The sequence below is a fragment of the Pseudidiomarina sp. genome (assembly GCF_048267825.1).
Classification (GTDB): domain Bacteria; phylum Pseudomonadota; class Gammaproteobacteria; order Enterobacterales; family Alteromonadaceae; genus Pseudidiomarina.
In genome coordinates this window covers 1-51,359 of record NZ_JBLWWR010000014.1, presented here as the reverse complement: position 1 = coordinate 51,359, position 51,359 = coordinate 1, and the positions used below count along the sequence as shown (strand labels likewise).

Below are 51,359 nucleotides of genomic sequence, written 5' to 3'. Positions count from 1 at the left end.
GGCTTCCCCATGTGAGAGTAGGACACCGCCAGGCTTTAAATCGAGAACCCCGAGCAAACGCTCGGGGTTTTTTTATGTCTGAAAAACAAACGCGTTACTGGTTAATCGTTATTGGTTATTCGAAAAAAAGAAAAGACCACTTCGAGCAACGATTAACGAATAACGAATAACGATTAACGCCTTCTCACTTTTCTATTGTATAGAAGATATCGCCGCCTTGAGATTGACCACTGGTTGTAGTCTCAATGATCAACTTCTCAGAGAGTAGATAGCGTATTAAGAAGCTATTGGTATTCTCAAATAAGCCCACGCCATACTTCACGTATAATCTTGGTGATAAGTACTTGCCCACGTAAAATGACGTATCGTTCGGGTTCATGGTGGAATCAATACCAAACTCATCAAACCCAAAGGTATCTTGTAAGGACTCTCCGAGTAAATCTGTTCCCTTAGACCCTAACAGTATCAGCGCTTGTAACTGCAAGTTCTCATTGCCAGTAGAACTCACTCCAGAACCTCGACCGAGTATTAAGTACGACAAAACTTCACTGTCAGGCATTGCTGGCGTTGAATACAGCCGGAAGTCTGGCTCTAGGAGTGTTCCGCTAATTTGTGCGCCAACCGAAACCTGCTCTGTCGAGATAATATTTTCCTGTGCTCGAACAACCCGCAAATCCAAACCTGGATTAGCGATTGGCCCACCGCTATAAATTAAAGAACCGCGCTCAATTTCCAAACGTTGGCCATACAACTCATAAAAACCTTTGGTCACCGAAACACCGCCGGTGGCTGTTAAAGCACGCGTTGGCGTTTCTGAAACTCGGAGGCTTCCAGCTAGTTCACCTTCAAAACCAAAACCAGTCACCTGAATTTTATCCCCCAAGGTTACCCTTACGTCGGCATATAAAGGATAAAGAGAATCGCTTTGTTGCGTTACAGGTTCGCCATTTTCAAATACTTTCACATCTGCAGAGGGCGTGGTTGCAATCTCGCTCAGTTCCGGTTGATCAATTACAGCGTACGGAATGAGCACTTCGCCGGTAATGTCGATACGTTGATTCTTTACCCGAATATTGATATTCGGGCTTACATCGATAGTGGCTGTTGGTAACTGAACAGCACGGAAGCTTTCGCCTTCAATTTGTAAATCAAGTTCAGTTGCCAGCGGCTGAACATTACCTTTTATACTTATCCAGCCATCACCTGATTGCGCTTGGCCATCGAGCGTAATTGAAGCATCTACATTTGGCGTGTCAAAAGCCGCGATTCTGACATCGGTAAGCAGCAAACCACTTTGTGTAAAGCCAATCTCTTTTGCTGCAAGCTCAACTGAACCGGTTATTTCAGGTGCTTTGGCGTTGCCGCCAATAGTGATTAGGGCTAATGCTTGGGCCTCTTCATACCGTAAATCCGGCAATACCCACTGCAATACCGTTAGATCATGCAACTCCATGATGATTTCACCTTTCAGCGCAGCAACATCGGTGAGATCACTGATAGTAATGTCGCCAATAACAAGACCACGGTCGTCCTCTAATTCAGCAGTAACTTCTGCTTTGATAGATTCGGTATTTCCGGCCCAGTTAATTCGCCAGTACTCAAATCGCGTGCTCACTTCTTCATCAAGTGCGAATAAAACAGTACGCTCACTACCGACATTACCTTCAGTGTGATCGAGCGTCCAAGTCTCTGTGTCATACACAATAGTGCTATTAAGAGTTGCGAGTCCCCAAATTCTTTCAGCCACCTCAGCAGACCTAAATCTGTTGAGTAATGCTAATGGCAGATTCGCACCATTAATTTGTGTGGTTTGCTTTGTGCCTTTAGATGCACTTGCTAAACACAGTTCAGCTGCTGCGGTTCTCCCATCAGAAATAACGCAAAAATCCGTTACCGAAAAGGCAAGTGGCTGATTGACTGGTAAGTTAATTGTGGCTGGCTTATTGGTTTGCCATTGGCCAAAGTCGGGGTGATCGGCATTAAAATCTTTAACCTCTATTCGTAACGACTTATCAATTTGACCAACGACAGCTAATTCCACGTCAAGCGTTCCCGCCAAATAGTCGTTGTCATAAAGCGCCTCGAGGTTGGGTATCTTAACCAATGCGGATAGTGGTGATTCCTTCGTCATAGCGCCATCAAGCACAACCTCATTATCCATCCAAGAGATATTGAAATTATGGGCGCTCAGGCGATTGCTGAGGAAAGACAATTTACCGTTTGCAGATAGTTCGGGGTCACTGTAGCCAGCTAACTCAGGCGGGAAGGCACTGAGATTTTTTATATCGACCTCTGCGTTGAGTTCGGTTTGCCAGTTGGCCTGTGCAGAAAACTCGGTAGTAATTAATTTGGAAGTAATGGTAGCAACTTCAAAATCAACACTTTCTGCGCTTCCTCGGCCATAAAAATCGATATTAACTGACTTATTATCTGCGTAAGTACCCTGCGCTAAAAGCTTGTGCGTATAGGCTGCTAAGTTGCCGCGCACTTCGCCCACGGCCGATTCAAAATATACAGACTGCGGAACCAGTTCATTCGGAACTGCGAGGCGCTTCGCGGTGAGATTTAAATCGAACTCAACCTGCTCTGGCGCATTGGTAGCTTGCAGATAGTTTGAAACGACACCTTGTAGCTCAACAGCCCCCAGCTCTTCACCAATCTGGTTTAGCTCTAATCGCTCAATCATAATTTGCTGGTTGTCGACTGTTGCAAGGGCACTTGTCGAGCTATTGCTTAACCACTCATATAATGCTGAATCTTGCTCCAGGAACATCGGTAAGAAAGGCGCGACCGCTAGCTCACTGACCTCAACCTTGCCAAGCCAGCTAGGGTTTTCAAACAAATCCTTTATATCTATAGAAGCCGTTTGCTGCCGGGCATTGGCTGAAACGCTAAACGCGTTCTCGACACGTAAGTGTTTAACGTCGCCGACTAGTGTCGATTGACCAGACACCGCAGCGATCTGTGCACCTTTAATAGGGTCAGCCATGGACCACTGAGCGCTAAGCTGCAATGGGTATGTGCCAGATGTTTGAACTCGTCCAGAAACCGTTGCATCGATGGCTTCATAAGTTATTTGTAGGTCGGGTATGGAGAGTTGATCATCTTTCCATGCCAATTGCCCACTCAGGTCGGGGAGTGGAGTTGTCGTTTCTGGTGACGTGTACGCGCTGTTCGTGGCGCTGAACTGGTTAATCACCAGGTGAATTGGCAACTGAATATCTGGCAACGTAATTGGGGTATCAGTTGACTGAGGCGCAGCGGTACCGGTTGTTTTGAACAGCAGCTTCTCAGTGTAAACTTCCTCAAATACCAATCTATTCTCTATGAGCTCGGTCGGTTGCCAGGAAATTCGTAACGTATCAGCAGATAGCTGCCATTGTTCGTTTTCTATCGCTAAACCGGTTAATTCAAGTGAACTCAGTAGGTTCCCTTGTATGGCCGTATAACTGATTTCCAGATGCGTGAAACGCGTAGACTGGTCGATGACAAAGCGCGAGCCATTGGTGGTCATAAGCAAAGCCACTATCGCGCTTGGTATAACCACGAACAGAACCACAATGACCCAGGCGAGATACTTCACAAACTTCATAGGTCAGGCCCCAGCGTCAAGTGTAAGCGCCATGGGTTACTTGGTTCGTCCATGGCCATAGCTAAATCTAACCGCACCGGACCGATGGGGGAGACCCAACGAATACCAAAACCGACCGATTGTTTAAGCCGATCGTTCCAGTCCATCATACTGTTACCGATATCGGTAAAAAGGGCGACCCGCCAGTTTGATTTGAAGGCATAATCGACTTCAATAGAATTTGCTGTCATAAAGCGACCACCAACGACAACACCGTCAGCATTTGTGGGACCAAGCTGTTGGTAGGCGTATCCGCGGACGCTATGATCACCACCGGCAAAAAATCGCAATGTTGAACCCAGCGCATCAAAATCATCTGTCTGTAAAGCACCAACTTCACTTCGCATAAGCACACGCCATTCGTCGCTCAGCCGATGTACCCATTTTGCACTTAACTTGACCGAGGCAAAATTTGTATCCGCCAGAACATTCTCATGGGCGCCCTGTAGCATAATCGAGATACGGTATCCGTCATCAATTATGTTGCGGTTTGCTGGCAGGCTGGAGCTTTCGATAAGACTCCATTCAACCGAGGGAATAAGAAAGTTTGAACTGGAGGTCGGCTCATCACCGAACGAAAAGTCTTCGCGTTGATAAGCTAACTGGTACGTGCGATGCCAACGGTCATAATGTCTTATGTCTTTAAACGAGGCACGGTATAACTTGGAGCGCTGCGCTTCAAAGGAGCGATCGGTTATCTCACCATTAAAACTATAAGAGTCTCGCGCTGGGTCATTCCCCGGAATGATGTAACTTACATAGCCGGTATTTTGTACTTCAGATAAACGAATTACGCTACTCAAACGATGACCACGATCGTTCACCCAGCGTCGATCGAAGCCCATGGTAATACGTGCGCCCGTATCAGTACCATAGCCTAATCCGACTTGATAACGGTCGCGCTTATTTGGCGATAGGGTTACATCAATAGGCACTTGATTGGTTGTTGCTTGATCCCAGCGGGGCGACACCTCAACGGTGCTAAAGTACTCACTTCCCGCCAAATCAACTTGCAAATCAAGCAGTGCGCGCGTGTTAAATGGCTCACCGCGCTGGTGATGGATGAAGCGTTCAAGCAGGCTCTCATTAAGAAACGAACAGCAGAAAGAGGTCTCACCAAATAAATAACGTTCGCCTGACTCAAATACCAGCGTGATATTCGCAATCTGCTTGTCGCGCTCTACTTTAATACTATGTGTCGAAAACTGGGCATCATAATAACCACGTTCAGCCGCCAGATTACGTAATCCGGACTTTAAACGTTCATAGGCTTGGTGGTTAAACGGTTGGCCACGGGAGGGAAGTCTTTCCTCAAGCAATTTCTGAAATGCGGCATCATATTGTGCACTGCCGGTGAGCTCAATATTTACATCACCATAAGTGGTGACGGGGCCAACGTCGACGGTATAGAGCACCGTCCAGGTGTCGTCACCCTCAATAACTTCGCTCTTTACTTGGGCGTTATAGAAACCATAGGGTTCTATGGCTGTTAGGAGTTCTTGCTCGCCTTTTCGCGCGAGATACCGAACTCGGAATATCGATGGGACTGTTTGGCCCTCGAGTGCCTTGATACCAATGTAAGCTCTTGCATTCTGCAGCAGTTGCCCCTCGATTCCTTCAATCCGTACAGCAAGTTTTGCATCACTTTGCTCCCACGACGACTGCGCATAGCTCACTTGTAAAAAGCATAGTGAGACTATCATTAGCATTCCCTGAAAAAAGCGACCGCAAACACCCATGAATTACCTTTCAAATAAGTACGTACAAAAACAGCAGTATAGCACCCAGCTCACGGTGAAGTGGTGAAAAATGCCGCAGTTAGGCGATAGAACATTACAAATAGCTTGCCAGAGAATGTTTGGCCAGTATAATTCAGACCTTGATTGCAGGGGTGTAGTTCCAATTGGTAGAACAGCGGTCTCCAAAACCGACGGTTGGGGGTTCGAATCCCTCCACCCCTGCCAGCTTTTTAATGCTTCCTTATCTTGAGCGTTTGGGCTAGGCTAATCGCATGACAGATCGAACGACTCCTCTTTTTAATAAATCACAACAAAATGCATTAGCAGCAATCGGCCTGCCGCTTTGGCGTGAGCGCACCACAAATGTTGACGTGCCACCAAAGCAGCATGAGCATTGTTATCGCTTAAGCAGTTGGTTAATCGTTACCGATAGCCCACTTCCCGTAAATCGCCCGCAATGGCTGAATGATTTAGTTCGCACGTTAGATCAGGAAAACTCTGGAGCGCTAGCTGAAACGGCGGCAAGTACCATTGAAAACTGGTCGAAAGAACGCATCATTTATTTGTCCTTAGGGCCTGGTAATGTATTCCCGGCTGCAGCTAAACGCGAAACGTGGAACCAGATAGTTAGCCGATCGTTGTGACACCAACACTCCCTATCTCCCTCTTAGACTGGACTCCAGCTGTTGTTGCAGTTGAAGCGTCAGCTGCTGCAGTGCCTTGGTCAGAAATGAATTTAAGATCATGCTTTGCGGCTGAGTATCAAAACTTCGGTATTTGGTCACACGATGCGCGCGAGCTGTACGCTTTTATTCTAGTTCATCAACCCGTTGCTGATGAATGGACCATTATGAACATTGCTGTTGCACCTCAGGCGCAACGGCGAGGCTATGCGGAAGCTTTAGTTCGGTACGTATTGGCGCAGGCCGCTCGACAGTCAGCGAAAGTTTTTTTAGAAGTGCGCTCAAGTAATAATGCAGCGCGTAAGCTTTATCAGAAGGTTGGTTTTCAAGAGGTGGGTTTACGCAAGAATTATTATCCAACCCTGAGTGACACGAAAGAGGATGCGATTGTGATGCTCTGGAACAAACCTACTGAGATTTAATCGGTGTAAGTTGGGCAAAACTTGCTGCGTAAAAGCTGCATAAATCGCATGGTGTCCGGGTCATTAATGGAATAAAAAATAGTTTGAGCTTCTTTCCTGAATTTCACCAACCCTTGTTGACGCAGTACAGCTAAATGCTGTGAGAATGCTGATGGGCTGAGCGGAAAATGCTGGTTTAATTGACCAACACTTTTCTCACCGCCGGCCAAATGACACAAAATTTGCAGGCGGTGTTCGTTAGCAATTGAGCGCAAAAACGCTGCAGCATCTTGTGCTTCACCGGTTTGCATTTCAGCATCCATCAGCATGCTCATAACTCTCTCTCTACTGGTTTGATTGTGCGAGCTCGCGCTCAGTTTTTAATTTAAAAACTTTTCTAAGAAAAATTCTGGCTGGACAAAAGCCAGTGAATGACTGCTGGAATAAATTAGCACCAACAAACACTGTTAACCAGACCCAATTTGGGTGAACCCATACGGTTAAGGCAACAGATAATAGCACCATAAAGCCCGCAAAGGCAGTTAAAGCACGTTCGACACTCATGATATTCTCCGTAATTAAGAAGTTGCTAAATTAGCATAGCTCCAAATTTTGTAATCGCAAAGTGATTTGAATGATTAATTCAGCGATTACTTAAATAACATCCCCCATTTGGCGTACTTTAATTTGAAAGGCTAACGGAGTAAGCTTTACTGCCATACAAAAAGAAGATTCATTATGAGTAACAAAAGCTCACAACAGCACCAGCTGCAGGCCAAAGCAAAAGCGGCAGCAGCGTACGCACACGCGCCCTACAGTCGTTTTAAAGTTGGTGCAGCGTTTGCCTCTGATGCTGGTGAACTCATCACCGGCTGCAATGTAGAAAACGTTTCTTACGGGCTGTCAAACTGTGCAGAACGTACCGCAATTTTTACCGCTGTTGCGCAAGGCGTAGACCTATCTAAAGTTAAACAACTGGTCATCTATACACCAAGTGAGCAAGTCTATTCTCCTTGTGGAGCCTGTCGGCAGGTGATGGCGGAGTTTTTTCAACCGGAAACCGAAGTGATATCTACCTGTGATACGGGCCAAGAAAGTTGGACAGTTGGAACGTTGCTACCGAACGCGTTTTACTTCGATATCGAAAAATACAGAGTTTAATTGCTATGGACATTTCACAGGCAGCGTTAAAAGCGCTTCACTTTACCGATCTTACTTCTTTAAATAACAACGACACGCCTGCAATTATTAGTGCATTGTGCGCCGCTGCTGATACGCCTTTTGGTTCCCCTGCGGCCGTGTGTGTATTTCCAGAAATGGTCGTGTGGGCCAAGCTTGAATTACAGCGGCTAAACTTGCCCCAGGTAAAGGTTGCTACGGTAACTAATTTTCCTTTCGGCAGTGAAGATATCGAGCGAGCAGTTGCTGAAACTGAACGCGCAGTTGCGTGCGGTGCCGATGAGGTGGACGTGGTCTTTCCTTGGCGAGCTTTGCAAGAGGGTAATACCCAGTGTGGTTTTGATTTGGTGTCTGCGTGTAAAACAGCCTGCGGCGATATGGCGCAGCTAAAAGTTATTATCGAAAGTGGTGAACTGCACACCAAAGATCGGATTCGTTCTGCAAGTGAGATAGCGATTGCAGCGGGTGCTGATTTTATTAAGACGTCAACGGGTAAGGTGCCAGTTAATGCAACGCTCGACGCTGCAGAAGTTATGCTAACTGCAATCAAAGCCAGCGGAAAGAACTGCGGGTTTAAAGCTGCAGGTGGCGTACGCACGGCTTCTGAAGCTGCTGAATATCTGGTTTTAGCGGAGTCTATAATGGGGCGTTCATGGCTTACGGCTGATCACTTCCGTTTTGGTGCAAGTAGTTTATTGAAAAATCTGCTAGCGACGCTTGCAGGAAAAAATGTAGCGGCTGGCGAAGGATACTAAATGTTTTTACCCCAAGAAATCATTCGAATTAAACGCGATGGCGGTGTTTTAACGTCCGCCCAAATTAGGTTCTTTGTTGAGGGGCTCACCAAAGGATCCATTTCTGAAAGTCAGATATCAGCGCTCGCGATGGCGATATTTTTTCGTGGAATGACGGCCGATGAAACTGTTGCTTTAACATTAGCCATGCGTGACTCGGGTACGGTGTTGAACTGGCAGGCAATGGAACTTGATGGTCCGGTTCTCGATAAGCATTCAACGGGCGGTGTTGGCGATGTCGTTAGCTTAATGCTGGGGCCAATCATTGCCGCATGCGGCGGTTATGTACCGATGATTTCAGGGCGAGGGTTAGGGCATACAGGCGGTACGCTCGATAAAATGGATTCAATACCCGGCTATCAAACGCTGCCCGATCTTGAAACGTTTCGGAGGGTGGTAAAGCAAACCGGTGTTGCCATTATTGGCCAAACTGGTGATTTAGCGCCCGCTGATAAGCGTTTTTACGCAACGCGAGATATTACCGCGACAGTTGAATCGATTCCGCTGATCACTGCGTCCATCCTGTCGAAGAAGCTTGCAGCAGGTCTCGATGGTTTGGTACTGGATGTAAAAGTTGGTAATGGCGCGGTCATGCAAACCGAGTCCGATGCATCAGAGCTGGCAGAAAGTTTGGTTGCGGTGGCCAATGGTGCCGGTTTAGCGACCAGCGCTATCCTGACGGACATGAATGAAGTGCTGGCTGAGTCTGCTGGTAATGCAATTGAAGTGCGCGAAGCAATTCGGTATTTAACTGGTGAATATAGGGCACCGCGGCTACATGAGGTGACGGTAGCACTTTCTGCTGAAATGCTATTGTTAGGCGGACTGGCCGAAGATTTTAAGCAAGCCCAAAGCAAGGTTGAACATGTTCTATCCAGTGGAGCAGCGGCAGAACGTTTTAGCCAGATGGTAGTGCAGCTAGGGGGGCCGAGTGATTTACTGTCCAACTATCAACATCACTTGCCACTCGCTAAGGTTGCGAAACCTGTATTCGTTAATACCGCTGGATTTGTGACTAAAATTGATACACGAGCCGTAGGAATGGCTGTTGTCGCACTTGGTGGTGGACGCCAGCGTAGCACCGACACCCTGGATTTTGGGGTGGGGCTTGATGCAATTGTGGGCTTGGGAACGTATATAGACAATAAAACACCCGTCGCGATGCTTTATGCTCGCGACGAAGAAAGTTGGGAAGATGCAGCGGAGCGCGTTCGCAACGCTGTAACATTAGCAACTGCACCGGCGGCGGCGAGTAAGGTTATCTACCGCTATATTCGCAATTAGAATTAGCCCCGAACAGGACGGTATATTATGGCGCGTGCAATTATTGTGGTACTTGATTCATTTGGTATTGGTGCGGCGGCTGATGCTGAAAAGTTTGGTGACGTGGGTGCTGATACATTTGGTCATATCGCGCAGGAAGCAGCCGAAGGGCGAGCCGAGGTGGGGCGAACAGGGCCATTGCGCATACCGAACTTAATCCAGTTAGGCTTAGGCGAAGCCTATTACGGTGCAACGAATGAACAACCCAAAGGCATTGAGCCAGCCGCAGAAATAATCGGTCGCTTTGGTTGGGCGCAAGAGTTGTCGTCGGGCAAAGATACCCCGTCGGGACACTGGGAAATGGCTGGCGTACCCGTGCTGTTTGACTGGGGCTACTTTCTTGAGCCAAAGAATTCATTTCCAACTGCGCTACTTGACGCGATTGTTGCGAAAGCGAACCTGCCAGGCTACTTGGGTAATTGTCATGCGTCTGGAACCACCATTATTGCTGAGCTTGGTGAAGAACATATTCGAACCGGTAAGCCCATTTTTTATACATCGGCAGATTCGGTGTTTCAGATAGCATGTCATGAAGAGAGTTTTGGGCTTGAGCGGTTGTACAACCTGTGCGAAATAGCGCGCGAATTACTTGATCCATATAACATTGGGCGCGTTATTGCTCGTCCATTTATCGGTGCGGATGCAGCCACATTTAAACGTACTGGAAACCGCCGCGATTATGCCGTTCCGCCGCCAGCCCCCACGGTTTTGGATAAGCTTGTTCAAGCAGGTGGAGAAGTTATTAGTATTGGTAAAATTTCTGATATTTTTGCGCATCAGGGGGTTACCAAACAGTTAAAAGCAACGGGTATACCGGCTTTGGTTAATACGACTATAGCGCAACTAAAAGAAGCGCCTGACAACAGTATTATATTCACCAATTTAGTCGATTTTGACAGCGACTATGGGCATCGCCGTGATGTCAGTGGTTATGCTGCCGCATTAGAATTATTTGACCAACTGTTGCCACAACTCAAAGCTGCGCTACAACCCGATGATATATTGATACTTACCGCCGACCACGGCTGTGATCCGACGTGGCCGGGTACCGATCACACGCGAGAGTACGTGCCGGTAATTGCTGTTGGCAGCAACATTGAACCTGGTTCCATGGGCCGCAGGGAAACCTTCGCAGATATAGGCCAAACAGTGGCGCAATGGCTAAACCTGGCATCGCTCGATTATGGTAAAAGCTTTTTAACTGAGTAAATATAATCATGACGACACCCCACATTAATGCAGCCAAAGATGCATTTGCGCCAATTTGTTTGCTACCTGGCGACCCCCTTCGAGCTGAATTTATAGCGCGTTCATTTCTAACTGATGCGAAGCAAGTAACCAATGTACGCAATATGTTGGGGTTCACGGGTACCTACAAAGGAGTGCCGGTATCTGTGATGGGGAGCGGTATGGGCATACCATCCTGTTCAATTTACGCGACTGAGCTAGTCCGCTTTTATGGCGTGAAGCAGCTTGTTCGTGTGGGCAGTTGCGGTGCAGTGCAATCGGATATCAATCTTCGCGATATCATTTTAGCGCAGGGCGCCAGTACGGACTCAGGCGTAAATCGCCAGCGCTTTAACGGCTTCGATTTTTCCGCGATTGCTGATTTTGGGCTGCTAAGAAAAGTGGTGGAGCAAGCCGAGAAAACGAACCTCAACGTGCGAGTCGGCAATGTGTTCTCGGCAGATCTTTTTTATCAAGACGATATGTCGCGGCTGGAGTTACTGCGTAAACACGGTATTCTCGCTGTGGAAATGGAAGCTGCCGGATTGTATGGCGTAGCAGCTGAACATGGTGTTGCTGCACTGACCGTATTGACGGTTTCTGATCATATCGCCCGCGATGAAGCAATGAGTTCGAGCGAACGCCAAATAGGTTTTCACGAGATGGTTCAATTGACCCTCGACGCCCTTATTTAAGTGTTAAAAAATACGACCTTCAATAACTTTTTTTAATTCGAAATCGATTCTTATCCCCCAGTAATAGAGGCTATAACCTGAAAGGGGTAGCTTCTACTTACTCCCTCATTTCACTCGTAAACAGGCTGGTTTCAGCTAATCTATGGTCATCAAATAAAGCTTCGAATAGGGGTACTTAAGATGACTAAAGTTAATCAAATTAAATCAGGCATGTTTGTCGGTGCAGCAGCTGCGCTTGCACTTTTTAGCGGTGTCGCTCAAGCCGATGCGGGTGCTGCGGTTTATCAAAAGAATTGCATGGCATGCCATCAAGCAAATGGTCAAGGCATGGCGGCAGTATTCCCACCGCTTGCTGGTAACTCAAACATTACTGATAAGCCTGCGTATGTTGCCGAAACTATCATCAATGGTAAGTCCGGCAAAATCACTGTCAATGGCGCCGATTACAACGGCATGATGCCGCCCATGGGATACATGAGCGATGCAGACATAGCTGCGGTTGTTAATTATGTGAACGAAAAGTTTGCAGGCGGCAGCAAGACTGTCACAGCTGAAGAAATTAAAGCGGTTCGTTAATTAATAATTCGTTATTACTTGGAGAAATCTCATGAAAAACTTTGTTAAAACTGCAGTTGCAAGTGCGCTATTAGTTTCCATTGCTGGTTTACCGGCATTAGCTGATGCGAACGTTCCACTCAAGCATGACAGTGAATACGTAATCGACGGTAAAATTTACGGTATGCCAAAAGCAAAAATCTACCGTGAAGATTACAACGGTCCAGCGGTTGTTGGTGACTATGTAACTATGGTGCCGCACCTTGCTGAGCTTGACTACAAAGGCAATAAAGAACACGAAGTACGCATGGACGTATTTTCGCAAAAAGTCGAAGTAGCGCCAGGTGTTAGCTATAACGCATGGACATTCGGTGGCAGTGTTCCAGGTCCAGTACTCCACGTTCGCGAAGGTGACCGTGTTGTATTCAAAATGAAAAACCGCTCAACAGAAGAAGTGGTAATTACTAAGCCATTTAAAGGTGCAGCGCCATACTACAACCAAGTCGCGCAAAACCAACTGCAAAAACATGAACCTGTTGTAGCGCCAATGCCGCATTCAATGGACTTTCATAGTGGTACCGTAGCAGCCAACGATAAATGGGCAACAATCGCCCCAGGCGAAACAATTGAGTTTGAATGGATTGCAAACTACGCAGGTACTTATATGTACCATTGCGGTACTTCAAGCGTGCTGATGCACACAGCGATGGGTCAATATGGTGCTGTTGTTGTATCACCCAAAGAAGGCTACCCAACTGATAAAGAAGTTGATCAAGAATACGTAATTGTTCAGTCAGAAATGTACCTGTCTGAAATGGGTGATGGCTACATTTACGACCATTCAGCAGCGTTAGCACGTGACCCAAGCCACGTTGTATTTAACGGCCACGTATCAGCCCTAAGCGAGAACCCGCTGAAATCGAATGCCGGTGACCGTGTACGTATTCACTTCTTAAATGCAGGCCCGTCAGGCACTTCAAGCTTCCACGTTATTGGTGCAATTTTTGACCGTGTGTGGGCTGAAGGTGACCCGCGTAATACTTGGTATGGCATGCAAACTGTGCTGCTGGGTGCTAGTAGCAGCGCTACCGTAGAATTTATCGTGCCAGAAGAAGGCGTGTACAAGTTAGTTGACCACGAATTTGCTGATGCTGAACGTGGTGCTGCTGGCGCTTTGTACGCAGGCCCGCGCAAAACTAAGTAATTGAGGTGATGAAATGACTAAGTGGCTGAGTGTTTTGAGTTTATTGGTAGTAGCCAGCGTGAATGCGGACCCGGTAATTATTCCAGCCGGCGAGTATAAGCCTGCCGTATTGTTGGACGAATCCGTTGATACAGTGGTTATGCCAGCTTTCAAGCTCGACGCGATACCAGTCACTTATGCAGATTACTTGGTGTTTACACAAGCCAATAAGAAATGGCGGCGAGATAATATCGCCGCCATCTTCCACGATGGTAACTATTTAAGTGATTGGCCAAATGCAGAAAGCATTCCTGCGAAGCGCGCCGATTCAGCAATTACCCAAGTGTCATGGTTTGCTGCTCGCGCCTATTGTTCGGCCCAAGGTGGACGTTTGCCGACGCTCGATGAGTGGGAATATGCCTCGAATCATCAACTGCAGCAACAAGGGCTAAGCGACAAAGCTTATGCGCAGTTGTTGTTCGGTCGACACAGCAATCCAACTGCCTACGCCCAGCAGTCACTCAACATTGGCTCGGAACAATTGATGCACATGCATGATCGGGTCAACGAGTGGGTGGAAGATTTCCAGTTATTGCTAACTAACGGTGATGACACTGACTTGTTAGCTGGCTCTTGCGGTGATAGTGCGCGGTTTATGGCTGATTTTGGCGATGCCAGCTATGCGACATTTTTCCGCTATCAGTCCCGCAGTAACTATCGCGCACAAAGCACAACGAGCACGCTAGGTTTTCGTTGTGCATATGACATGGAGTAAAGAACGATGAACAAATTAATTTTAGCATTTACAGCTATTTGCTTGGTATCGGGTTCTGCACTTGCGCAAGATCATAGTCAACACAGCCATCATGATCACAAAAACCACACCACGCTTGGTGCTGCCGAAGTAAGTCAGGACGATTCTATTTATCATTTAGATGGTAAGTGGCAGAGTCACACTGGCGAGACCCTAACGTTGGCTGATTTGCAGGGACAGCCTGTTGTGATTTCAATGATCTACGGCAGTTGCACCACCGCGTGCCCTGTATTAGTGAATGATGCGCGTCGCGTTTTCCAAGCATTGCCTGAACAGTATCAGGCCCATGTGAAATTGGTCATGGTAAGCTTCGATGAATACCGAGACACGCCAGCAGCCCTGGCCGAATACGCCGATAAATATGGGCTTGGTGATGATGTTTGGACATTCCTACATGGCGACGATAGCAACATTCGAGCACTGGCGACCTTGCTGGGTGTACGCTATCGCAAACGTTCAGATGGCGACTTTGATCACAGTAATCTCGTAACCGTTCTTGATACTCAAGGGCGTATTGTACAGCGTACTGAAGGCTTAAATCGCCCTATAGAGGACGCTGCAGCAGCATTAATGAAGATAATTGACGACAATCACTTGCTGCATCATTAAGTGACCTAAGCCAGAATTGAGTTAATCGTACAAAAGTGACGCGAATTCGGTTAGAATTCGCGCCACTTTCGTATTCAATTCTGTTCCTTAAGGTAAAAAGAGTCAACGCATGTCAGAACTGGCTAAATCAATTGCAAAAGAAGTAGCAAAACGCCGCACTTTTGCGATCATCTCTCACCCGGATGCGGGTAAAACCACCATTACCGAAAAGGTATTGTTGCATGGGCAAAAGTTACAGAAGGCCGGTACTGTAAAAGGAAAAAAATCAGGTCAGCATGCAAAGTCTGACTGGATGGAAATGGAGAAAGAACGTGGCATCTCGGTCACGACCTCCGTGATGCAATTTCCGTATCGCGGTGCCTTGGTCAATTTACTCGATACGCCGGGACACGAAGATTTTTCTGAAGACACCTATCGAACCCTTACCGCAGTTGACTCGTGTTTAATGGTTATCGACGGCGCAAAAGGCGTTGAGGATAGAACCATTAAATTAATGGAAGTTACGCGTTTGCGTGACACGCCAATTATTACCTTCATGAATAAGCTCGACCGCGATATTCGCGATCCGATTGAGCTGCTCGATGAAGTTGAAAATGTACTCAATATAATGTGTGCCCCAATTACTTGGCCGATTGGCTCGGGTAAGAACTTCAAAGGGGTTTACCACCTTATTAACGATGAAATCATTTTCTACAAGACTGGCCAAGGTCACCGTATCCAAGAGGTTGATGTAATTAAGGGGCTGGATAATCCAGAGCTCGACAAGCGCATTGGTGACTATGCAGACGAGTTGCGGATGCAGATAGAGTTGGTAAAAGGCGCCTCGAACGACTTTGATTTAGAAATGTTTTTAGCCGGTGAATTAACCCCTGTCTATTTTGGTACCGCTTTGGGGAATTTTGGCGTTGACCACATGCTTGATGGGTTAGTTAACTGGGCCCCAACACCACTGTCGCGCGAAACCGACACCGGAGAGGTTATTGAGGCAACACACCCAGCGTTTTCTGGATTTGTGTTCAAAATTCAGGCAAACATGGACCCGAAGCACCGCGACCGTGTGGCGTTTATGCGAATCGTATCTGGTAAGTATGAAAAGGGTATGAAGATGCATCAGGTGCGCATTGGTAAAGATGTTCGTATTGCAGACGCGCTTACCTTTTTAGCCGGCGACCGCGAACACGTGGAAGAAGCTTATCCGGGCGATATCATCGGCTTACACAATCATGGCACCATTCAAATCGGTGACACGTTTACGGGTGGCGAGAAATTCAAGTTTAGCGGTATACCTAATTTTGCACCGGAGCTATTCCGCCGTATTCGCCTGAAAGACCCACTGAAACAGAAGCAGTTGTTAAAAGGCCTCGTCCAGCTGTCTGAAGAAGGCGCTGTGCAAGTGTTTCGCCCATTAAGTAATAATGATTTGATTGTTGGTGCGGTCGGTGTTCTGCAGTTTGACGTGGTTGTGCATCGCTTGAAATCGGAATATAACGTTGATGCTGTTTATGAAAGTATTAACGTAGCTACCGCGCGTTGGGTAAGCTGCTCGGATGCGAAGAAACTTGATGATTTTCGTCGTAAGGCGGAATCAAACTTGGCGCTCGACGGTGGCGACAATCTTACTTACATTGCACCAACAATGGTTAACCTCAGTTTGGCTACCGAACGCTATCCGGAGATTGTGTTTAGTCACACGCGCGAACATTAACCTATTTAAAATGGTCGGAGGGCGTTATGAAATTATTTGATAGTCATTGTCATCTTGATTTCGACGCCTTCGCATCAGACCGCAAAGACGTTGTTGCTCGCGCCTTAAATGTAGGGGTTCGCGCAATCTTTGTACCTGGTGTTTCACGGCGACAAAGCTTAAGCAATTCGAGCAGCGATAACCAATGGCCGGACGATTGCGCTGGTGTCGCGCTGCTGCAAGGCTTTGGGCTGCATCCGTATTTTATTCATCAACATCAAGATGATGATTTACAGTGGCTGGCGCAGCAACTGGAAAGCAACCCCACAGCAGCGGTTGGTGAAATTGGACTGGATGCTTGCTGCGAAGACTACACAACGCAAACCCGATTATTTACCGCACAAGTCGACCTCGCCTGTGAGTTTCAACGTCCAGTTGTAATTCACCACCGTAAAACACAGCCAGAATTATTGCGTGTGCTTAAGCAGGCTCGCAGTAAACTGCCTGAAAACCCAGGTGTAATTCATGCTTTTAGTGGCAGCAAAGAGCAGGCCAATACGTGGATTGAGCTTGGCTTTATGCTCGGTGTTGGCGGTACCATTACTTATGAACGAGCCAACAAAACGCGCACGGCACTGGCGCAAGCACCGCTGTCGAACATTCTGTTAGAAACCGACTCACCTGATATGCCAATTTCGGGGTATCAAGGCCAACGCAATGAACCGGCACACTGTATCGACGTAGTGCGTACGTTGGCGGAATTGCGGGAGGAATCTGTCGAGGAGCTCGCTGCAGCAACCTGGAACAACGCGTGTCGTTTATTTGGTTGGCACGGCTGAGCGTCGGTAACGCCATCGGTTGAATGTGATGGCGATAAACACGCCCGCAATAATTGCAAAAAGCAGCAAAAATTGACCATAGAAGGTCAAATAGGCATGAGTTTTGACAGGTTCTTGCAGCAATAACGTTTCATCTATGGTTAATGTTAAGTAGCCGATTACCTGAGTTTCATTGGTGATTTCTTCCACGACGGTTAAAGCCTGTTGAACTTCATCGGTATCGCTTAATGAAGTCGACTCGACGACGTTTTGGCCATAGCGGTTTTGAACTTGGGCTGAGGCAACAAACGGCTGCTGTTGTAGGTTATTGACCAACTCTTGCAAGTTCGCTATCTGATCAGTTTCAAGCCAGTAGTGAGCTTCTGATGCGGCCTGTTCAGCTGTTAGGCTGACTAAGGTGTGGCTGTGCGCTTGAAACTCCTGCAAACTGGTTGTATGCATAGCAGTCCAAGACTGTTCAATGAGTAGTATGATAAGCACAGCCAAGCCCAATCGACGGCCACGCCGATAGACAAGTTTAAATAGGCTGTTAACATGAGTAGGTATTTTTATCATGGGTCAAATATACGTTGATATGTATGAACTTCGCAACAAAATTAACGCCAGAGGCTAAAGCTTGATGCTCGATTTTTCTAAGCCGGGACTTGCCATTTTTGATATGGATTCAACCCTAATCACCATTGAGTGCATTGATGAAATTGCCGCGATTGCGGGGTGCAAGCGCGAAGTTAGTCTTATTACCGAACGCGCTATGCGCGGTGAACTGGATTTTGCAGAAAGCTTAAAGGCGCGCGTAGCAAAGTTGCGCGGCGTGCGACGCACTCAACTCGAGCAGCTGTTTGATCCCATTCCATTTACGCCCGGGGCGCAAGAATTACTATACTGGTTGCATCAAAAAGGATGGAAAACAGCTTTAGTTTCAGGTGGGTTCACCTGGTTTGCTGCGCCGGTAAGCCAAACGCTAAAGTTCGATTTTTGCCTTGCGAATCGCTTGGTATGGGACAACGACGTGCTAACCGGTGAAGTTGAAGAGCCCATTGTTGATGCTCGAATCAAAGCCGAATGTCTCGAGCGCTGGGCCAGTGAAGCGGATATTCCGATGCATCAGACATTAGCCGTTGGCGATGGTGCGAACGATATTCCGATGCTGAACGCTGCCGGTTTTGGTGTTGCATTTTGTGCAAAACCAAGCCTGCAGGAAATTGCAGACTTGATCATTGATGAGCCTGACTTAATGGCCATAGTGCGTTATTTCGAACAACAGATAGTAAACAACCCATCACACGCTTTGTAGCTTAGGAAAAATTCGCTATGGCAAAAACAAAAACAACGTTTGTATGCAACGATTGCGGAGCAGACTTTGCGCGCTGGCTGGGACAATGCCCAGAGTGCAAGGCGTGGAACACAATCACGGAGTTGCGTCTGGCGAGCGCCAAACCAACAGGCGCCGAACGGCGCGGCTATGCAGGCTCTACGCGTGCAACAGTGCAGACACTTAGCGATGTTAACCTCGAAGAGCTACCGCGGTTTAGTAGCAGTTTTGCAGAGTTTGATCGCGTGTTGGGCGGCGGCATTGTGCCGGGCTCGGCTATCCTGATAGGTGGATCGCCTGGGGCAGGTAAAAGTACCTTATTACTGCAGACAATGTGCCGTTTAGCTGAAAACATGGCGGTGCTCTATGTAACGGGTGAAGAATCCTTGCAGCAGGTAGCGTTGCGCGCTCAGCGCCTAAACCTGCCAACCAATAAACTTCGAATGCTGGCCGAAACTTCGGTTGAAACCATCTGTGATTTAGCTGACAAAGAAAAACCACGGGTTATGGTTATTGACTCCATTCAGGTGATGCATTTAGCAGATATTCAATCAGCGCCAGGAAGTGTCTCGCAGGTTCGAGAGTGTGCCGCCTATTTAACTCGCTACGCGAAACAAAATGGGGTAGCGATTGTCATGGTTGGACATGTGACCAAAGACGGTTCACTCGCGGGGCCCAAGGTACTCGAGCATTGCATTGACTGCTCAATTCTTCTTGAGGGCGACACCGACTCACGATTTCGTACGTTACGCGGTCATAAAAACCGTTTTGGGCCTGCCAATGAGTTGGGCGTATTCGCGATGACCGGTCAAGGGTTGAAGGAAGTCACGAATCCATCAGCAATATTTTTACAGCGCGGTGAACAACATGGCAGCGGTTCGGTGGTCATGGTTATTTGGGAAGGTACACGTCCTTTATTGGTGGAATTACAAGCATTGGTTGACGCGAGCCAGTTGGCGAACCCTCGTCGGGTGGCGGTGGGAATGGAAACCACGCGCTTGGCAATGTTGCTTGCGGTACTCCACCGGCATGGTGGTTTACATATGTCCGACCAAGACGTATTCGTGAATGTGGTTGGTGGCGTTCGGGTTACGGAAACTGGAGCTGACTTAGCCTTGTTGCTCGCAATAGTCTCAAGCTTTCGTGAGAACGAGTTACCGAAAAACTTAATTGTATTTGGCGAAGTTGGGCTGTCGGGCGAAATCAGACCTGTGCCAAATGGGCAAGCTCGCCTGCACGAGGCTGCCAAACATGGTTTTACGCGAGCTATCGTGCCTTTTGGCAATAAACCGAAAGAAACCATAGAAGGTATGCAAGTTATCGGTGTCAAAAGTTTACAAGATGCTTTAGAGGCTATTTGACGGTGTTACGAACGCTTGGCGTGATTTTGATGACCTGCATGATGAGTGCTAATGCGTCTGCGCAGCGCCTGGTATCGTTAAACCCTTGTTTCGATGCGTGGGTTCCGCAGTGGCTGCCAGCGGCTTGGGAGTTTGTGCCCAGCACCACTCACGGCAATCGGCTGGAACGTATTTTAGCGGCTCAACCGGATGCCGTTCTTTATGGTACATACACCAATGCGCGCTTAGTTGCAGCGCTCGATGAGGCAACTCAGATTGTGCGGGTGGATGAACCGAACTCGTGGTCACAGTGGCAACAGAGTCTGGCAACCGTCGGTGCAGCCTTGCAACTTGAGCGGGAGCTTTCAGTTTGGGCCATTGCACAAGAACAGCGCATGTCGGTGGGGAAAGACTTCCAGCACGACGTGTTAATTATTATGCCAAACCAATACAGCTGGGGTGGCAGCAGTTTTATTGTGGATATGTTACGGCACCATGGCGTTTCGGTGGTTGTTGCTGATGAAGATGTTGCGCTGGTTCAAATACGCTTAGAGCAACTCATTCAGATGCAACCCGAACGTGTCGTTTTAGACGGTTTTGCAAGTGACTATGCGCGCGCTAACGATTGGCTTTGGCATAATGCCTTGCAGCCATGGTTGCAGCAGCGGCAGGTGGTACAAATACCGACAGAGCTCAGTGGCTGCCCAGCCCAGCGCGCCGATGACTACCTCAATAAGGTGACGCAGTCATGACCCTACGGCTATTAATTATCGCCACGTTGGCGCTGCTGATTGGGCTTTGGCACCTTGGTAGCGGTGGTCAAAGCTGGTCGCTAATTCCGCAAAGTACACTTGATCACTACATTCTTGAACAAATCCGCTTGCCCCGTTTTATGCTGGCCTTGCTAAATGGCGTGGCGTTAGGGATTGCGGGCAGTGTTTTGCAGTTGCTGTTAAGGAACCCCTTGGCAGAGCCGGGAATCACGGGTATCGCCGGCGGTGCGGCTGTGGCTACTGTGATTACCTTATATTGGGGCGCGGTAAGCCCGGTAGTCTGGTGGCTACCTTTTATTGGTATGGCCGGGGGGCTTATAACGCTCGCCTTATTGTGGGTTTTTGCGGGTTCGCAGCCACGGGGCATACGCATTATTTTGGTGGGTGTGGCGCTGGCTGCAATTTCCGGCGCGTTGATTGCGGTGGTGTTGAACTTGGCACCCAACCCGTTCGCTTTTCAAGAGTGGGCGTTGTGGTTAATGGGATCGGTGGCAAACCGCGGATGGGCTTATGTGTGGTTGATGATTCCAGCTGTCGCGTTGGCAATTGTGCTATTGGTGAGTCAGCGGCGTTATCTGCAGGCACAGGTTTTCGATGAAGTAACCGTGCAGACATTGGGTTTTCATGAAGGGCGAAGTAAGTTCCTGCTCCTGTTAGCGGTCGCCTTATTGGTGTCGGCTTCGGTGGTGACTGCCGGAATTATTGGTTTTATTGGATTAGTCGCACCCCATGTGGTTCGGTTACTGGGTGTTAATCGTCCGTTACCCCTCGTTATCTTCAGCGGCATTGTTGGCGGAATTTTACTGGTTGCTGTAGACGCTTTGGTAAAATCTGTGGACACCCGCGTTGAGTTGCAGCTTGGTGTCGTTATTGCCTTATTAGGTGCGCCGTGGCTGCTGGTACTGCTGACGAAGCAGGAAAATCGTGATGCTTAAACTTGACTGTATTGCGCACTCGAATCGCCTCAAGCCATTCAGCTTTTGCGCAGGGCCAGGGCAATTGATTGGTGTGATTGGTGCAAATGGCGCAGGTAAATCGACCCTACTCAAAATTATGGCTGGGCTGCTCAACGATGTATCGGGTTCGGCAACGTGGGCTGATCAGGAGATGACACGCTGGTCGGCAATGGAGCGTCGCCAACACCTTGCCTTTATTCCCCAGCAAACACAATTTCAGGAACCTGCAACGGTTGCCGATTTATTACGAACAGCACAGCTTAATCTTCGTGCTGGCGCCCAAGAGTTGGCTCAGTGGCGTCAGTTAAGTATTGAGCAGTTCGAGCTTGAGCCATTATTAGACCGTGCGGTGACCCAGCTATCCGGTGGCGAACAGCGACGCGTGACATTGGCTTGTACACATGCCATGAACCGGCCGTTGTTAATTGCTGACGAGCCAACAGCCAGTTTGGATCTTAACTATCAGTTACTTACCATGGATTGGCTAAAAACCAGCAGTCAGCGTGGGAAACTGGTGTTTGTTGCCCTGCATGATTTGGCATTAGCAGCGCAATATTGCGATCAAATGCTTCTTTTACACCATGGTGCGTTGTTGGCACATGGTACGCCCAACCAAGTATTAACAGACGCTAACCTTGCCACTGCGTACAAGGTTAGCGTTGATTGGTTATGTAATCCAAAAGGTGTGGCTATGTTGCCGCGCCGCCTTTAATGTTCCTGACGCCATAACTCTGGCAATGTCAGTGGCCGTGATTCTAAGCGAACAGCATTCGTTGTGGCCGACTGACTGCGTTGTACAGAGTCCGCGCTCTTCGTGCTGACCGGTTCGCATTGGCCAAATGTCATGTGATAAGCCGCAGCCTGCAACATCGGATCATCCGCCGAGCCCCAATCACCAACAAGCACGTCACTCGCAGCACAATTTGGTGCTAAACCGTCAAAATAACGCCCTTCATCAAGTGCGTTAACGGTTTCAAAGTTGACAACAAAAGCGCGTTTGTCACAAAGCAGTTCAGGAATCTGTCCAACCGGTTTGCCACACGTTGGCCCGCCAACAACAACAACCTCAACGTATGGGTCAAGCGCATTGATGATCAGCTCAGACGAGGAACAGCTGGCGCGTGTTGTTAATACATAAACACGGTTCAGGTTTAACTGCTCGATGCCTTCATACAGTTGGAATTGCTCAATAAAGTTTGAGTCAGAATTATTGGCATTAAACAGATACTTGGTGAACACTTCGCCGATGACGTTATCACCTGCGCTTTGTGTTGCCGCTTGGTTGGCGAAACGCGTTAAGCCACCACCGTTATAGCGAACATCGATAATCAGCTCATCGACGCCTGCAAATTGGTCGTAAGCCGAATTGAGGTCTTCACCGGTACGATTAATAAAGCTATTGAGTACGTAATACCCGACATCTTTTCCGTCAACTGCAAAGCGATCAACAGCCAAAACGGTATTGGTTTCGACAATGTCCTTGGTCAAGACATCGGTAAAACTGGTTCCTGCTTGTTCCCGCCAGGTAATTTCAACGCTAACGCCAACGTCATTGGCACCAAGCTCTTCTTCGTAGCGGTCTTGCTCGAGCAAAGTTTGAACTGACACACCGTTAATGTGCGTGATTTCGTCAGAGCGCTTCATTCCCGCCACTTCGGCCGGCGATTCGGCATAAACGTAATTAATAAAAACACGGTTATCGGTGGTAATGCGAGAGCTAAACCCAAGTCCGGCATACTCGGCATCCACAAAGCGACTTTGGTATTCTTCTTCGGTTAAGATGAAACTGTAGCGATCTTCAGGAATGACCAAATCTTCAAGTAAGTCATACACATTGGAATAATTCGCCAGATTAATATTCGTCGGCAAATCTTCATTCCACAGGTAGTCGTCCTGCATGTAATCGTAAAACCGACTCACTTGGCCAGCGTTACTGCACTGATCCACGATAGGTGTAAACTCTTCGCCACTATCACTTCCGCATCCGGCAAGAATAAAGCAGCTCGCTAGACTCGACAGTACAAACTTTTGATTTGTTTTCATTCTATCAATCTCTCTACAGGTAATATGTACGTTATTAAGATGACAGATTTTTACGCAAATCGCCAAACTTTCCCTAGTGACGCGCGTCACCAAATTTGGCACACTGCCTGCCACATCGTTTTTAAGAGATTCATCTATGACCGCAGTAATGATTGATTTAACAGGCCATGAGCTGACCGCTGAGGAGCGCGAATTGCTTGCGCATCCAGCGGTAGGTGGGGTGATTTTATTTAGTCGTAATTTTCACGATATTGAACAGTTGGTGGAACTGGTGCGACAAACACGTGCTGCAGCGAGAAACCCACTTATCATTGCAGTTGATCATGAAGGCGGTCGGGTACAACGATTCAAAGACGGATTTAGCAAAATTCCTGCCATGGCAGATATTCTGGTAAAAGCCTCAAGCGATGAGCAGGCTTTACACTGGGCTCAAGAATTGGGTTGGTTGATGGCAACCGAAGTGCTGGCGATGGACATCGATATCAGCTTTGCGCCGGTGCTCGATATTAATGGCATTAGTGAAGTGATTGGTAACCGTGCATTTGCCACTGAAGCTAAACAAATCATACCTGTCGCCCGGGCATTTATCAGAGGCATGCACCAAGCTGGCATGAAAGCGACCGGTAAGCATTTTCCAGGGCACGGGTCTGTGCGGGCCGACTCCCACATTGAAATACCAATTGATGAACGCAGTTGGAGTGAAATCCTTGAGACCGATCTTCCACCGTTTATTGAGTTGGCAAGCAGCCTGGATGCGATGATGCCTGCCCATGTTATCTATCCGGCGGTTGATGATAAACCAGCAGGTTTCTCACACTACTGGCTGCAGGATATTTTGCGTGCACAACTGCAGTTTAAAGGCATTATTTTTAGCGATGATTTAGGTATGGCTGGCGCAACGGTTGCTGGTTCTATGACTGACCGCGCGTACGCTGCATTAGATGCTGGGTGTGACATGGTGCTGGTGTGTAATGATCGCGCTGGAGCCATTGAGGTTATCGAAGCAATTGAACCACGCTTGGCACAGCTCAACAAACAACAAGAGCGCTGCTACCAACAGTTGGCCAAGCCAGCAGGCATGACCTTATCGGTGTTACATAATCACCCGCGCTGGCATGCAGCGCAGGCAATATTGGCAGAAATGGCGTCAGAATCAACTGACTCGTAATAGATTATGCTGAGGCGTAAGGCAGCGGATCAACGCAATTGTTCGCTGCAAATGCTTCAAGTCGTTCAACGCAGGCTCCACATTTGCCGCATGCTTTTTCTCGGCCATTGTAACAGGTCCACGTTTGCGCGTAGTCGAGGCCCATAGCTAAACCAGCTGCAAGAATCTCTGCTTTAGTATTGGTTAGAAATGGCACTTCGATAGGTATCGGTTCATAGTTGGCGATGAGGCTAACGGCATTCATCTTCTCTACAAACTCAGGGCGACAGTCAGGGTAAATTGCGTGGTCGCCAGAATGCGCACCGTAATATACGGCCTCAGCTTTAATGCTCACGGCGTACCCAATGGCAAGCGCAAGCAAAATCATATTCCGGTTCGGTACAACGGTCGACTGCATGGATTCAGCTTCGTAATGCCCCTCAGGAATGTCGATATCGGAGGTCAAAGAGCTTCCTGCCAGCAACGTATTAATCGCTGAAATATCCACTACTTTATGGTTAATCCCCAAAGATTTGCAGACTGTGGCCGCTGCGTCGAGCTCGCGAACGTGGCGTTGCCCATAGTTGAAACTCAAGGCGTATACGTCGTGTCCTTGCTTTAGTGCATGATGCAACACGGTAAAGGAATCCATACCACCTGAGTAAATAACGACAACTTTTGCCATTAGAAGATCCTATTCTTGCTGAATTTACGCTAAAATTATGCGCTTAATGTACAAACATGCGCATGTGTATTGTATCGCAATTCTTTTAGCAGATGTTGGAGAATCCTATTAGCACCCTGTACCCGATTAACGAAATATTCCAAACCATTCAAGGTGAGGGGGTATTCACTGGCGTGCCAGCCATATTCATCCGTTTGCAGGGATGCCCTGTGGGTTGCCCATGGTGTGACACGCAACATACTTGGGAGCAACGTGACAGCGATCAGGTTGAGGCGACAGATGTCGTTGAAAAACAGCAGCCAAGCTCAAACTGGGCTTCCATCACTGCCGATGACATGGTTAAGCTGTTGGAAGATAAAGGCTACACCGCGAAGCATGTGGTGATTACTGGTGGTGAACCAGCAATGTTTAATCTTATTCCGCTTGGGCAGGCGTTAGAGCAAAAAGGATATCAACTTCAAATTGAAACCAGTGGCACCTTTGCAATTCAGGTAACGCCGTCTACTTGGGTGACTGTATCGCCTAAATTAGACATGCCGGGTGGTTATCTTGTGCGGCCAGACTGTATGAAACGCGCGAACGAGATCAAGTACCCAGTTGCCATGCAAAAGCACATTGAACAGTTCGACAAACTCTTAAAAGCGTGTCCGCCGCGCGCTGAGGCGGTCATCGCGCTGCAGCCGATTAGCCAGCGCCCACGAGCTACCGAACTTGCGATTAAGGTGTGTATTGAAAGAAATTGGCGGCTGTCGGCACAGTTGCATAAGTATCTGAAAATTGAGTAGGCGCTCAGCCTACTTTTAATCTCTGCCAATTAGTTATTTCTATACTGAGTTTCCAGTGCCCAGCAGCAAGAGGAAATTCAGATGGCTCGCCGTTACCTACATTCCAGTACCTATCAACTTATTAGACGAACCCGCGGTCAGGGTATGACCGAATACATCATTATCGTTGCTCTCATTGCTGTGGCTGCGATAGGCGTTTACTCCTTGCTGGGCAAAACCGTGCGCGGTCAGGTTGCCGGTATCGCAAATGAAATTACCGGTCAAAGCTCATCGGAACAACTTAATAGCGCCCGTTCTGCAGCGCGGCGAGCCAATACATTGGGTCGCCAAGATGTAAGCTTGGGTAACTACGACGAAGTAACCGAGTCAGGCAATTAATATGAGGCGCCGCAACGGTTATGTCAGCGTCTTAATCTTGCCTGCATTAGCTGGTTTGCTGATGTTATTACTTGGCGTTGTTAGCCAGCAGCATAAGCTTCAGCAACGCTGGCATTTGCAAAGCGCAGCGGACACCATGGCTCACAGTGCCGCAACGGTTATGGCCCGCGAGTTTAATTTACTTGCGGTACTTAATCGCGCATTGATTGCCAATCAAGTTGCTCAGGCACAACTGCTCGGTCTGTCCAGTTGGTATCGCAATCTGGCCTCAGCTACTGATCGGCTGGCGCTGGTAAGTAGCTGGATTCCCTATTTGAATGTGGTGACGCGTCACCTTGCGAACGCTACACGGTACGTCAATACGCCATTGCAAACCCTATTATCAGCAGGCCTCTTACTGCAACGTGCCTTGGTTGGGTCATTGCGCATCGCTCAAATTATGGTGCGCTATTCATTTGCCATGATAATTCCCAAAACGTTGTCGGAGCTGGCGCAGTTACAGAATATTCCTGAGCATAAATGGACTTTGTTACATAGTCCGGGTTTAGTTGAATTCCCATGGCTGTGGTGGACGTTTATCCCGCCGCAGTCAGCTGCTCGCGATAAAAACTTGCTGGCCGACTTGGTGCGTCACAGTCGAGATTCCTTTACCCAGCGTCGCACCTACACCTGGTTTAACGTTGGGCTTATCAAAGCACAAAAAACGGGTGGAACCGATCTTGTCGTGAGTCAGCAAGGTAGCTGGTCATGGCAGTCTATGGATACGGTTGCGCTGCATGTGCGGATATTGTTTGGTCGCGAAGAAATCCCGTGGGGAAACGGCGTTACCCACACGGATAGAAGAGTCACAAGATTGCAGTCGCAGCGATTTGGTGGCAGTGCAAGAAAGAATCCGCGAACGGCACGTTGGGCACTTACCGAGCAACACCGTTTAGCTGGGATGAGTACGCCAACCTATTTCAACCGTGAAACGCTTGAGCCCGCGCACTGGCCGTCAGTAATTATTCAATTTGATGATGTCGTTGCCAAAGCTGGAATACGGTTCTCGCGACCGCGAGCGATTTTCCCCCGGCGCGATACGCGTAGCGAACGGGCTAATCTCTTTAATGCACTTTGGGAACCTGAGCTGCAATCACTTACTCGACCAGAAAAGTTAATTATCAGTCAACTTCGCGAGCAACAGTCATGAGCAAACAGCATGGACAAGCAATAATTGAGTTGGTGGCGGCGCTGGGTGTGATGTCAGTCATCCTGTCATTTGCTTTGGGGAAATTGAATGAAAGCATGATTGCTCAGCACGGGCACTTGAATAATCTACGTGCGGAAATTTTTCAGCCGATTCCTCAGTTGCAGTGGCAACACAAACCGAACGACGAATTTAGCCAGCGCGTAAAGCCTGTCGTTGACGCGCTTAATGCAGTGGTTCAATTTGATTTACCAATGAATAACGTCATTCAAGTGCATGCGGAGAACTCTCCATACAAGCTAGCGCGCCTCTCTCACGGGTGGCAAGCTGAATCATCGGCTCACCTTACTCAACGTCCCGCGCAGCTAACAGCCAGCTATCACCTAAAAAATATGGGCCTTAATGCTGTGTTTGATGGTGTTGGTCATCTTCCTATTGCGAAGGAACTAAGAAATAAATCCCTAGAGCTCGGCAAGGTGGATGCCGAAATTACTCCGTTTGAACTCAAGTGCTTGGACGCCTCATGTCAGTAGCAGCTGCATGGCTGGCTATAAACGCGCAGCTGTTACTGAACTCACACGAGGGGCAATTGTGGCAGATTTCAGAAACAGCAGATGTACATGGTCTGAAAGGGCGCCTGTCATGTGTGCAGGAGCTGGAAATGGGGCAACAAAGGTGGTGTCGCACGCAGAAGCGACTGTGGTGGTTTAGCGAAGTCGGCGACAGACACTATGTGCAACGTTTTGAATTGAATAAATTTGGTGCGCGCGACAGTGGCGCTCATCATGCGTGGCTAGGTGAGCGCTTAAGTGTGTACAGAATTGATGAATTTATACTTTCCACGTATCGCACTCGACACTCGGCGGACACATTAATTCGCGAGTTTAGGTTTCGTCAGGCCACACGTATCGTTTCTGTCAGGGAGATTGAGCATGGACGTTATCACTTGCAACTGCGTGCGCCGCGAGAGGATGTGCTGGTTATTCAACAGGCAGTTCAATCGACAGCAGCGCCGGACACGATTGCAATCTCAATGCGGACAGAGCGTGATTGAAATTTTGTTGATGACGATTTTTGTTGCTGCCATCTGGCTGATACCGGTCACTTCGAAACAAGCGACTGTCATTGAAGTATTTGAGCAAATTGCGCATTCAACCTCGCGCCATGTGGCGTGGATATGGATGCAATTCACGTTGAATCCATTGGTTTTATAGCCGAGGTAGTTAATGAGAGTTAGCCAGGGCGCAAAAATCAGCTCGTTTATTCTATTGAGTTTATTAATGACCATTGCGGGTTATCAGTTGATTCAAAGTTACGTTGAAGAAAAAACAAACATTGAAATTCAACAACAGCAAGAGCACATGTTTGCGGTTCTGGTCAGTCGGGACGATCTTCTCGCCGGTGAAATCATAGACGCAGGAAGCCTCGTTAAAAGGAGTTACCCAATGAGTTTGGTTCAGGATAGTTGGTTACGACCAGAAGATGCGCCAATGATAATCGGATTATCAACCACGCGATATATTGAGAAGGGCGAGCCGCTAACTGCGGATGTGCTATTGCCGTTCGAGGATCACGGTTTTTCAAAAAACATTAAAGCGGGTCACTATGCCGTTACCAGCATGATATCTAAACAGCAGCTTCATAATGGCCTGGTTCGAGTGGGCGACAAAGTTACTTTAGTTTCGCGCAGCTTGGTGAGCGAAGCGCAACACGCCGTACTGGTAAATATTAAGATTGTTGCATTGGATAATTTTGACCATAACAGTCAGCTCGATATGTCGGCTACGCATTACCTACCAAGCACCATAACGTTTGAACTTACGCCTTCGCAGGCGATTGTTTTTGAGACTATGAAACAGCAAAGCTTTGCTGTTTGGTTGCAGCATCCGGACCCACCTTACGCGGATATTAAGGTCAATGAACCGATTGCGATACACCGATTAAAGTCTGCTGAGGCATCCCAACATGCGATTTATTAAAAGCGTGCTATTTGGGTTGCTGATCATGTCGAGCCCAGTCGCTGCGGCAGACTCAACTATCGAACTCGCGGTTGGTTCAACGCATGTAATCACAATGCATGACGTGACGGACATTGTAGTCGGTGATGACAACGTGGCGCAGGTGCATCTCGTAGGTAGCGATACGTTGATTATTAAGGGGCTTAAGCCCGGTGTCACCGAGATATTATTGAGGTTATCGACGGGGCTGACTGAACGTATTGAAATGACGATAAACGGTGTAAAAAATGAAACTGAGCAAACGCAATTAAACTGGATAAAGGCAAATATGCCAGGTCTTTCCGTTACGGTGACAGAGGGCATCGTTATTATCGCTGGTGAACTGAATGAAACTGATCACCAACTGCTACTAAACCACGCGCAACGAAACCCGGACTGGCTGTTACAAATTACCAAGCCAGAAGCGGCACTGGCTCAAATGATTGAGCTTGAAGTAAAGATACTCGAGGTAAAACGGCACCACTTAAAAAATCTGGGGTTGTCGTGGCCAAGCGCAGTTAATGGCCCCCTGATAACTCGTGATGTCGGGCAGTGGCTTAGCTTCCCGGTTGCGATGCAATCGACGATAAACCTATTGGAACAAAACGGCAGTGCAAAAGTACTTGCTGAGCCTAAATTAACAGCCGCGAGTGGTGGGCAGGCCGAGTTCTTGGTTGGGGGCGAGTTCCCAGTTCCGCAAGTTGTTGCACAAGGCTTGCAGGATGTTGATTTTCGAGAATACGGAATAACTTTGACAATGTCCCCCGAAGACCTAGGACAACAGCGAATTGCGACATCCATTAAGGCTGAAATTAGCACCATCGACCCTGCTACCAGTGTTAATGGCATTCCTGGCATGCTAACACGGCGGGTTAGTTCAATGATCACCGCGGCTAGCGGAGAATCAATTGTGCTGTCAGGTTTAATTAGTCACGAACAATCGTATCAGGCAGATGTTTTTCCATTTCTGCACCAATTGCCAATTGTAGGTCGCTTGTTTACATCAAAGGAGTTCAGAGATGCAGAAACTGAGCTCGTAGTCGTGGTTACGCCAACGCTTAACGAGCAAATTAAGCGGCAATCGCAGCGGCATAGTGCAGCGCAGCGCGCAATCCAGGAATTTCGTGAGCAAGCGTCTTGTGTAGGACTTATCGATGGCTATTGATATCAATCATGCGCGTAATTATCTACGCCAATCTTTGCAACGCAGTGAATCAAACATTGAGCTCATGGCGGTCGATGAGCTTCGCGCGCATTCGATGCAAATTTTGCAAAATTATGGTCAGGGCCTGTCTGAACAGGAACAATTCGATTTACACGCCGCGAAGGATAGAATCATTAACGATTGTATTGGGTTTGGCCCATTAACGTCGTTATTGAATGACGCCAGTGTTACCGAGATCATGGTCAACAATTACCAGACAATATTTGTTGAACGTTGCGGGCAGTTACACCAATCGCCAGTAGTGTTCGAATCTGAAGATGATCTGCTACGTGTTATAGACAGAATTATTGCCCCGCTAGGTCGACGTCTAGATAGCTCTCAGCCAATGGTTGATGCACGCATGCCGGACGGGTCACGTATCAATGCCGTACTTTCACCGATTGCGTTAAATGGCAGTTGCCTGACAGTACGTAAATTTCTTACGAAACAGCTGAAATTTAACGACTTGGTATCTCAAAACGTTCTATCGGAAGAGGCCGCCGATTATTTAAGCAGAGCTGTTGAGCAACGGCGCAATATCCTGATTGCTGGGGGCACTGGTACAGGCAAAACGACATTACTTAATACCTTAGCTGGTGCAGTTTCTGCACATCAGCGGCTGGTTACAATTGAAGACGCAGCAGAATTGCAACTTAACCACCAAAACCTAATTGCCTTAGAAGCGCGGCCCGCAAATGCTGAAGGGAATGGTCGAATTAGCATTCGCGAGCTACTTATTAATGCCTTAAGGATGCGTCCCGATAGGATAATTATCGGCGAGTGCCGCGGTGTTGAAGCAATCGATATGTTGCAAGCGATGAATACCGGTCATGAAGGCTCATTGACGACGCTGCATGCCAATACAGCGCGAGATGCACTCCAACGTTTAGAAGTTATGGTGCTCATGGCTGGCCTCGATTTACCACTCACTGCGGTGCGTCAGCAAATAGCGTCGGCAATCGACATCGTGATTCAAATCCATCGAAACAGTAACGGCCAGCGGGTTATTTCCGAGATCAGTGAAGTTACGGGTGTCGATGCTGAGGTTATTCAGCTCAGCCAGATGTTTGTTCGAAATAATAATGAATGCACAACGACTGGGGTGTTATCGGAATGGTTATGACAAACCTGATGGTACTCTTTGTGTTCATTTTCGCGGTAAACATTATCGTGACGTACGGCTTGTTATGGTGTGTTAAACGATGGCAAGCGCCGGCGCAAAATTGGCTGAAAGTAAGTACCGAACAGTCACTGGCTGATTTCCTGATTTACATGCCCGCGCGGGTATTCTGGGCTCGCTTAGCGTTAGTGATAATTCCTATTTTATGCATTGTTGGAGTGTCTATTTCGCTCAACATTGCGGTGTTAGGCGCTATTTGTTTGCCGATGGCTGTGGTTGTTGGGAAAAATCGCATGCTGGCACGTCGGCACCATCTTATTACCCGACAACTTCCTGATGCTCTCGACATGCTGGTTACAGCAACTCGTGCAGGGCTAAGCTTTCATGCCGCGTTAGAGCGCACCGCAAGTCAGCTGCCCATTCCTTTGCGCTTTGAATGGCAATTGATTTATCGCTTGACGCGCACTGGCGAAGGAATAACTTCAGCGCTACAAAACTTTTATCATCGTGTGCCTACAGAAGGCGTATTGCAGATGCTTCTTACGGTTCAGCTTGGACTGCAGCACGGCGCTCAACAGGCGCAAGTTTTACAGCGTTTGGCGCTGTCGTTACGTCAGCAGCACTACGCTATTGAGCGCGTGAAAAGCCTGTCTGCACAGGCGCGCATGCAGGGTAAGGTTATGATGTTACTTCCTGTCGGCCTATTTATTATTCTTCACTTCTTGCATCCGGAAAACACGCGCGTACTAATCGAAACGTCTGCAGGCCATTATCTGCTCTTCGGTTGTTTTGTACTCATGCTATTAGGGAATTATCTCATACGAAAAGTCTTAGGTAGCGCTTATGCGCAATGAATTGCTGCTATGGCTAATGTTGGGCAGCTTCAGTGCTTGGGTGGCTTGGGCATGGCTGAAGTTATCGCAAACGTTGATTAGCAATCCTAAAATTGAAGAGCAGCTTGGTAAGTGGCTAAGCGTTATGCCTGAGTGGGCTCAAGGAGCAATAGAAAGTTCTGCTCAGAGCGCTCTCGAAGAGCAGTCAGCTGCGCGCTGGCTGTTACGTCGAATGGTAACCGTAGTGACTATTTCCCTGGTGTGGCTATTGCCGATAACCCTGTTGGTGAAAATAGCAGTTACGTTGTTCTTCGTGCTTGCCGGCTTAAGGCAAATTCAACGGCGTAAGTGGCACATACGCAGAGCATTGCGGGAGTGGCCAAGTGCCTTGGATATTTTAGCCATGCTCATGCATTCAGGATTATCACTGCGCGCATCAATTCATGCATTTCAAAACGCACCCAAAGACTCACCAGCTATCCATGAGTTGGTGCGAGTTCAACGCGCACAGCAAAGCGGATATAGCCTTTCTCAAGCTCTGGAGAGTCTATCAGTAAGGTTACCGCACCCATGGATTCGACTTTTTGTTGGCGCGGTTGTGCAAGCACAGACAACCGGTGGCGGTTTAGCGAATACCTTACAACAGCAAGCGACGCAACTTAGGCAACAGCAGTTGCTGGAAGCAGAAAAACGCGCTCAAGAAGTGTCTGTGAAGCTTATGTTTCCACTGATTTTTTGCTTCTTTCCGGTCACCATGCTGTTAATTCTAGGTCCAGTTTTTATTGGGTTCACACAAGGAGGGTTTTCATGAAACAAGGACGTTTCTATTTAGGCAAAACAGGTCGTTGCATCTGGCGCGATGTAAAAGTGATGGAATATTTTCCGCAACGTTTAGTGGGAATGCTTTATCTGCGAGTTGCGTCGCCACAGCGCGCGTTTTGGTTTCCTCGTTGCAGTTCCGTGCATACGTGGGGGATGCGCTTCGCAATCGATGTTATAGGTCTCGATAAGCACCAGCGGATTAAAACCGTTATCAGAAATGTGCAGCCTGCAAATGTTGTTCGGCTGGTCAATGTGGATTCCATTATCGAGTGCGAAGCCGGTTGTCCTTTGCCGTTGGAGTTGTGGCAGGGCGAAACCTTAGAGTTTATGAGCAGGGAAGTTTGTTATGAAGGCAGTTAAGCTATGTCTAATTATCGCGCTGCCGCTGGTGTTTACTGGTGCGGGCTGTGCCGCCACCGAAAAAACGACCTTTAACACGCTTGAGCAACAGCGAGCAATCGCTTCAAAATCCTATCAACAAGGCGACTTACATATCGCTGAAGGTTACCTGCAGCGCATTGTCTCGGGGCTGCCAAATGACAGTGACAGTTGGTGTAAGTTGGGCCATATTAACTACCGCTTGAATCGTTATTCAGCGGCAACGAACGCTTATGAAAAATGTTTATCACTAACTCCAGAGTTACCAGAAATCTGGCATAACCTGGCAGCTGTAAAGTTACGTCAAGCGACAGAGTTCTTACTAACAGGCCGAGCTTACATTCCTGAGTCAAACGAGGCGGATAGTGCATCTTCCTTTACCGTGAACTATGACCGTTTACTCAACGAACTTGGGCGCCTGCATGGTGTGGCTGGATATTCCACAGAAATGATTAGCAATGACTAAGCAACAAGGTTTGTTCTTACCGCTTATGCTTGGTTTTGCTCTGCTTATTACGGTTGCGGTGCTACCACTTGTGCCATCGCAAGAAGCTCTTGATGTGCAGCGTATAAATTATCGCCACGCAATGTGGTGGCATTGGCAGCGAGCGGTTTTCAGTTATTACGAGAAGTATGGCGCATGGCCGGATTCATTATCTGCTGTGGCAACTGCTTATCAATTGCCTGAACCGCCGAGCTATTTATTAGGGGTTCGCGAGGGAGCCGATTTTCGTCTCCGTTGGTTGAACCTGCAACAAGAGACTATTGACCGTATCAGTGCGACAATTCAGCCTGAATACTTGGTTGTGGCAGAAGATAGCGTTGCGCTCATCATACGCGCTGAAGTGGTTGATTCTGAACTCGAATCAAGCAAGCTAAGCCGAGTAGCACAGGCAACAATGAACAGCGTGCTCTCAATGGCTAACTTTAATATCACGTCGGTTAATAGGCTAACGACTCAACGTATTAATAGTAATGAACTAATGACGTTGAGCCAGTTGAAGACTGAACAAGGAGCTATTGAACAGCTTACGATTCCGGGCGCCTTGTATGTCGATTATTTTGCGAGTGCTCGATATATGGCGCCAGAAATTGAAGCATTGCTGAACCGCATCAATCGTCAGTATCAGGAATTAAGTGATTACATGGAAAAACAAGATCCAGGCCCATCACCATTTTAATCTTTATCCGAGTATTGTTTAGGTTGAGCGCGTAAGTCACGCGTGTTTTCAACGCGACGCAGCTCTAAATGTAAACCGGCTTTGGCGAGTAAATGGGCACTGATGGGTGCAGTTAAAAACAGAAAAATTGTAATTAACAGTTCGTGCCACGAAAATGATGCTGTTACCGAGAAGTAAACAATCGAGCCAAGAATAACACCACCAACCCCTAAGGTTGTGCTTTTGGTTGGTGCATGCAGGCGAGCCATAAAATCTGGCAGCCGTGCTAACCCAACTGAGCCTATGAGTGCAAACAAGGCGCCGATAATAAGCAGGCTAGAAACTAACCAGTCGGCCCAACCGTGAAGTTCTACCATAATAATACCTTTGCCTTAATCATTCGACGATATCGCCGCGCAATAAAAATTTAGCCGCAGCCACAGTGCCAATAAATCCAAGCATAGCGATAAGCAGTGCAGCCTCAAAATAAAAGGCAGTGTCATGCCAGATTCCAAACAGAACCAATAAAGCCAATGAATTGATGTAGATAGTGTCTAACGCGAGAATACGGTCGGGCAAATCAGGCCCCCGAAACAAACGCCATAAGTTAAGTAGTAGCGCAACACAAAATGCAATGAATGCGAACTGCACAGCGTAAATTAGCATTTGAAAATCTCCTTCAAACGCATTTCATAGCGTTGTTTGATTGAGGCGATGAGCTTCTCATGATCATCAACATTTAATGCGTGGATCATCAGCGCCCGGCCGTCTCGTCGAATTTCTGCCGTAATCGTGCCAGGCGTCAGACTGATGGTGCTGGCGAGTACGGTGATAGGAACTTCACCTACGATATCAAGCGGATACTCAATCAAGGCTGGCTTGATGCGTCGTGACGGCAATAGAATAATTGCTGCGATATTTAGATTTGAAATCAGGATATCGACCATCAACAGGAAAAAGTATTCAATTGCCTTAAAGGGCCTATGAATGGTTGCAGGGAAGTCACGACCGCGATTGGTGTAAAGCGGAATTAATATCGCTAAAATTATGCCTAGGACAACAAGCCCAGCAGAAACAGTATTCTGCAACAGTAGCCAGAACACTAATAGAAACAGACTTAAAAAAGGTGCTGGTAGAAGCTTATTCATAAGATTGACTCCCTCCAAGCACTGCCTCGATATATGTCGCTGGGTGCATTACATCGTAGGCGATGCCCTCAATAAATCCGCTGATGCTATTTGCGAACAATGTTAAGGCTACAATCGCAGTCAATAACAAACCTATTGCGACAAGTTGGCTAGGTGGATTGGTCACATCGCCCGGCTTACCTTCGAAGGTGTGCCAAAACATTCTGCTACCGGCACGTGACAATGAAACCATCACTAAAAAGGTGCTGCCCAATACCAGCGGCCATAGCAATGCGACTTGCGCGCCAGTTCGTGCAGCTTCAAGTATAAATAGCTTGCCAATGAACCCTGAGAAAGGGGGCATGCCAATAATTGCGATTGCAGCAACAAAGAACATGATACCCAAGGTTGCATGTTGCGCCATTTTTCGGCCTTTAACAATGCGCGACGCCGTTTTACCACGCTGTTTCGCGACTACATCAACGATTAGGAAAAGAGCCGCAGTAATCAGGGTTGAGTGCAGCATGTAATACATCACGGCTGTGATGGAACGTTCAGTGTTCATACTGAAAGTGGTTAACATGGTGCCGACTGAAATCACCACCAAATAGGAGATGACCAAGCGTAGATCGCGGCTTCCCATAACGCCGATACCGCCAATGGCTAAGGTTCCAAGGCCCAGCCACCAAAGCCAGTCATAACCTAACAATGCTGCGGCGCCCGAATCATCACCAAATATCAATGTGAATACACGAATAATTGCGTAGATACCTACCTTGGTCATGATTGCAAACAGCGCAGCAACGGTGCCTGTAGTCATAGCATAAGCTTGCGGTAGCCAGAAATACAAAGGCAGTAACGCTGCCTTAAGTGCAAAAACAATGAGCAACAGTAGCCCGCCAGCACGCGCAATACTTGCATCGTCGCCAGTAAGTGCTGCAATTTTTACCGCTAAATCCGCCATGTTAAGCGTGCCGGTAATGCCGTACAACACGCCCAATGAGATGAGGAATATAGCCGAACCGGTCAGGTTCAAAAGCACGTAATGTAAACAAGCGCGCAGCTTTTGTTTACCGCCACCGTGCATCAGCAGGGCATAGCTTGAAATAAGTAGAATTTCAAAAAATACAAATAGGTTAAATAAGTCGCCGGTCAAAAATGCGCCTAGAATTCCAAGCAGCTGAAATTGAAACAGGGCTTGGAAATGTGAACCTAGATTGTCTTCGCCATAACAAGCGTACCAGAGCACAGGTAACGCCAATATTGAGGTGAGTAGCACCATCAATGACGATAAGCCGTCCGCCACTAAGACAATTCCGTACGGCGCTTCCCAGCTACCTAAAGCATAAACTAACGGGCCAGCGCTTGATTGCTGTATGAGTGCGACAGCTACAATTATGAGCAATGAGCAGGACGTCATGCCAATAGCGCGCCGGTAGCGCTGAGGGTTCTCCCCCCACGGTAACAACTGCAGCAAAGCCGCCAGCATCGGTATCAGCAACGGTAATATAACTAAGTGTTTACTAAGCATTAGCGTTGCCCCTCGTCATCAACTGGGCTTGGGTCATTTACTTCGTCAGTACCTAGCTCACCGCGCACACGCACGGCCAAAATAATCGAATAGGCGGTCATCGCAAATCCAATAACTATCGCCGTAAGCACCAAAGCTTGCGGAAGCGGGTCAGTGTAACTTTCTTGATTGCCAATAATCGGTAATTGATTCAGTACCAAGCGCCCCGTGGAGAACAAAAATAGGTTCACTGCGTAAGAAAGCATGGTAATACCGATCACAATTGGAAATGACCGACCGCGAAGAATGAGATAAATACTGCATGCGGTAAGCATGCCCACTGTAATAGCGTACAGAGCTTCCATTAATGCTTCTCCTGTCGAGGGCGGTGGCGTGTGGTCATTTGGCCAAAGTTGGCAAGTATCATTAGCGTGGCGCCAATTACCGTGAGGTAAACACCGAGGTCAAATAAGATTGCAGTGGCAATTTCAAACTCACCTACAATAGGCCAGTCGACATGAGTGAACCAAGACGTAAGGAAATTATGACCGAAGAACCAGCTGCCGACACCAGTAAACAGGGCGATCATAACGCCTACAGCCGCTAAGGTTTGATAGTTGTAGTTAAAGCGATGTTTAACCCAATCGACACCATTAGCCATGTACTGAAGAATCATTGCAGATGCGGTAATCAGGCCAGCAATAAAGCCGCCACCAGGTAAATTGTGGCCGCGTAAGAAAATATAAACCGAAACCATTAAGGCCAAAGGCAGAATTGCCTGCGAAACAGTTTGTACCAATAAAGGGTGCTTTACGCGGTGCCAGGGGCGACCATCAACGTCGCTGGATGGCATGAAGGGCCTCAAGTTATTGAGCAACTTATGGATACCCGCGGCTGCAATGGCTAATACCGTGATCTCGCCCAAGGTGTCGAAGCCACGGAAGTCGACCAAAATAACGTTAACCACATTGGTACCGCCACCGCCAGGCACTGAATTTTCTAAAAAGAAGTCAGAGATGCTGTTGGCGGGGCGTGTTAAGAGTGCATAATTCAGCGTGCCAACGATTCCACCAACGAAACCAGCCAGCAAAATATCACGCGCTACGCGACCACCGCTGGATGCCCTCGGTATGCGTTGTGGCATAAAAAATAGCGCCAAAATCATCAGGATGATGCTCACCACTTCAACCACGAGTTGCGTTAGCGCGAGGTCAGGTGCTGAAAAATGAACGAAAGTTAATGAAACCATGAGACCAACCACTGACAACATCATTAACGAAGTGAGGCGCTGATGATGGAACGCTGCGGTACCGATGGCGGCAAGAATGACAATAACTGCGCCAGTCAGGCTAACGACATTTATTGGTAATTGCTCACGTCCGCCCGTTAATTGCTCAATGTTGTATAACTCCGGAATAACGAAAACCACAGTCAAAATGAGCAGTGCGGCGATGTAACGTTGCAGTGAACCGGTTTCTATACGATTCATGAGTGCATCAGAGAAGTTCGTTACCGATTTAACGATTCGGGCGAATACTTCTTTTGCATCGTGATGATCAAACTGACGATTAAATGACAGCAAATCGGCACGGTTTGCATAGATGCCTATGCCGCCGACAATTGCCAATACACTCATAAGTAGCGCCAAGTTAAAGCCATGCCAAATGGCGATATCAACGTCCATTGGAACAGGGCTAACGGCTGCGATTGCAGGTGTTAGAATGTCGGCAACAAACAGCATCGGCGCGATACCCACGGCAATGCATAACCCTGCGAGGATGATGACGGGCACACGCATCATTAACGGTGGCTCGTGGGGTGTTTTGGGAAGGTTTTCGGCAGCTTTATCGAAAAATACACCGTGCACAAATCGAATCGAGTAAGCCACAGAAAGCATGGCTCCGACAGTTGCAAGCACCGGCACAAGCCATGAAAGCCCGCCAAATAGATGCTGCTGGTACGACTCCATCAAGAACATTTCTTTTGATAAGAAGCCATTAAATAGTGGAATGCCAGCCATGGATGCTGAAGTAATTACCGCGAGCACCATGGTGTATGGCATGAATTTTCTTAAACCACTTAACTTGCGTAAATCCCGGCTACCCGTTTCATGATCAATGATACCGGCAATCATAAACAAGCCAGCCTTGAAGGTTGCATGGTTGAGAATGTGGAACAACGCGGCCAGCAATGCGGCTGGACTACCCAAGCCCAACAACATAGTAATCAGGCCTAAATGGCTGATGGTTGAAAATGCTAGCAGGCCCTTTAAATCGGTTTTAAATAACGCGAAATACGCTCCGAATAGCATGGTTGCAAGACCCGTGAGCGTGACAATTGTGAACCACTCAGGGGTGCCACCTAACACGGGGTATAAACGCGCCATTAAGAAAATGCCGGCTTTCACCATCGTTGCCGAATGTAAGTACGCACTTACCGGCGTTGGAGCCGCCATGGCATGCGGTAACCAAAACTGGAAAGGAAATTGCGCTGATTTTGTAAAAGCCCCCAGCAGAACCAGAATTAGGGCTGGTAAGTACAGCGAGTGCGCGCGTATGGCGTCAGCTGCTGCAAACACCGCATCGAGTTGATAACTGCCAGCAATGTTCCCGATTAGCAGAATACCCGCAAGCAATGCCAAGCCACCGGCACCAGTAATAGCTAGTGCCATGCGAGCCCCGCGGCGCGCATTACTTTGATGGAACCAATAACCAATAAGTAAAAATGATGAAACGCTGGTTAGCTCCCAGAATAACCATAAAAGAATGAGGTTATCGGCAGTCACAATACCGAGCATTGAGCCCATGAAAAGCAGTAGGCAGGAAAAAAAACGACCGGCGTCATCTTTAGTGCTCAAATAGTAGTGCGCATAAATGACAATGAGCAGGCCAATTCCGAGAATTAAGCCCGCAAACAGCAATGACAACCCATCAAGGCGAAAGCTAAAACTTAACCCCAGTGACGGCAGCCAATCCACCGCATAACTTGGTACGAGGCCGTTGAGAGTTTGTGGTGCCAAACTTAGTAGTAACGCTAAACTAATGGTTGTTGTTGCTGCTGCAAGTGCTGTGCTAACCCAACGTGGTTTATGACTCACCAGCATGGGGAATAGCGCGCCAACAAACGGCAGCATAACAATGATAGCGAGATTCATGTGAATCCTTAGGTTGCAAATTTCTATCAGTCGTTGATTTCGTATTACTGAATTTACCACTTAGCTCAAGCGGTTGCCAACAGCTTCGAACGCTTGATATACGCCGCTTACCGTGATTGCGCATTGATCAGAACTCATAAATAAGAAGGGCAATTAGCGATGGACTAAAGTGCTCTCTGTGATATAGTAGTGCCCCTACTTCGAAGCGGGTGTTTAAACCTAGCTCAACGGGGTTTTGGCATAGTAACCCTGCCACCCAAACTTTTCTGTTTTTATTTCACATCTCTCACTACCATCTGAAAATTATATCTGTTACAATTCGCCGCCCTTTTATAAGGGGAAGTCTTATATTCTCAAATGTCTTTGAGAATGGCTGGACATCAGTGGCTCGAAAGAGTCTGTTTTTTACATAAAGCGGAGCACTGCAATGATCCAAATGCAAACTACTCTGGACGTGGCTGATAACAGCGGCGCACGCAGCGTACAATGTATTAAGGTTCTGGGTGGCTCGCACCGCCGGTATGCAAACATTGGCGATATCATCAAAGTTTCTGTTAAAGAAGCGATTCCTCGCGGAAAAGTGAAGAAAGGTGATGTTGTGAATGCGGTGGTCGTTCGCACCAAGAAAGGCGTCCGTCGTCAAGACGGGTCAGTCATCCGTTTTGACCGCAACGCGGCTGTTTTGTTGAACAATAACAAGCAACCGATTGGCACTCGTATCTTTGGACCAGTGACTCGTGAATTGCGCTCTGAGCAATTTATGAAGATTGTTTCTCTGGCACCAGAAGTACTGTAAGGAGTCCAGATATGGCGGCAAAAATCAAACGTGATGATGAAGTAGTAGTCCTGGCAGGTAAAGACAAGGGTAAGCGCGGTAAAGTGCTTAAAGTCGATACCGCTTCGAATCGTGTATTCGTTGAAGGCGTAAACATCGTTAAGAAACACCAAAAGCCAAACCCTGCATTGGGCGTAGCTGGCGGTATCGTGGAGCAGGAAGCAGCAATCCACGTTTCTAACGTAGCAGTTTACAACCCAGAGACTGATAAAGCAGATCGTGTTGGCTTTAAGATTGAAGATGGCAAGAAAGTTCGCTTCTTCAAATCTAACAACGCAATCATTTAATTTTTAATTTGGAGTTTTACGATGGCGAAACTGCATGATTTTTACAAAGAATCAGTAGTTCCAGAACTGGTTAAACAGTTCGGCTACAACAGCGTCATGCAAGTCCCTCGGATTGAAAAGATCACCCTTAACATGGGTGTTGGTGAAGCTCTGGCAGACAAAAAGATTCTCGACAACGCTGCCGCAGACCTAGAAGCTATTTCTGGTCAGCGTCCAGTTAAAACTGTTGCTCGTAAATCTGTCGCTGGCTTCAAAATCCGTGAAGGCTACCCAATTGGCTGTAAAGTGACTCTGCGTGGCGAACGCATGTGGGACTTTTTGCAACGTTTAATTACTATTGCAATCCCGCGTGTTCGTGATTTCCGTGGTTTGAACCCGAAATCTTTCGATGGTCGGGGAAATTATAGTATGGGCGTACGTGAACAGATCATCTTCCCAGAAATCGACTTTGATAAAGTCGACAAGGTTCGTGGTCTTGACATCACTATCACCACTACTGCAGGCACTGATGACGAAGCTCGCGCTTTGCTCGCTGCCTTTAACTTCCCGTTCAAGAAGTAAGGTGTAGAGTTATGGCAAAAGAGTCAATGAAAATGCGTGAGCTGAAGCGTCAAAAGCTAGCAGCTAAATACGCAGAGAAACGCATCGCACTTAAAGTTGTGATCAGCGATCCGAATACTTCGGACGAAGAGCGTTGGGAAGCCGTGCTTAAATTGCAAAGTCTTCCTCGTGATTCGAGCCCAAGCCGTCAGCGTAACCGCTGCCGCGTAACGGGCCGCCCACACGGTTTCCTACGTAAATTCGGCATGAGCCGTATTAAAGTACGTGAGAAAGCGATGCGCGGTGAAATTCCTGGCTTGAAAAAAGCTAGCTGGTAAGCCACGAGTCACGGGAGAAAGCAAATATGAGCATGCAAGATCCAATTGCGGATATGTTCACTCGCATCCGCAACGCTCAGGGTGCTAACAAAGTTGCCGTGCGCATGCCTGCTTCTAAACAGAAATTGGCTATTGCCCAAGTTCTTAAAGAAGAAGGTTATATCGCGGATTTCAGCGTTTCAGGTGAAGTGAAAACTGAACTTGAAGTTACTCTGAAATACTTTGAAGGTAAGCCTGTTATTGAAACAATTGAGCGCGTAAGTCGCCCTGGATTGCGTATCTATAAGAAACGCAATGAACTACCTAAAGTAATGGGTGGTTTAGGTGTCGCAGTCGTCTCAACTTCGAAAGGCCTAATGACTGATCGCGCCGCTCGCAAAGCGGGTCTTGGCGGTGAAGTTCTTGGCTACGTAGCTTAACGAGGAGTTAGGAAATGTCACGAGTTGCTAAAGCACCGATTGCCATTCCTGCTGGCGTTGAAGTTACGCTAAATGGCCAGGAAGTAACAATCAAAGGTGCCAAAGGCTCATTGAGCCGTGTAGTTAACGATGCTGTAGAACTTGTCAAAGAAGACAACGTTTTACGCACTGTAGCACGTGAAGGTGTTGCGAACGCTAACGCGCAAGCAGGTACAGCACGTGCATTACTGCAAAACATGGTGGTTGGTGTTGCGCAGGGTTATGAGAAAAAACTACAGCTAATCGGTGTTGGTTATCGTGCCAATACTGCAGGTTCGAAATTGAACCTTACGCTAGGTTTCTCACACCCGATTGAGTTCGATATCCCTCAGGGAATCACTATCGAAGTCCCAGCACAAACTGAAGTAGTCGTTAAAGGTGTCGACAAGCAGTTAGTGGGTCAAGTTGCCGCTAACATTCGTGCGTACCGTAAGCCAGAGCCTTATAAAGGTAAAGGTGTACGTTATGCCGATGAGCAAGTGCGCCGTAAAGAAGCCAAGAAAAAGTAAGGTAAGACTATGGACAAAAAAACAGCTCGCTTACGTCGCGCAACGCGCCCTCGTAAGAAAATGCAAGAGTTGGGTGCAAACCGCCTGGTCGTTCACCGTACACCACGGCACATTTACGCTCAGCTTATTGCATCGAACGGTTCTGAAGTACTCGCTTCAGCATCAACTGTAGAAAAAGCTATGCGTGAGCAGTTTAAAGCTGCTGGTAACGTTGAAGCTGCTAAAGCAGTTGGCAAGCTGATCGCTGAACGGGCGATTGAAAAAGGCGTGAAAATCGTCGCATTCGATCGCAGTGGCTTCCGTTATCACGGTCGTGTCGCCGCTTTGGCTGACGCGGCACGTGAAGCTGGACTTCAGTTCTAGGAGACGAACATGGCAAATGCAAATGTAGAAGCTCAACAAAGTGATCTGCAAGAAAAGCTGATTACGGTTAATCGTGTAGCGAAAGTAGTTAAAGGTGGTCGCATCTTTAGTTTCACTGCACTAACTGTAGTTGGTGATGGTCAAGGTAAAGTGGGTTTCGGTTACGGTAAAGCACGTGAAGTTCCAGCTGCTATTCAAAAAGCAATGGAAAAAGCACGTCGCAATATGGTAACTGTTCAGCTGAAAGGTGATACCTTACAGCATCCTGTTAAAGGCCGTCATTCAGGTTCACAGGTATTTATGCAGCCAGCTTCGGAAGGTACAGGTATCATCGCCGGTGGTGCGATGCGTGCAGTACTTGAAGTTGCAGGTGTACACAACGTGCTGTCAAAAGCATATGGTTCAACCAACCCAATCAACGTTGTTCGTGCCACTATTAAGGCACTTCACGGTATGAAGTCGCCTGAGCAAGTAGCGGCTAAACGTGGATTGAGCGTTGACGAAATTTTGGGGTAGTGAGCGATGGCGAATAAGACAATCAAAGTAACCCAGACGCGTAGCTCAATCGGTCGTTTACCGAAGCATCGAGCTACACTTCGTGGTCTTGGTCTGCGCCGGATTGGTCACACGGTCGAGCTGGAAAATACTCCAGCCGTCCGCGGCATGGTTAACCAAGTCATTTACATGGTAAAGGTGGAGGATTAATTTATGTACTTGAATACGATCTCCCCTGCACCTGGTGCAAAAACTAGCAAAAAGCGTCTCGGCCGTGGTATCGGCTCAGGCCTCGGTAAAACGAGTGGTCGTGGTCATAAAGGTCAAACTTCACGCTCTGGCGGTTCAATCAAGCCAGGTTTTGAAGGCGGACAAATGCCAATTCAACGTCGTTTGCCGAAGTTTGGCTTTACTTCACGCAAGTCAATTACGACTGCTGAAGTTAACTTGGCAGAGATTGCAAAAGTTGCTGGTGATACTGTAACCCTTGCTTCATTAAAAGAAGCAGGCTTAATTCGTCACGACGTGTTGACTGTAAAAGTCATCAAGTCAGGCGAAATCAGCCGTAAAGTTACAGTTCAAGGCATCAAGGTCACCAAAGGCGCCCGCGAAGCTATTGAAGCTGCTGGCGGCAAAATCGAAGGATAGAGCACATGGCTAAACCAGGATTGGAATCTAACAGAGCTCAAGGTGGCACGTCGGAGCTTAAACGTCGACTGCTCTTCGTACTCGGCGCGTTAATCGTGTTCCGTGCGGGCTCCTTTGTGCCGATTCCTGGTATAGATGCCGCAGTATTGGCGCAACTATTCGATCAGCAGAAAGACACCATCGTGGCCATGTTTAACATGTTCAGCGGTGGTGCGCTTGAACGCGCATCGGTATTCGCACTAGGTATTATGCCGTACATTTCGGCTTCGATTATTATGCAATTGGCAAGTGTGGTTCATCCGCGCTTAGCCGAGCTTAAGAAAGAAGGTGAAAGTGGCCGTCGTAAGATCAGCCAATACACGCGTTGGGGTACATTAGTACTCGCAACTTTCCAATCAATTGGTATTGCCACTGGCTTACCAAACCTAATGCCAGGTCTGGTTATTGACCCGAGCTTTGGGTTCTACTTCACGGCTATCGTGAGTTTGGTCACCGGTACCATGTTCTTAATGTGGTTAGGTGAGCAGATTACCGAACGTGGAATTGGAAACGGTATCTCTATTCTGATCTTCACCGGTATTGTAGCAGGCCTTCCGTCGGCCATTGGTCAGACGGCAGAGCAAGCACGTCAAGGTGATTTGCATTTATTATTGTTATTGCTAATTGGTGTTATTGTTCTCGCAGTTACATATTTCGTTGTGTTCGTAGAACGTGGTCAACGTCGTATTGTAGTGAACTATGCGAAGCGTCAGCAAGGCCGTAAGGTGTTTGCAGCGCAAAGCACGCACTTGCCATTGAAAGTTAATATGGCGGGTGTAATTCCACCGATTTTCGCATCGAGTATTATTTTGTTCCCAGGCACCATCGCAACTTGGTTTGGCCAAGGTGAAGGTGCGGTAGCAAACTTCTTACAAGAGCTTTCGTTGACATTGTCACCGGGTCAGCCTTTGTACGTAATGCTTTATGCAGCAGCAATAATCTTCTTCTGTTTCTTCTACACCGCGTTGGTATTTAACCCACGCGAGACGGCGGACAACTTGAAGAAGTCGGGCGCGTTTATCCCTGGTATTCGTCCAGGTGAGCAAACGTCCCGTTACATTGATAAAGTGATGACTCGTTTGACGCTTGCGGGCGCCCTATACATTACCTTTGTCTGTTTGGTTCCTGAGTTCATGATGATTGCGTGGAACGTACAATTCTATTTCGGTGGTACGTCGCTTTTAATTATCGTAGTTGTTATCATGGACTTTATGGCGCAGGTCCAAACTCATCTGATGTCACATCAGTATGATTCGGTCCTGAAAAAAGCTAATCTTAAGGGCTTCGGCCGTTAAGGTTAGATAATTACGGAGTGTAGCAATGAAAGTTCGTGCTTCCGTGAAGAAAATCTGCCGTAACTGTAAAGTTATCAAGCGCAACGGTGTTGTGCGCGTAATTTGCAGTGACCCTAAGCACAAGCAACGGCAAGGTTAATTCGATGAAGAAGACCGCAGTCAAAATTAAATTTTTGGCTGCGGCTTTGATATGTTTGCAAATTGGCGACTGGTTGAGTATCCTAACGGGCTTTTCAAATCCGGTCACCCATAAACTAAAGGAGACGTGTTAGTGGCCCGTATCGCTGGCATTAACGTTCCTGACAATAAGCATGCAGTCATTGCCTTGACTGCGATTTACGGTATCGGCCGTACTCGTTCTAAAGCTATCCTAGCTTCGATCGAGTTACCGGAAGATACTAAAATCGGCTCTTTGTCAGAAGAAAAACTGGATGTACTTCGTGAAGCAGTAGCTAAGTTTACTGTTGAAGGCGATCTTCGCCGTGAAGTATCTATGAACATAAAACGCTTGATGGATCTCGGATGTTTTCGTGGTCTACGTCATCGTCGTGGCTTGCCTCTACGTGGACAGCGCACTAAAACAAATGCGCGTACCCGTAAAGGTCCGCGTAAACCAATTAAGAAGTAGGGAGTTGAGAAGAAATGGCTAAACAACCAACTCGTACTCGTAAGCGCGTTAAAAAGCAAGTCGCTGATGGCATGGCTCACATCCATGCATCTTTCAATAACACCATTGTGACCATCACTGACCGTCAAGGTAACGCGTTAGCATGGGCAACTGCAGGTGGTTCAGGTTTCCGTGGTTCACGTAAATCTACCCCATTTGCTGCACAGGTTGCTGCTGAGCGCGCGGGTGAAATGGCGAAGGAATACGGTTTGAAAAACCTAGAAGTGTTCGTAAAGGGCCCAGGTCCTGGTCGTGAATCATCGATTCGCGCATTGAACGCTGTAGGTTATCGCATCACGAACATTACTGATGTGACGCCTATTCCTCACAACGGTTGTCGTCCGCCTAAGAAACGTCGCGTTTAATAGGCGCCAAACGATAGTTGGAGAAAGAACATGGCTAGATATTTGGGTCCAAAACTCAAACTGAGTCGTCGCGAAGGAACAGACTTGTTCCTGAAGAGCGGCGTACGCGCAATCGATACGAAATGTAAACTCGAAAGCGCACCGGGTCAGCACGGCGCACGTCGCGGCCGTTTGTCTGATTACGGTTTGCAGTTACGTGAAAAGCAAAAAGTTCGTCGTATTTACGGCGTACTCGAAAAGCAATTCCGTAACTATTACAAAGAAGCTGCCCGTATTAAGGGCAACACTGGTGAGAACCTGCTGCAATTGCTTGAGCAACGCCTTGATAACGTGGTGTACCGTATGGGCTTCGCATCAACTCGTGCTGAAGCACGCCAGTTGGTAAGCCACAAAGCAGTAGTAGTGAATGGTCAGGTAGTCAACATTCCGTCGTTTAAAGTACGCCCGGAAGACGTTGTGACAATTCGCGAAAAAGCGAAAAAGCAGGCGCGGATCGCAGCCGCATTGGAACTCGCAGAACAACGTGAGAAGCCAGTATGGTTGGAAGTAGACGGCACTAAGATGGAAGGTCAGTTTAAACGTCTTCCAGAGCGTGCAGATATGTCTGCTGAAATTAACGAACAGTTGATCGTAGAGCTTTACTCTAAGTAAAGCTTAAGCATAAAGAGAGGACACAATGCAGGGTTCTGTTACCGAATTCCTAAAGCCAAGGCTAGTCGATATCGAACAAATTAGCCCGACTCACGCTAAAGTGACGTTGGAGCCTCTTGAGCGTGGCTTTGGTCACACGCTGGGCAACGCGTTGCGCCGCATCTTACTTTCGTCAATGCCAGGTGTGGCAGTGACTGAAGTTAAGATTGAAGGTGTACAGCACGAATACAGCAGCAAAGAGGGTGTTCAGGAAGACATCATCGAGATTCTGTTGAACCTTAAAGGTTTGTCAGTAGTCATGGAAGGCAAAGATGAAGCGATTCTGACCTTGAAAAAATCCGGAGCGGGCCCTGTCAAGGCTGGCGACATCACGCATGATGGTGATGTTGAAATTCTTAACTCTGACCACCTCATCTGTACTTTAACAGGTGATACCGAGATTGAAATGTCAATCAAAGTAGAGCGTGGTCGTGGTTATGTTCCAGCTTCGGCACGTCAGTCCGCTGACGATGAAGAGCGTCCAATCGGTCTTCTACTAGTTGACGCTTCTTTCAGTCCAGTTGAGCGTATTGCTTACAGTGTTGATTCAGCACGTGTTGAGCAGCGCACTGACTTGGATAAATTGGTTATCGATATGGAAACCAACGGTACGTTGGATCCAGAAGAAGCGATTCGTCGCGCTGCAACAATTCTTGCTCAACAGCTTGAAGCGTTCGTAGAGTTACGTGACATGAGCGAACCAGAAGAGAAAGAAGAGAAGCCGGAATTTGATCCGATTCTTTTGCGTCCGGTAGACGATTTGGAATTAACTGTGCGTTCTGCGAACTGTTTAAAAGCAGAAGCTATTCAGTACATTGGTGACTTAGTGCAGCGTACCGAAGTTGAGTTGTTAAAAACTCCTAACTTGGGTAAAAAATCGCTCACTGAAATCAAAGACGTGCTTGCATCACGTGGTTTGTCACTAGGCATGCGCCTAGAGAACTGGCCACCAGCAAGCTTGGTTGATCGAGACTAAGTCATCTTTTACAGAGATTTACTGAGAAGGGTATAGGTATGCGCCATCGTAAGAGTGGTCGTCAACTCAACCGCAACAGCAGCCATCGTAAAGCGATGTTCAGCAATATGGCAAGCTCACTGGTTCGTCACGAAGTGATTAAAACCACGTTGCCAAAAGCTAAAGAACTGCGTCGCGTTATCGAGCCGCTAATTACTTTAGCTAAGCAAGATAGCGTAGCAAACCGCCGTATGGCTTTTGCTCGCACTCGCGACCAAGAAGTAGTTGGTAAGCTGTTTAATGAACTAGGTCCACGTTATCAAGAGCGTGCTGGTGGTTACACTCGTATTATGAAGTGTGGCTTCCGTGCTGGAGACAACGCACCTATGGCATACGTTGAACTTGTTGACCGTCCAGAAGTAGACGTTACTGAAACTGAAGAAGTTGCAGTAGTAGAATAAGTAGCTTTGAAAGAAGTTGCATAAAAAAGCCGCTCAATTGAGCGGCTTTTTCGTTTCTTGATAATCAATTTTTAGTGCTCAAGGATTTGTTCGAGCTCAGCTTCAGAAAGTTCGTGTCGAGCAGCGATAACCTTTAATTGTTCGATGGTAATCCCACCAGCATCATAAGCACTTCGCAATAAAGCAATTGCGCGTTTGCGTTCAATATCTTGTGCTTGAAGTTCATCCGCATCTGAAGCGCTACCAATGATATCGCTGATTGTATCAGCAAGGTAACCACCGAGTGCCGGCGCAGCAGCAAGTACTGAGCGAATGATTGACTCAAGCTTGCCAACTTCGGCTTCTTTATTGGCGCGTAAAATGCCATCTGCTGTATGAGGTTCAGTTAATACAGCAACCCGAATTACTTCGTTAAATTGTTCGGGATTAATTTGATCGACTGTATTGACCATCGCTTCAGCATAGCTTGGTTCAGTCTCGACGCCGATACGAACAATTTCCGCAGGATCTGCAACTTCCAAATTTAGTGCGACGGTAATAATGTCCCGGGTGAATGCGGGCTCAGCGTCAATAGCGGCTTTTATTATGTGGCGGTAATGGTTTGGATACCGCTCAAAAGCAGCGTATAGGATGGGCTCCACGTGTTGCGGATAATTACCCATTAAGACCCTTACGGATCGAGTTGAGGAGAAATTTCGTTGTTCGTAGTATCGAAGCATCCGTGCATAAGTTTCAGCTAGGCGTTGGCTTTCCTCGTCTAAAACATAAGTTTTAGTCTTGGAAACTTCAGTCACAGCAGAATCTGCCGCGTATGTAGCGCATGTCATAAATACGCTCGCAGCCAATAAAGTTGGTAAAACTTTCATAGGCGCACCCCGATTAAATCAATATGTCTTTGTAGTAATAATTAGTGACCATTTGTAAAGATAGCAGTCTTTATAGACAAACAATAGTCAAACTTTGTTCAATTTGCGTAAAAATAAATCAGTTGAACGAAAATGTGAAAAAAGATCTTGCGCAGTTGGCGGCGATCCTTATAATTCGCCGCCGTTGTCACCAAGTGATGACGCCGGTTCAGAAGGTGATGAAAGTCACGAAAAAAGATCCAAAAGGATCTTGACCTGACCAACGGATGGCGTAGAATACGC

At 47.6% G+C, this 51,359-nt stretch carries 64 protein-coding genes and 1 tRNA gene; 51 read left to right on the top strand and 14 right to left on the bottom strand.

The features are described from left to right. Nucleotides 1-184 precede the first annotated feature (184 nt). Nucleotides 185-3,592, bottom strand: a complete 3,408-nt coding sequence (locus ACN0UN_RS10420; RefSeq protein WP_417659912.1) for a translocation/assembly module TamB domain-containing protein — start codon at nt 3,590-3,592, stop codon at nt 185-187. After that, nucleotides 3,589-5,334, bottom strand: coding sequence for an autotransporter assembly complex protein TamA (locus tag ACN0UN_RS10415; RefSeq protein ID WP_417659911.1), 1,746 nt, complete (start codon nt 5,332-5,334; stop codon nt 3,589-3,591). The genes ACN0UN_RS10420 and ACN0UN_RS10415 overlap by 4 nt, the downstream gene beginning before the upstream one ends. A 184-nt stretch (nt 5,335-5,518) precedes the next feature. Between ACN0UN_RS10415 and ACN0UN_RS10410 the strand changes: the two genes are divergently transcribed. The 3 genes from ACN0UN_RS10410 to rimI all read left to right on the top strand — a co-directional run bounded on the left by ACN0UN_RS10410 (nt 5,519) and on the right by rimI (nt 6,475). Beyond that, nucleotides 5,519-5,595: transfer RNA gene (locus ACN0UN_RS10410), tRNA-Trp, on the top strand. Nucleotides 5,596-5,642: 47 nt separating this feature from the next. Next, entirely contained in the window at nt 5,643-6,014 is a 372-nt protein-coding gene (locus ACN0UN_RS10405) for a hypothetical protein (RefSeq protein WP_417659910.1), read from the top strand. Further along, nucleotides 6,011-6,475 (top strand): ribosomal protein S18-alanine N-acetyltransferase, encoded by a 465-nt coding sequence (gene rimI, locus ACN0UN_RS10400; protein WP_417659909.1) that lies wholly within the window; start codon nt 6,011-6,013, stop codon nt 6,473-6,475. The genes ACN0UN_RS10405 and rimI overlap by 4 nt, the downstream gene beginning before the upstream one ends. On the opposite strand, the gene ACN0UN_RS10395 is transcribed toward rimI, so the two are convergent. Both ACN0UN_RS10395 and ACN0UN_RS10390 read right to left on the bottom strand, forming a co-directional pair. Next, nucleotides 6,472-6,789: a metalloregulator ArsR/SmtB family transcription factor gene (locus ACN0UN_RS10395; protein WP_339879803.1), complete on the bottom strand. Its 318-nt coding sequence runs from the start codon at nt 6,787-6,789 to the stop codon at nt 6,472-6,474. The two genes, rimI and ACN0UN_RS10395, sit on opposite strands and share 4 nt — an antisense overlap. Nucleotides 6,790-6,799: 10 nt before the next feature. Next, nucleotides 6,800-7,018: a DUF2892 domain-containing protein gene (locus ACN0UN_RS10390; protein WP_417659908.1), complete on the bottom strand. Its 219-nt coding sequence runs from the start codon at nt 7,016-7,018 to the stop codon at nt 6,800-6,802. A 174-nt stretch (nt 7,019-7,192) separates the two neighbouring features. Here ACN0UN_RS10390 and ACN0UN_RS10385 point away from each other — a divergent pair, with 174 nt between their 5' ends. The 11 genes from ACN0UN_RS10385 (at nt 7,193) to ACN0UN_RS10335 (ending at nt 17,356) form a co-directional block, all read left to right on the top strand. Further along, entirely contained in the window at nt 7,193-7,615 is a 423-nt protein-coding gene (locus ACN0UN_RS10385) for a cytidine deaminase (protein WP_417659907.1), read from the top strand. Between the two features lie 5 nt (nt 7,616-7,620). Then, entirely contained in the window at nt 7,621-8,388 is a 768-nt protein-coding gene (gene deoC, locus ACN0UN_RS10380) for a deoxyribose-phosphate aldolase (RefSeq protein WP_417659906.1), read from the top strand. Further along, nucleotides 8,389-9,711, top strand: a complete 1,323-nt coding sequence (gene deoA / locus ACN0UN_RS10375; RefSeq protein WP_417659905.1) for a thymidine phosphorylase — start codon at nt 8,389-8,391, stop codon at nt 9,709-9,711. It begins immediately after the preceding gene. Between the two features lie 27 nt (nt 9,712-9,738). After that, nucleotides 9,739-10,959: a phosphopentomutase gene (locus ACN0UN_RS10370; protein ID WP_417659904.1), complete on the top strand. Its 1,221-nt coding sequence runs from the start codon at nt 9,739-9,741 to the stop codon at nt 10,957-10,959. An 8-nt stretch (nt 10,960-10,967) separates the two neighbouring features. Then, on the top strand, nt 10,968-11,672 hold the full coding sequence (gene deoD, locus ACN0UN_RS10365) for a purine-nucleoside phosphorylase (RefSeq protein WP_417659903.1): 705 nt from the start codon (nt 10,968-10,970) through the stop codon (nt 11,670-11,672). A gap of 180 nt (nt 11,673-11,852) precedes the next feature. Next, nucleotides 11,853-12,248, top strand: a complete 396-nt coding sequence (locus ACN0UN_RS10360) for a c-type cytochrome (protein WP_417659902.1) — start codon at nt 11,853-11,855, stop codon at nt 12,246-12,248. Between the two features lie 31 nt (nt 12,249-12,279). Next, complete coding sequence (locus ACN0UN_RS10355) at nt 12,280-13,431, top strand: multicopper oxidase domain-containing protein (RefSeq protein WP_417659901.1); 1,152 nt, start codon at nt 12,280-12,282, stop codon at nt 13,429-13,431. Nucleotides 13,432-13,444: 13 nt separating this feature from the next. After that, on the top strand, nt 13,445-14,185 hold the full coding sequence (locus ACN0UN_RS10350; protein WP_417659900.1) for a formylglycine-generating enzyme family protein: 741 nt from the start codon (nt 13,445-13,447) through the stop codon (nt 14,183-14,185). Between the two features lie 6 nt (nt 14,186-14,191). After that, nucleotides 14,192-14,833: an SCO family protein gene (locus ACN0UN_RS10345; protein ID WP_417659899.1), complete on the top strand. Its 642-nt coding sequence runs from the start codon at nt 14,192-14,194 to the stop codon at nt 14,831-14,833. A gap of 109 nt (nt 14,834-14,942) precedes the next feature. Then, entirely contained in the window at nt 14,943-16,538 is a 1,596-nt protein-coding gene (gene prfC / locus ACN0UN_RS10340; protein WP_417659898.1) for a peptide chain release factor 3, read from the top strand. Between the two features lie 26 nt (nt 16,539-16,564). Further along, the gene (locus ACN0UN_RS10335) at nt 16,565-17,356 is read left to right on the top strand and encodes a TatD family hydrolase (protein ID WP_417659897.1); all 792 of its coding nucleotides are present in this window, start codon (nt 16,565-16,567) and stop codon (nt 17,354-17,356) included. Here ACN0UN_RS10335 and ACN0UN_RS10330 read toward each other — a convergent pair. After that, nucleotides 17,336-17,797, bottom strand: a complete 462-nt coding sequence (locus tag ACN0UN_RS10330) for a hypothetical protein (protein ID WP_417659896.1) — start codon at nt 17,795-17,797, stop codon at nt 17,336-17,338. The genes ACN0UN_RS10335 and ACN0UN_RS10330 overlap by 21 nt on opposite strands. A 178-nt stretch (nt 17,798-17,975) precedes the next feature. Here ACN0UN_RS10330 and serB point away from each other — a divergent pair, with 178 nt between their 5' ends. From serB to ACN0UN_RS10305, 5 genes are read left to right on the top strand one after another with little or no spacing between them, the layout of a single operon-like run. Next, nucleotides 17,976-18,650 carry a phosphoserine phosphatase SerB gene (gene serB / locus ACN0UN_RS10325; protein ID WP_417659895.1) on the top strand — a complete coding sequence of 225 codons (675 nt, stop codon included), beginning with the start codon at nt 17,976-17,978 and terminating at the stop codon, nt 18,648-18,650. Nucleotides 18,651-18,667: 17 nt separating this feature from the next. After that, nucleotides 18,668-20,029, top strand: a complete 1,362-nt coding sequence (gene radA, locus ACN0UN_RS10320) for a DNA repair protein RadA (RefSeq protein WP_417659894.1) — start codon at nt 18,668-18,670, stop codon at nt 20,027-20,029. Between the two features lie 2 nt (nt 20,030-20,031). Beyond that, a complete protein-coding gene (locus ACN0UN_RS10315) occupies nt 20,032-20,760 on the top strand; it encodes a hypothetical protein (RefSeq protein WP_417659893.1) in 729 nt (242 codons plus the stop codon). Further along, nucleotides 20,757-21,716: a FecCD family ABC transporter permease gene (locus tag ACN0UN_RS10310; protein ID WP_417659892.1), complete on the top strand. Its 960-nt coding sequence runs from the start codon at nt 20,757-20,759 to the stop codon at nt 21,714-21,716. Before ACN0UN_RS10315 ends, ACN0UN_RS10310 begins: the two co-directional genes overlap by 4 nt. After that, the gene (locus ACN0UN_RS10305) at nt 21,709-22,449 is read left to right on the top strand and encodes an ABC transporter ATP-binding protein (RefSeq protein WP_417659913.1); all 741 of its coding nucleotides are present in this window, start codon (nt 21,709-21,711) and stop codon (nt 22,447-22,449) included. The genes ACN0UN_RS10310 and ACN0UN_RS10305 overlap by 8 nt, the downstream gene beginning before the upstream one ends. Here ACN0UN_RS10305 and ACN0UN_RS10300 read toward each other — a convergent pair. Then, entirely contained in the window at nt 22,446-23,780 is a 1,335-nt protein-coding gene (locus ACN0UN_RS10300) for a S41 family peptidase (protein ID WP_417659891.1), read from the bottom strand. The two genes, ACN0UN_RS10305 and ACN0UN_RS10300, sit on opposite strands and share 4 nt — an antisense overlap. Nucleotides 23,781-23,916: 136 nt before the next feature. On the opposite strand from ACN0UN_RS10300, the gene nagZ reads away from it, so the two are divergent. Further along, nucleotides 23,917-24,948: a beta-N-acetylhexosaminidase gene (nagZ, locus tag ACN0UN_RS10295; RefSeq protein WP_417659890.1), complete on the top strand. Its 1,032-nt coding sequence runs from the start codon at nt 23,917-23,919 to the stop codon at nt 24,946-24,948. A 4-nt stretch (nt 24,949-24,952) separates the two neighbouring features. On the opposite strand, the gene queC is transcribed toward nagZ, so the two are convergent. Beyond that, nucleotides 24,953-25,612 carry a 7-cyano-7-deazaguanine synthase QueC gene (queC, locus tag ACN0UN_RS10290; RefSeq protein ID WP_417659889.1) on the bottom strand — a complete coding sequence of 220 codons (660 nt, stop codon included), beginning with the start codon at nt 25,610-25,612 and terminating at the stop codon, nt 24,953-24,955. A 92-nt stretch (nt 25,613-25,704) separates the two neighbouring features. Between queC and queE the strand changes: the two genes are divergently transcribed. From queE to ACN0UN_RS10220, 14 genes are all read left to right on the top strand, one after another. After that, complete coding sequence (gene queE, locus ACN0UN_RS10285; protein ID WP_417659888.1) at nt 25,705-26,397, top strand: 7-carboxy-7-deazaguanine synthase QueE; 693 nt, start codon at nt 25,705-25,707, stop codon at nt 26,395-26,397. A gap of 81 nt (nt 26,398-26,478) precedes the next feature. Next, the gene (locus tag ACN0UN_RS10280; RefSeq protein ID WP_417659887.1) at nt 26,479-26,775 is read left to right on the top strand and encodes a Flp family type IVb pilin; all 297 of its coding nucleotides are present in this window, start codon (nt 26,479-26,481) and stop codon (nt 26,773-26,775) included. Between the two features lies 1 nt (nt 26,776). Continuing rightward, the gene (locus ACN0UN_RS10275) at nt 26,777-27,964 is read left to right on the top strand and encodes a hypothetical protein (protein WP_417659886.1); all 1,188 of its coding nucleotides are present in this window, start codon (nt 26,777-26,779) and stop codon (nt 27,962-27,964) included. Further along, the gene (locus ACN0UN_RS10270) at nt 27,961-28,494 is read left to right on the top strand and encodes a hypothetical protein (RefSeq protein ID WP_417659885.1); all 534 of its coding nucleotides are present in this window, start codon (nt 27,961-27,963) and stop codon (nt 28,492-28,494) included. The genes ACN0UN_RS10275 and ACN0UN_RS10270 overlap by 4 nt, the downstream gene beginning before the upstream one ends. After that, entirely contained in the window at nt 28,485-29,015 is a 531-nt protein-coding gene (locus ACN0UN_RS10265; protein WP_417659884.1) for a hypothetical protein, read from the top strand. Before ACN0UN_RS10270 ends, ACN0UN_RS10265 begins: the two co-directional genes overlap by 10 nt. Next, nucleotides 29,008-29,175 carry a hypothetical protein gene (locus tag ACN0UN_RS10260; protein WP_417659883.1) on the top strand — a complete coding sequence of 56 codons (168 nt, stop codon included), beginning with the start codon at nt 29,008-29,010 and terminating at the stop codon, nt 29,173-29,175. Before ACN0UN_RS10265 ends, ACN0UN_RS10260 begins: the two co-directional genes overlap by 8 nt. A 12-nt stretch (nt 29,176-29,187) precedes the next feature. Continuing rightward, entirely contained in the window at nt 29,188-29,940 is a 753-nt protein-coding gene (locus ACN0UN_RS10255) for an SAF domain-containing protein (RefSeq protein WP_417659882.1), read from the top strand. Continuing rightward, nucleotides 29,927-31,123, top strand: a complete 1,197-nt coding sequence (locus tag ACN0UN_RS10250) for a type II and III secretion system protein family protein (RefSeq protein ID WP_417659881.1) — start codon at nt 29,927-29,929, stop codon at nt 31,121-31,123. Before ACN0UN_RS10255 ends, ACN0UN_RS10250 begins: the two co-directional genes overlap by 14 nt. Beyond that, entirely contained in the window at nt 31,113-32,285 is a 1,173-nt protein-coding gene (locus ACN0UN_RS10245; RefSeq protein WP_417659880.1) for a CpaF family protein, read from the top strand. Before ACN0UN_RS10250 ends, ACN0UN_RS10245 begins: the two co-directional genes overlap by 11 nt. Next, complete coding sequence (locus ACN0UN_RS10240; protein ID WP_417659879.1) at nt 32,282-33,136, top strand: type II secretion system F family protein; 855 nt, start codon at nt 32,282-32,284, stop codon at nt 33,134-33,136. Before ACN0UN_RS10245 ends, ACN0UN_RS10240 begins: the two co-directional genes overlap by 4 nt. Further along, entirely contained in the window at nt 33,126-33,926 is an 801-nt protein-coding gene (locus tag ACN0UN_RS10235; RefSeq protein ID WP_417659878.1) for a type II secretion system F family protein, read from the top strand. Before ACN0UN_RS10240 ends, ACN0UN_RS10235 begins: the two co-directional genes overlap by 11 nt. After that, nucleotides 33,923-34,297: a DUF192 domain-containing protein gene (locus tag ACN0UN_RS10230; protein WP_417659877.1), complete on the top strand. Its 375-nt coding sequence runs from the start codon at nt 33,923-33,925 to the stop codon at nt 34,295-34,297. The genes ACN0UN_RS10235 and ACN0UN_RS10230 overlap by 4 nt, the downstream gene beginning before the upstream one ends. Then, on the top strand, nt 34,284-34,781 hold the full coding sequence (locus ACN0UN_RS10225; RefSeq protein WP_417659876.1) for a tetratricopeptide repeat protein: 498 nt from the start codon (nt 34,284-34,286) through the stop codon (nt 34,779-34,781). Before ACN0UN_RS10230 ends, ACN0UN_RS10225 begins: the two co-directional genes overlap by 14 nt. Continuing rightward, nucleotides 34,774-35,496 (top strand): hypothetical protein, encoded by a 723-nt coding sequence (locus tag ACN0UN_RS10220; protein ID WP_417659875.1) that lies wholly within the window; start codon nt 34,774-34,776, stop codon nt 35,494-35,496. Before ACN0UN_RS10225 ends, ACN0UN_RS10220 begins: the two co-directional genes overlap by 8 nt. Here ACN0UN_RS10220 and ACN0UN_RS10215 read toward each other — a convergent pair. The 6 genes from ACN0UN_RS10215 to ACN0UN_RS10190 are packed head-to-tail and all read right to left on the bottom strand — an operon-like array spanning nt 35,493 to nt 41,266. Then, the gene (locus ACN0UN_RS10215) at nt 35,493-35,852 is read right to left on the bottom strand and encodes a Na+/H+ antiporter subunit G (protein ID WP_128353099.1); all 360 of its coding nucleotides are present in this window, start codon (nt 35,850-35,852) and stop codon (nt 35,493-35,495) included. The two genes, ACN0UN_RS10220 and ACN0UN_RS10215, sit on opposite strands and share 4 nt — an antisense overlap. A 19-nt stretch (nt 35,853-35,871) precedes the next feature. Continuing rightward, complete coding sequence (locus tag ACN0UN_RS10210; RefSeq protein ID WP_417659874.1) at nt 35,872-36,141, bottom strand: K+/H+ antiporter subunit F; 270 nt, start codon at nt 36,139-36,141, stop codon at nt 35,872-35,874. Continuing rightward, nucleotides 36,135-36,623: a Na+/H+ antiporter subunit E gene (locus tag ACN0UN_RS10205; RefSeq protein WP_417659873.1), complete on the bottom strand. Its 489-nt coding sequence runs from the start codon at nt 36,621-36,623 to the stop codon at nt 36,135-36,137. Before ACN0UN_RS10205 ends, ACN0UN_RS10210 begins: the two co-directional genes overlap by 7 nt. Further along, the gene (locus tag ACN0UN_RS10200; RefSeq protein WP_417659872.1) at nt 36,616-38,133 is read right to left on the bottom strand and encodes a monovalent cation/H+ antiporter subunit D; all 1,518 of its coding nucleotides are present in this window, start codon (nt 38,131-38,133) and stop codon (nt 36,616-36,618) included. Before ACN0UN_RS10200 ends, ACN0UN_RS10205 begins: the two co-directional genes overlap by 8 nt. Continuing rightward, complete coding sequence (locus ACN0UN_RS10195) at nt 38,133-38,477, bottom strand: Na+/H+ antiporter subunit C (protein WP_128353103.1); 345 nt, start codon at nt 38,475-38,477, stop codon at nt 38,133-38,135. The genes ACN0UN_RS10200 and ACN0UN_RS10195 overlap by 1 nt, the downstream gene beginning before the upstream one ends. Next, the gene (locus tag ACN0UN_RS10190) at nt 38,477-41,266 is read right to left on the bottom strand and encodes a monovalent cation/H+ antiporter subunit A (protein ID WP_417659871.1); all 2,790 of its coding nucleotides are present in this window, start codon (nt 41,264-41,266) and stop codon (nt 38,477-38,479) included. The genes ACN0UN_RS10195 and ACN0UN_RS10190 overlap by 1 nt, the downstream gene beginning before the upstream one ends. Nucleotides 41,267-41,693: 427 nt before the next feature. Here ACN0UN_RS10190 and rplN point away from each other — a divergent pair, with 427 nt between their 5' ends. The 17 genes from rplN (at nt 41,694) to rplQ (ending at nt 50,211) form a co-directional block, all read left to right on the top strand. Continuing rightward, the gene (gene rplN / locus ACN0UN_RS10185) at nt 41,694-42,062 is read left to right on the top strand and encodes a 50S ribosomal protein L14 (protein ID WP_055439819.1); all 369 of its coding nucleotides are present in this window, start codon (nt 41,694-41,696) and stop codon (nt 42,060-42,062) included. Between the two features lie 11 nt (nt 42,063-42,073). Next, nucleotides 42,074-42,388, top strand: coding sequence for a 50S ribosomal protein L24 (gene rplX, locus ACN0UN_RS10180; protein WP_128353105.1), 315 nt, complete (start codon nt 42,074-42,076; stop codon nt 42,386-42,388). A gap of 21 nt (nt 42,389-42,409) precedes the next feature. Continuing rightward, nucleotides 42,410-42,949, top strand: a complete 540-nt coding sequence (gene rplE, locus ACN0UN_RS10175) for a 50S ribosomal protein L5 (RefSeq protein ID WP_128353106.1) — start codon at nt 42,410-42,412, stop codon at nt 42,947-42,949. A gap of 11 nt (nt 42,950-42,960) precedes the next feature. Beyond that, the gene (gene rpsN / locus ACN0UN_RS10170) at nt 42,961-43,266 is read left to right on the top strand and encodes a 30S ribosomal protein S14 (RefSeq protein WP_417659870.1); all 306 of its coding nucleotides are present in this window, start codon (nt 42,961-42,963) and stop codon (nt 43,264-43,266) included. Nucleotides 43,267-43,292: 26 nt separating this feature from the next. Then, nucleotides 43,293-43,685 (top strand): 30S ribosomal protein S8, encoded by a 393-nt coding sequence (gene rpsH, locus ACN0UN_RS10165; protein ID WP_128353108.1) that lies wholly within the window; start codon nt 43,293-43,295, stop codon nt 43,683-43,685. A 14-nt stretch (nt 43,686-43,699) separates the two neighbouring features. Further along, nucleotides 43,700-44,233 (top strand): 50S ribosomal protein L6, encoded by a 534-nt coding sequence (rplF, locus tag ACN0UN_RS10160; protein ID WP_128353109.1) that lies wholly within the window; start codon nt 43,700-43,702, stop codon nt 44,231-44,233. A 9-nt stretch (nt 44,234-44,242) separates the two neighbouring features. Then, nucleotides 44,243-44,596 (top strand): 50S ribosomal protein L18, encoded by a 354-nt coding sequence (gene rplR / locus ACN0UN_RS10155; RefSeq protein WP_128353110.1) that lies wholly within the window; start codon nt 44,243-44,245, stop codon nt 44,594-44,596. A gap of 9 nt (nt 44,597-44,605) precedes the next feature. Beyond that, nucleotides 44,606-45,112 (top strand): 30S ribosomal protein S5, encoded by a 507-nt coding sequence (rpsE, locus tag ACN0UN_RS10150; RefSeq protein ID WP_055439826.1) that lies wholly within the window; start codon nt 44,606-44,608, stop codon nt 45,110-45,112. Nucleotides 45,113-45,118: 6 nt separating this feature from the next. Next, nucleotides 45,119-45,301 (top strand): 50S ribosomal protein L30, encoded by a 183-nt coding sequence (gene rpmD / locus ACN0UN_RS10145; RefSeq protein ID WP_128353111.1) that lies wholly within the window; start codon nt 45,119-45,121, stop codon nt 45,299-45,301. 3 nt (nt 45,302-45,304) lie between these two features. Beyond that, on the top strand, nt 45,305-45,739 hold the full coding sequence (rplO, locus tag ACN0UN_RS10140) for a 50S ribosomal protein L15 (protein WP_128353112.1): 435 nt from the start codon (nt 45,305-45,307) through the stop codon (nt 45,737-45,739). Between the two features lie 5 nt (nt 45,740-45,744). Then, a complete protein-coding gene (gene secY, locus ACN0UN_RS10135; protein WP_128353113.1) occupies nt 45,745-47,073 on the top strand; it encodes a preprotein translocase subunit SecY in 1,329 nt (442 codons plus the stop codon). A 25-nt stretch (nt 47,074-47,098) separates the two neighbouring features. Beyond that, nucleotides 47,099-47,212 carry a 50S ribosomal protein L36 gene (gene rpmJ, locus ACN0UN_RS10130; RefSeq protein WP_055439830.1) on the top strand — a complete coding sequence of 38 codons (114 nt, stop codon included), beginning with the start codon at nt 47,099-47,101 and terminating at the stop codon, nt 47,210-47,212. 132 nt (nt 47,213-47,344) lie between these two features. Next, the gene (gene rpsM, locus ACN0UN_RS10125) at nt 47,345-47,701 is read left to right on the top strand and encodes a 30S ribosomal protein S13 (RefSeq protein WP_128353114.1); all 357 of its coding nucleotides are present in this window, start codon (nt 47,345-47,347) and stop codon (nt 47,699-47,701) included. A 14-nt stretch (nt 47,702-47,715) separates the two neighbouring features. Then, nucleotides 47,716-48,105: a 30S ribosomal protein S11 gene (rpsK, locus tag ACN0UN_RS10120; protein ID WP_034734070.1), complete on the top strand. Its 390-nt coding sequence runs from the start codon at nt 47,716-47,718 to the stop codon at nt 48,103-48,105. A 30-nt stretch (nt 48,106-48,135) separates the two neighbouring features. Next, entirely contained in the window at nt 48,136-48,756 is a 621-nt protein-coding gene (gene rpsD / locus ACN0UN_RS10115; protein ID WP_128353115.1) for a 30S ribosomal protein S4, read from the top strand. A gap of 25 nt (nt 48,757-48,781) precedes the next feature. Beyond that, nucleotides 48,782-49,771, top strand: a complete 990-nt coding sequence (locus ACN0UN_RS10110) for a DNA-directed RNA polymerase subunit alpha (RefSeq protein ID WP_339880511.1) — start codon at nt 48,782-48,784, stop codon at nt 49,769-49,771. Between the two features lie 38 nt (nt 49,772-49,809). Then, complete coding sequence (rplQ, locus tag ACN0UN_RS10105; protein ID WP_128353117.1) at nt 49,810-50,211, top strand: 50S ribosomal protein L17; 402 nt, start codon at nt 49,810-49,812, stop codon at nt 50,209-50,211. A 71-nt stretch (nt 50,212-50,282) separates the two neighbouring features. Here the strand turns inward: rplQ and ACN0UN_RS10100 are convergent, their stop codons facing one another. Further along, entirely contained in the window at nt 50,283-50,873 is a 591-nt protein-coding gene (locus tag ACN0UN_RS10100; protein WP_417659869.1) for a hypothetical protein, read from the bottom strand. Between the last annotated feature and the right edge of the window lie 486 nt (nt 50,874-51,359).

Bases quoted from the DNA above. Each gene is read 5' to 3' on its own strand.
- rpsH (WP_128353108.1), top strand. From the start codon at position 43,293: ATGAGCATGCAAGATCCAATTGCGGATATGTTCACTCGCATCCGCAAC.
- ACN0UN_RS10405 (WP_417659910.1), top strand. From the start codon at position 5,643: ATGACAGATCGAACGACTCCTCTTTTTAATAAATCACAACAAAATGCA.
- ACN0UN_RS10210 (WP_417659874.1), bottom strand. From the start codon at position 36,141: ATGCTAATTTACGCTGTGCAGTTCGCATTCATTGCATTTTGTGTTGCG.
- ACN0UN_RS10330 (WP_417659896.1), bottom strand. From the start codon at position 17,797: ATGCATACAACCAGTTTGCAGGAGTTTCAAGCGCACAGCCACACCTTA.
- ACN0UN_RS10195 (WP_128353103.1), bottom strand. From the start codon at position 38,477: ATGGAAGCTCTGTACGCTATTACAGTGGGCATGCTTACCGCATGCAGT.
- ACN0UN_RS10335 (WP_417659897.1), top strand. From the start codon at position 16,565: ATGAAATTATTTGATAGTCATTGTCATCTTGATTTCGACGCCTTCGCA.
- rpmJ (WP_055439830.1), top strand. From the start codon at position 47,099: ATGAAAGTTCGTGCTTCCGTGAAGAAAATCTGCCGTAACTGTAAAGTT.
- ACN0UN_RS10390 (WP_417659908.1), bottom strand. From the start codon at position 7,018: ATGAGTGTCGAACGTGCTTTAACTGCCTTTGCGGGCTTTATGGTGCTA.
- ACN0UN_RS10415 (WP_417659911.1), bottom strand. From the start codon at position 5,334: ATGATAGTCTCACTATGCTTTTTACAAGTGAGCTATGCGCAGTCGTCG.
- rpmD (WP_128353111.1), top strand. From the start codon at position 45,119: ATGGCGAATAAGACAATCAAAGTAACCCAGACGCGTAGCTCAATCGGT.
- ACN0UN_RS10100 (WP_417659869.1), bottom strand. From the start codon at position 50,873: ATGGGTAATTATCCGCAACACGTGGAGCCCATCCTATACGCTGCTTTT.
- ACN0UN_RS10265 (WP_417659884.1), top strand. From the start codon at position 28,485: ATGTCAGTAGCAGCTGCATGGCTGGCTATAAACGCGCAGCTGTTACTG.
- ACN0UN_RS10245 (WP_417659880.1), top strand. From the start codon at position 31,113: ATGGCTATTGATATCAATCATGCGCGTAATTATCTACGCCAATCTTTG.
- ACN0UN_RS10200 (WP_417659872.1), bottom strand. From the start codon at position 38,133: ATGCTTAGTAAACACTTAGTTATATTACCGTTGCTGATACCGATGCTG.
- rpsD (WP_128353115.1), top strand. From the start codon at position 48,136: ATGGCTAGATATTTGGGTCCAAAACTCAAACTGAGTCGTCGCGAAGGA.
- ACN0UN_RS10190 (WP_417659871.1), bottom strand. From the start codon at position 41,266: ATGAATCTCGCTATCATTGTTATGCTGCCGTTTGTTGGCGCGCTATTC.
- nagZ (WP_417659890.1), top strand. From the start codon at position 23,917: ATGACCGCAGTAATGATTGATTTAACAGGCCATGAGCTGACCGCTGAG.
- rplN (WP_055439819.1), top strand. From the start codon at position 41,694: ATGATCCAAATGCAAACTACTCTGGACGTGGCTGATAACAGCGGCGCA.
- ACN0UN_RS10250 (WP_417659881.1), top strand. From the start codon at position 29,927: ATGCGATTTATTAAAAGCGTGCTATTTGGGTTGCTGATCATGTCGAGC.
- ACN0UN_RS10255 (WP_417659882.1), top strand. From the start codon at position 29,188: ATGAGAGTTAGCCAGGGCGCAAAAATCAGCTCGTTTATTCTATTGAGT.
- ACN0UN_RS10220 (WP_417659875.1), top strand. From the start codon at position 34,774: ATGACTAAGCAACAAGGTTTGTTCTTACCGCTTATGCTTGGTTTTGCT.
- ACN0UN_RS10275 (WP_417659886.1), top strand. From the start codon at position 26,777: ATGAGGCGCCGCAACGGTTATGTCAGCGTCTTAATCTTGCCTGCATTA.
- deoD (WP_417659903.1), top strand. From the start codon at position 10,968: ATGACGACACCCCACATTAATGCAGCCAAAGATGCATTTGCGCCAATT.
- ACN0UN_RS10345 (WP_417659899.1), top strand. From the start codon at position 14,192: ATGAACAAATTAATTTTAGCATTTACAGCTATTTGCTTGGTATCGGGT.
- queC (WP_417659889.1), bottom strand. From the start codon at position 25,612: ATGGCAAAAGTTGTCGTTATTTACTCAGGTGGTATGGATTCCTTTACC.
- ACN0UN_RS10305 (WP_417659913.1), top strand. From the start codon at position 21,709: ATGCTTAAACTTGACTGTATTGCGCACTCGAATCGCCTCAAGCCATTC.
- rpsK (WP_034734070.1), top strand. From the start codon at position 47,716: ATGGCTAAACAACCAACTCGTACTCGTAAGCGCGTTAAAAAGCAAGTC.
- ACN0UN_RS10270 (WP_417659885.1), top strand. From the start codon at position 27,961: ATGAGCAAACAGCATGGACAAGCAATAATTGAGTTGGTGGCGGCGCTG.
- queE (WP_417659888.1), top strand. From the start codon at position 25,705: ATGTTGGAGAATCCTATTAGCACCCTGTACCCGATTAACGAAATATTC.
- serB (WP_417659895.1), top strand. From the start codon at position 17,976: ATGCTCGATTTTTCTAAGCCGGGACTTGCCATTTTTGATATGGATTCA.
- ACN0UN_RS10395 (WP_339879803.1), bottom strand. From the start codon at position 6,789: ATGAGCATGCTGATGGATGCTGAAATGCAAACCGGTGAAGCACAAGAT.
- ACN0UN_RS10420 (WP_417659912.1), bottom strand. From the start codon at position 3,592: ATGAAGTTTGTGAAGTATCTCGCCTGGGTCATTGTGGTTCTGTTCGTG.
- rplR (WP_128353110.1), top strand. From the start codon at position 44,243: ATGGACAAAAAAACAGCTCGCTTACGTCGCGCAACGCGCCCTCGTAAG.
- ACN0UN_RS10350 (WP_417659900.1), top strand. From the start codon at position 13,445: ATGACTAAGTGGCTGAGTGTTTTGAGTTTATTGGTAGTAGCCAGCGTG.
- deoC (WP_417659906.1), top strand. From the start codon at position 7,621: ATGGACATTTCACAGGCAGCGTTAAAAGCGCTTCACTTTACCGATCTT.
- rplQ (WP_128353117.1), top strand. From the start codon at position 49,810: ATGCGCCATCGTAAGAGTGGTCGTCAACTCAACCGCAACAGCAGCCAT.
- ACN0UN_RS10355 (WP_417659901.1), top strand. From the start codon at position 12,280: ATGAAAAACTTTGTTAAAACTGCAGTTGCAAGTGCGCTATTAGTTTCC.
- ACN0UN_RS10310 (WP_417659892.1), top strand. From the start codon at position 20,757: ATGACCCTACGGCTATTAATTATCGCCACGTTGGCGCTGCTGATTGGG.
- radA (WP_417659894.1), top strand. From the start codon at position 18,668: ATGGCAAAAACAAAAACAACGTTTGTATGCAACGATTGCGGAGCAGAC.
- ACN0UN_RS10235 (WP_417659878.1), top strand. From the start codon at position 33,126: ATGCGCAATGAATTGCTGCTATGGCTAATGTTGGGCAGCTTCAGTGCT.
- secY (WP_128353113.1), top strand. From the start codon at position 45,745: ATGGCTAAACCAGGATTGGAATCTAACAGAGCTCAAGGTGGCACGTCG.
- prfC (WP_417659898.1), top strand. From the start codon at position 14,943: ATGTCAGAACTGGCTAAATCAATTGCAAAAGAAGTAGCAAAACGCCGC.
- ACN0UN_RS10215 (WP_128353099.1), bottom strand. From the start codon at position 35,852: ATGGTAGAACTTCACGGTTGGGCCGACTGGTTAGTTTCTAGCCTGCTT.
- ACN0UN_RS10300 (WP_417659891.1), bottom strand. From the start codon at position 23,780: ATGAAAACAAATCAAAAGTTTGTACTGTCGAGTCTAGCGAGCTGCTTT.
- ACN0UN_RS10370 (WP_417659904.1), top strand. From the start codon at position 9,739: ATGGCGCGTGCAATTATTGTGGTACTTGATTCATTTGGTATTGGTGCG.
- ACN0UN_RS10360 (WP_417659902.1), top strand. From the start codon at position 11,853: ATGACTAAAGTTAATCAAATTAAATCAGGCATGTTTGTCGGTGCAGCA.
- ACN0UN_RS10385 (WP_417659907.1), top strand. From the start codon at position 7,193: ATGAGTAACAAAAGCTCACAACAGCACCAGCTGCAGGCCAAAGCAAAA.
- deoA (WP_417659905.1), top strand. From the start codon at position 8,389: ATGTTTTTACCCCAAGAAATCATTCGAATTAAACGCGATGGCGGTGTT.
- rplX (WP_128353105.1), top strand. From the start codon at position 42,074: ATGGCGGCAAAAATCAAACGTGATGATGAAGTAGTAGTCCTGGCAGGT.
- ACN0UN_RS10205 (WP_417659873.1), bottom strand. From the start codon at position 36,623: ATGAATAAGCTTCTACCAGCACCTTTTTTAAGTCTGTTTCTATTAGTG.
- rplO (WP_128353112.1), top strand. From the start codon at position 45,305: ATGTACTTGAATACGATCTCCCCTGCACCTGGTGCAAAAACTAGCAAA.
- rplE (WP_128353106.1), top strand. From the start codon at position 42,410: ATGGCGAAACTGCATGATTTTTACAAAGAATCAGTAGTTCCAGAACTG.
- ACN0UN_RS10280 (WP_417659887.1), top strand. From the start codon at position 26,479: ATGGCTCGCCGTTACCTACATTCCAGTACCTATCAACTTATTAGACGA.
- rpsE (WP_055439826.1), top strand. From the start codon at position 44,606: ATGGCAAATGCAAATGTAGAAGCTCAACAAAGTGATCTGCAAGAAAAG.
- ACN0UN_RS10240 (WP_417659879.1), top strand. From the start codon at position 32,282: ATGACAAACCTGATGGTACTCTTTGTGTTCATTTTCGCGGTAAACATT.
- ACN0UN_RS10225 (WP_417659876.1), top strand. From the start codon at position 34,284: ATGAAGGCAGTTAAGCTATGTCTAATTATCGCGCTGCCGCTGGTGTTT.
- rpsN (WP_417659870.1), top strand. From the start codon at position 42,961: ATGGCAAAAGAGTCAATGAAAATGCGTGAGCTGAAGCGTCAAAAGCTA.
- rplF (WP_128353109.1), top strand. From the start codon at position 43,700: ATGTCACGAGTTGCTAAAGCACCGATTGCCATTCCTGCTGGCGTTGAA.
- ACN0UN_RS10230 (WP_417659877.1), top strand. From the start codon at position 33,923: ATGAAACAAGGACGTTTCTATTTAGGCAAAACAGGTCGTTGCATCTGG.
- ACN0UN_RS10110 (WP_339880511.1), top strand. From the start codon at position 48,782: ATGCAGGGTTCTGTTACCGAATTCCTAAAGCCAAGGCTAGTCGATATC.